This is a genomic window from bacterium (genome assembly GCA_013360195.1).
Lineage (GTDB): Bacteria > Electryoneota > RPQS01 > RPQS01 > RPQS01 > JABWCQ01.
On record JABWCQ010000015.1, the window covers coordinates 1 to 57,671 of the forward strand.

Sequence of the window (57,671 nt, forward strand, 5' to 3'; positions counted from 1 at the left end):
GATATAGCTTAGCTCCGTGGTCAATACAGGCACGTATCCGTCTAAAAGTAGTGCCTCAAGGGCGTCTAAGGCTTGTGTTTGCGAGGGTGTTAATGTCATGGGATGTTTGTCCTTTTGGTTTTATGGATCGGCTTTAAACGAAAAAGCCGATACGAGTTACCGTATCGGCGTGCGAAAATCTGCAAAGGCTGTTTAGTCCACTAGCGGTTCATTTTCATACGAATATCGGTAACTGGGAATAATTGGTTTTAACGTGAAATGCTGTTGGGCAGCGCGGGAATATCCACGCTCCATGTACATAATATACAAAATTCGTCGGCCGAATGCAAGTAAATTTGGGCCTAAAATCAATAAAAATGGTAAAAAACGGCACTTTTTTCGATGTTGTTTCAAAAAATTTTCGTCATGCCGAGACATCACCAAATCACTATTGTAGCGCGGAGTAATTTCTCGTTATTTTTGGCTATCTAAAATCTTGATCCAACTTATTCCCGCAATAATTCGGCGTTTTCTGAAATAGGAACGAATTGGATCCCCGGATTAGAACGCTGCACCACTCATAATTTTCACACGAAACCTTGCGTGGCATACCTGATCTGCGTTTTGGCCCTCACCTTCGTTCGCAGACAAGCGGTTGTCTTGGTTCAAGAGACTGCTGTTCCCTGTAAAGGAATGGTAACTGGTATGCTTGAACCGTTAGAATCTAGACAGCACGACGAACGGGACTCACTCGGCGGGCTTCTGATCGCTGGTCGTAACCAGTTGCTTGCGCGAATCATTGAAGCCAGCACCTCGACTGGCTTCTAGTTGTCTTGCCAATACGTGAAGAAAGTTGCATACCCCCTTTCAGCCCGTCTCTTTGACCGGTTGTATGCCCCATCCTCTCCAGATTCTCAACCGATTTAGAGAGTGTTGGCTTCAAAAGATGTTCAATTTCGGGCGATCTCGATTCGGCGTACTGCGGTTGGTGCCAAACGCCCCACATCGTGTTTTTAATATATTGTCTTTTAAGACGTTAGCGTCTAAGTCGGTTTGGCCAAAGCGGACGCCGTCGTAAGTCGATGCTAAACAGACCCATGCGAAGGGATATCCAGCCGGGATTCCTGCCGATTCCGACCTTCCCGCCCGCAGCCGTCCTGGAATTCCTATGCCCAATGACATCCAGCGCGACGGAATTTGACGCACCGAGGTATTATCTTGCTAACATATAGCCCCAGACTTCACCAACATGCGATGATCTATTGAATTAGCTTGAATGTATTTGTAGATTGAGGAGTTACGTTTTCGCCACTGGAATACGCCCCGCATGCCCAAGCCTGGCCGCACCAAGACGAGCTTAGCTAACACGTCTCACCTGCTTCAACGTCAGAACTCGGCACATAAGCCATAATCACATGCTGACAAACAGTCTTCCGATCGGTCGTCCAATTCATCTGCATGGTCACTTTGACGTTCCCGTAACTCTCGAAGATGCGCGACCGTTAGGTGCAGGGTACGAACTGCTTGTGCGAACGCCAGACGGAATCCTTGATGAAGTTATTGTCACAGCAGACGAGATTGCGCTAATTCTCCAGACTGACCAGACAGATGATTCTTCGGTCATAACCGCGCCTTCAGGGACAATCCAGTTGCTCGTGGAGTCGAATCGCATTCGTCTTGCTTATGCGCATGATAGACAGTTTGCAGTAAGCCTCTCCGGCATTCGAACGTTGCCGCATCAGATCGAGGCTGTTTACCAACACATGTTGCCTCAGCCAAGATTACGCTTCTTATTGGCAGATGACCCAGGTGCAGGCAAAACAATTCAAGCGGGTCTTTTGCTCAAGGAAATGAAGCTTCGTCAGGCAGTTGAACGTGTGCTCATTCTTTGCCCGGCGCCGCTATGCATCCAATGGCAAGACGAAATGCTTAGGTGGTTCAGCGAACCGTTTGACACCATTGATTCATCGGTAGACAAGCAACAGCTAATTAATCCTTGGCAACGACACTCCCAAGTTATAGCGTCAATCGACTATGCAAAGCAGGATGAAGTTCGCGAAAGAATTTGGCAACAAAGATGGGACCTTCTGATTATTGATGAAGCACACAAGTGCTCGGCTCGTTCAGCTCCCGGCGGCATTGGTCGTGAATCAAGAGTTACCACAACGAAACGGTATGAGCTAGCATTGAAGCTCACTGCCCAGGCAGATCACGTACTACTTCTCACCGCAACTCCGCATCATGGCGATGATGACCAGTTCGGACATTTCCTGCGCTTGATCGATCCCGATCTCTTCCCGGAACCGCATCGACTAAAAAAGCAGTCGACAGACATTCGCAAAGAAATATTTCGACTCGGAACAGAATGCCCGTGGTCGCTTCGCCGGTTGAAGGAAGATCTCCGCGACATGCGAGGTCATCGGCTATTCCCAGACCGTCATGCGCGCACTGCAACTTTCTGCTTAAACGCCGAAGAGTTTGCATTGTATAAATCTGTTACGCGCTATATTAACGAATACATGCCGCAGCAACCAGGCACACGTCGCTCATCAGCAGCACTTGCACGCACAGTGCTCCAGCGACGCTTGGCAAGCTCGACGTACGCGATTCATGAATCCCTGAAAAGACGACTACTTAAACAAGAAGCCCTGCTTAAAGAACTTGAAGAGTTAACTCCAGAGCAACGTCAGAAGCGTTTGGGTAAGTTGTCAGGTAGGCAACCAGATATTGAAATGGACGAGGACGACTTGGACGATGAAGCGCGTGACCAAGTCATCGACGACTACATCGGCGTGGCTGAACTTGACCAGATTCGCGAAGAGATCTTCGAACTACAACGATTAGTCGACCAAGCACGAAATGTCAGGGATCGCGCAATCGATTCCAAACTTAATGAGTTAAAGAAGTGTCTAGGTGAAGCCGAGTTTGCAGACTTGAAGGACGGGCGTGGCAAGTTGCTGCTTTTCACCGAGCATCGTGACACGTTGAACTACATTCGCGGCCACCTGGAACAATGGGGATATACAACGTGCGAAATTCATGGTGGTATGAATCCTCACCAGCGGAAGTTTGCGCAAGAGCAATTTAGGACACAATCCCAGGTTTGCGTCGCAACTGAAGCGGCAGGCGAAGGAATCAATCTCCAGTTTTGTCATTTGATGATTAACTACGACATGCCTTGGAACCCGACGCGATTGGAACAACGGCTTGGCCGAATACATCGAATTGGACAAGAACGTGATGTCTACGCATTCAATTTCGTAGCGACAGAGTCGGAATTGGGTGACCCGATCATCGAAGGTCGAATTCTCAGCAGGCTCCTAGAGAAATTGGAACAAATGAACGATGCATTGGGTGGAAGAGTTTTCGATGTCATTGGTGAAGTGCTATCCCTTAACGACGTAAACCTTCCGGAAATTCTTCGTGAAGCTGCTTATGATCCGCGGCGCCTCGATGAGTACATTGATCAAATCGACCGCATAGACCCACATCGATTGAAAGAGTACGAAGAGTCTACCGGCATTGCGTTAGCAAGGAGCTTCGTTGACTTTAAAGATTTTCAGCACAAGAGCCTCGAAGTTGAAGAACGCAGATTGATGCCGCGATATGTTGAATCACACTTCCTGAAAGCTGCAAAGGAAGTAGGACTTCGTGTGGAACAGCGCGCTGACGGACTATTTAGGATCGAACACGTCCTGCAGGATCTTCGGTCAGAACGCCTTCGTTCCGTGGCGAAGGTCGGGAAAGCGGACACACAGTACAAGAAAGTCACCTTTCAGAAAGAGGTACTTGAACAAGACGCCCACTTGGACGCAGTGCTAGTCGGTCCGGGACATCCGCTTTATGCAGCAGTGGATGAAAAGCTGACGGAAAAACTTGCGCCAAGTGTTGGAATGTCCGGTTTCTTTGTGGACCCATTTGCGGCAACCCCGTATCAGCTTCACTTCTTTGAGATCGCGATTAAAGGCAAGGACATCAAGGGGCAGGATACCATATTGCACGGCGAGCTTGTTGCGGTCAAGGAACAAGCAGACAATTTCGAGATTGTACCTTGCGATTCTTTGCTGGACTTGCTGCCACACGAGCACATACCAGAAGCATGGCAAGCATCAAGCACGCAGGGCGCATCTGACTTCTTGAAGAGTGGCTACCAGCTCGAATGTCGTGCTCGGGTTCAATCTGAACGGGAGAAGATTGTCGGCGTGGTTCGAGAATATCTTGCAAACTCGTTCAAAGCGAGAATTCGACGCGCACAAGAACGTTACTACGACCTCTTGCCGCAATCGCGCGAGAATCCTGACTACAAACTTGCAGCAGATGAAGCCTTAAAGCGCGTCGGAGAGTTGGAACGATCTCGTGATGAACGTATGTCAGGACTGGACCGCCTTGCAGTGGCTCGTACAGGCCCCGTGAGACATGTTGCGACAGCGGTTGTTCTAACAGCGGACAGTGATGTGGATGAACAGTTGTCGGCGCTTGCTGACGAACTTGATCCCGACATCCGCAGGAAGAGTGAACTTGCTGCCGAAGATGTAGTTATCGCAGCTCTTATCGCAGAGGGCTTTCCCGAAGACCGAATTCAGCGTGTCGGACATCTGAAGCTGGGGTTCGACATTCGTGCGCACCGAATCAAAGATGCCGAAACAGGCGAGGTGGATGTTCGCCGGATTGAAGTGAAGGGTCGAGTTAAAGGTCAGCCCGTGCGATTGACTACTAATGAGTGGTACAAAGCGCAACAATTAGGTGACACGTACTGGTTATCTGTAGTCTGGAATCCGACGAGTGCAAAACCGGAACATGTCGCTATCAAGAATCCGGGTGTTGTGCTTGATCATGCGAAGCGCGAAATCATGGCTGCACGGTTTTACGAAATATCAGCGGATGCTATCAGAACCGCAATATAAGGACTCAAGTATGTCAGCTGACCAACCAGAGCTTTTTGAAGACTCTAAGGTGGACTATCCTGCCGCTTACTTGCCTGTAGCGAACAGCCCGCTTTACGTGAGCAAATTGACAGTCAAAAACTTCAAGCGATTTGTTAATACCGAGATAACACTGCCTCAGTATGCTGTTCTGACAGGTGTAAACAACTCGGGCAAGAGTACGATTCTCCAGTCGATCTCTGTGGCATTCGAATGTCTTCGCCTCTGTGTCAACCACACATCGTGGCAGGTACAAACAGTGGGGAGGACATTGTCGGGTTTTGATTTTCTACCCGTAAACGAACCACGCGATCTCTGGCACGGCAGGAAATTTCAAAGTCAGAATACATGGATGCCGATTACCGTGCGAGCGGAATTGTCGAATGGGTTCTATTTTGAGACACAATTGAATTTCTATTTCGGTGGTCTAAACCTAAAAGTGACGGACTGGAACAAGGCGATGGGGGCCGATGCAATAAAAGATGCGTTGGCAATGTCACCAATGCTTATTCCAGGCCATGTTGAACTCTCACCTCACGAAGAGTATCGCGTACCCGCACAGATTCACCGCCATGCTATCGCAGGACAATTATCTTCAATACTCCGTAACGCACTGCTTACTCTTAGCCAGGTATCGACCGGCACGCCTAGTGCTCCTGGGTTCGATTTTGTTGCCGATGCTGTCAAACGACATTTTGGCTTAGATGTGCAGCGAGTGGCTTTCGACGAGCTTCGCGACCTTGAAATTCGCGCTCCATATCGAGAAGGAACGCATGACCTCGACATAGTATCTGCCGGCTCGGGACTTCACCAGATTCTGAAGATCTGTACGTTTATTGCATGGCGAAAAACAAGCGTAGTTTTGCTCGACGAACCTGATGCGCATCTTCACACATCATTGCAAACTCAACTGGCAGGTTTCCTTCAAGAACTCGTGCGAACTTTTGGACTGCAAGTTATTGTGTCAACCCACTCGAAAGACCTGATTTCTTGTTCTCCCATTGAATCAGTATTGCCGGTTGATCCTAGTTCTACGACAATCAAGCCTATCGACCAAGTTGAACACTTGTTAACCGAGTACAGGAAACTTGGACAATTGAGCAATCTCGATATCGCTTTGCTCTTTCAAAGTAAGCGATGCTTGTTTGTTGAGGGTCAAACGGATGAATCTCTATTGCCAACCCTAGCGCAGAAACTAAAGAAAAACCTCTTCACAGGTGCAAATCAAATAGTTATTTTCCCGTTTCGAGGTGTTGACAAGTTCACGATGATTAAAGATCTTGCAGAATTGTTTCAGAGGATGATAGGTAGCAACCTCAGTTGGTACGTTTTGCGTGACAGAGACGTTGCGCCTCCTGAAATGCTTGAACATCAAGCAGGGACAGCAAAATCCAAAGGAATTGAGCGTTTTCACATATGGAATCGCTACTCAATTGAAAACTACCTTATCGATCCTTCTACTGTGCGTGCAGCAGTTACGTCAGCAGCAGACAAGGCCGGGAAAACTGTCCCTTCTGGAACAGAGATAGACACATGGCTTTGGGATGCATCAGAAATTGTATACAAGTCAACACGTTCAGATTTTGTTGAAAAGGTGCAATTTTATTATGTTCGGAACGAAGTAGGATCTGACATGAATGACAGTCGGACAAAGGGAACGAATGCTGCGCTAGCTTACTTAGACAATTGCAAAGACTTGCAAACACGAATTGAAGTTCTTCGCGGAACTGAAATCTTTGGCCAGTTTGTAGGGATTCTTCAAAAACACACTGGTCTCACAATTCGTTTAAATGATTTAGTGGACTGTCTTACACCCGAAAACGCACCTATTGAACTATTGAAGTTTTTCGATGAACTGGATTCATTAAGTGCATCAAATTCATAAGTGTCTGTCGTCCATTGAATGGCGATGTCACGCTGAGCAAGAATTGGCCCCAACCTCACGACGAGAAGTTTTAAAGCAATGCCCAATAATCAAGGTAACTCCCCTCGCCTAATAGAAGATTACTTGCCGATCGAGGCAATTAGTAAAGAAGCCTCGCGGGAGAAGAGTGTCCGCAAGGGACATATTTCGACTTTGCATTTGTGGTGGGCTAGACGACCTTTGGTTGCTTGTCGCGCTGCCGTGTATGGCGCGCTAGTGCCTAAATCGCGGTTTGTGCCGGAGAACGGTCCGGACAATAAGAAGCAGAGTCTGGGGCGGGCCAATGCCGCGAAATTTGTTGAGCGGCTGTGCAAGTATCCCGGTGATCCGAAGGTTATCAAGGAAGCCGAGCAGCATATTCTGGAAGCGCACGCCGAGCGACTGACTGAAGAGTTAGGCAAGAAGGTCACAGTCGAGGATATTCGCGAGGGGCGCGCACCGAGGCCGAAGGTGCTGGATATGTTTGCAGGCGGTGGAGCAATTCCGTTGGAAGCGTTGCGGCTGGGATGCGAAGCGTATGCGTTGGATTTGAATCCTGTCGCGCACATTATTGAACTGTGCACGCTGGTCTATCCGCAGAAGTACGGCAAGCCTGATCCGAACGCAAAAGGAATGACGGGACCGAACGGCACGTGGGGTGGGCTGGCCGACGAAGTGCGCTACTGGGGGGAGTGGGTGCTTGAACGCGTGAAGGCAGAAATCGGCGACTTATATCCGCCGATACCTGATCCAGCTGCGCCCACGAGTCGAGTGGAATTCGGAAAGAACCAAACCGAGCTTGCGGCCAAGGGGTTTGAAAGCAAGCAGGCAAGTCTTGGTGAAGAGACAACAGACGAGAAGTTCCTGACACCGGTCGCCTATTTGTGGACACGGACAGTGACCTGCAAAAATGCTGCGTGCGGTGCAACGGTTCCGCTCGTGCGTCAGACATGGCTATGCAAGAAGGCGAAGCGCTACGTTGCGCTGAAGATGATTGCGCCGAGCGGAGCGAAGAAGGTGCGCTTTGAAGTTGTGGAAGCGACGACTGAAAAAGGACTGGGGTTTGATCCGGCTGGCTTCAGCAGGGCTGGGAACGCAACCTGCCCCTTCTGTGGAACTGTTGCAGACGCCAATTACGTTCAGGATTGTGGAAAAGGTAGGGTAGTTGGGCGACAGCTAATGGCAATTGTTGCGGTCAGGCCTTCCTCCCGCGGAAAGGTATACATCTCGTCCAATGATTTGCCCAGCCAGTTCATTCCGGAAGACGCACACATTCAAGCTCGACTAACTGACCTTCTACATAAGACTGGCCTGGAACTGCCGCACGAACCAATTAACCCAGTTCGTCCATCACCCAATGCGCGCGGGATGTCTGCCGTAACGCGTCACGGGCTTTTGACCTTCGCTGATCTTTTTACGACGCGACAAATGCTAGTTCTTGTTTCGCTGACGGAAGCAATCGCGGCCGGGGAATGGATGTGCAATCGGGACGATGAACGAGGTCGCGCAATTTCCGCCTACCTTGCCGCAATGACGAACAAAATTGCTGATTACGGTAGTACTCTGTGCAGATGGATAAGCCAAACCGAGGCAACTTCAGATACATTTGCTCGCCATGCGCTGGCGATGTTAACAGACTTCGTTGAGCTGGCGCCATTCGGTTCCACTGGATCGAACGCTCATTCAATTCTCGCATCACAACTGGACGCTATTAGAAGCGTATGGTCGGACACGAACTTTGCGGAAGTTTTAAGAGGAACTGCAACTGAGCTGCCATCATCTTTGGAGAGAATTGACGCTGTAGTTACAGATCCGCCGTACTACGACAACGTTCCGTACGCAGATATCTCGGACTTCTTTTACGTTTGGATGAAACGATCGCTTGGCCGCGCTTACTCGGACCACTTCTCTTCCGATCTAACGCCAAAGAAACAAGAAGTGACAGCTCTTTCAGGACGATTCGACGGCGACATGGAAAAGGCCAAGTCAGAGTACGAGCGTATGATGTTCGAATCGCTTAGCCAATCATCGAAAGCACTTAAGCCAGCAGGAATAGTAACAATTGTGTATGCACACAAGACCACTCTCGGCTGGGCAACCTTGGTTGATGCTATGAGAAGGGCAGGGTTGACTGTCACTGAAGCGTGGCCCTTGGAAACAGAGCGCTCAGCCAGGCTACTCGCCATAGAGACAGCCTCACTCGGTGCTTCGATATTTCTCGTTGCCCGCAAGCGTGAAGGAACTCGTACAGGCTCCTATGAATCCGAAGTACGTCCACAGATTGAATCCATCGTCAGCGAACGCGTCGAGACATTGTGGGAAATGGGAATCAGCGGTGCAGACTTGGTGATTGCGGCGGTCGGAGCAGGTTTGAAAGCCTACACGCAGTTTGCGCGTGTGGAGAAGGCGAACGGCGAAGAGATGCCTGCCGAAGGCTTCTTGGCCGAAGTGGAAGGCGTGGTGCTGAACTACCTGCTGAAGAAGATTTTCAAAGATGCCCGCACCAACGTGGAATCGCTTGATGGCACTGCACGCTTCTATGTGTTGTGGCGCTATGCGTACGGCAACGCTGATCTCGACGCAGGCGAGGCGATTGTCATGAGCTATGGACAACCCGTAGAACTGGACGGTCCGAAAGGACTATCGAACGGTGTCAATGCACTGCTTGCCAAGAAGAAGGGGACGTACCATCTGCGTGACTTCACCGAACGCGGCGACGATGACAAACTGGGTTTGCCGGAAGGCAGCGAACCTGCTCCATTGATGGATGTGCTGCATCGCGTACTGTGGTTGGTCGAGCATCAACCGCGATCCTTGAAATCCTATCTCGACCAAGCGCAGCCCAACCCTGAACACCTACGCCTTGTTGCCCAAGCCCTCGCAGGCCCCGCACTAAAAGGCAACGTCGAATCCACCGAAACACTTGTTACCACGACTACAGCGGAGCAATCTGCACTCGGCAAGCTGCTGGCGAATTGGCGCGGGCTGGTTGAACAGGGGTTATTTAATCCGGCGCCAGCACAAGGGACGTTGGGAGTCTAATCACGTTCTGAGGTTATAATGAATCGACCCGATTTCTCTAACTACGTCGCGCATTTCACGAAAGCTCCACAAAAAGGTTTTACCGGCAAGGATTCAGCAGCCGAGAGTCAGATTGCGGCAGTAAGTGGCGGTGCGATTGGTCGCCTTATTAGCATACTAACGAGTCGAACAATCTTGGCAACCAACATGCCTTGGACTGGCTTACCAGCGGTTCCTTTCACAGAATGTCCGTGGTGGTCATTAATAGACCATACTGCACGGTACTCACCTTACGGTGTCGGGTTCACAAAGGAGCATCTATTTAATTCGGGTGGCGCTCCTGCGATATACATGCGCCCTGATCATTACAATAAACAGAAGTACAATCCGGGCTGGAATCCACATGTGGATGCCTTCGTCACTCCCTATGCGCCCAAACATGCATTCAAAACGGCATTCAAGAACAGATATGCGCATTTGAATCGAAAAGGACACGGGACAGATTATTCTCACGAACGCGAGTGGCGAGTACCACACAATTTTACGTTTGAGTTGTCAGCGGTTCAGTTTGTTGTAGTGAAATCACATCAAGATGTTGCAACGGTAGTCAATTCGATTGGGACAGGATTGAGTCAGGACAAGTTTCTTATCATGGACATGTACAAGCGGATTGAAGAACTCTGGCCAACACACAAGATTTAGAAACATAAAATGAACAAAGTAACTCTTCGCCCTTGGACAGAACTCGTCCGCCTTCATCCTGATGTCGAATCAGGGGCACTGAACGATTCCGATTTTGCTATTGACCTCGGAGCTATTGCAGAAAATAGTCCGACACTTCCAGCTGTCTATCGGGATCCGCAAGCCTTTTTCGGTGCAACCTACATCACGACCGATCTTTCGCGATTGCTTGATGAAGTGCTCGCATCGTTAGCGGGGAAAGGCAAATACAATCGTGTCCTGAAACTGCGCACACCGTTTGGTGGGGGTAAGTCACATACCCTTGCCACGTTGTTGCACGCCGCAAGATCGCGGATGAAATTGACTGGCGTCCCAGAACTTGAAGGCTATGCCAAACCGGACAACGTGGCTGTGGCTGTGTTCGACGGCGAGAAGTTCAGCGCGAAGATGAAGGAGATGGTGGAAGGTGTTACAATCCAAACGATGTGGGGTTGGATTGCGTGGCAGATAGATCCGAAAAAGGCATGGCCTATTGCGGAGCCTTTTGATCGAGACCGCGTTTCGATGAGCGGTGATGACATTCGCAAGCTCCTGACTGTTGGTGCCAACGGTCGTCCTGTTTTGATCTTGATCGACGAACTATTGAAGTACGCGGAGCGGGCTGGCGCCGTAGTCATTGGTGATTCCACTATGCAGCGGCAAGTGAAAGACTTCATCGGAAACCTGACGGTTGAAGTTGCGAATAGCAGTAACTGGGCGATGGTGTATTCCTTGCCATGGAGCAACAGCAAAGAAGCACTGAACCATCTTTCGCTATTCCAGGAACTCGACCATATTGCTGACCGAGTGGATCAATTGCGCGAGCCTGTGCAAGGCGACGAGGTCTTGCATGTCATTAAGAAAAGGCTTTTGGGCGGGACACCACCTGACGACGCTGCACAGAAAGCGGCCGATGTTTACAGTGGAATAGTAAGCGGCATGCAACGATCGCATTCCGAGACTGATGCCGGGCGACGACAGGCAGAGGAAGAAGGCATTGCACTGCGGGACCGCATTCAGAAAGCCTATCCCTTCCATCCTGCTCTGATAGACGCAATGAAAGACCGTTGGGCATCGCTTGATGCATATCAGCGTACACGTGGCGCGATTCGCTTCATCGGTCGTGTGCTACATGCGATGAAGAAAGAAGGCACCACAGCATCATTGATTGGTCCGGGCGACATTCCGCTGAAGTCGGCTGAAGTTCGTTTGCAGATGCTGAAGGAGCTTGGCGCACAGAACGACTACGATGCCGCGATTTCACAAGACATTACTGGACCGTCGGCTCGGGCAAAACAGATTGATGACCGTTTGGCCAGGGAAACGCCGTCACTTGCAAATGTGCGACCGGCCACTAGACTCGCAACGGCAATTCTGGTTTATTCGTTTGGCGGGCTGAAGCGAACTGGCAAAGACGAATCGGAACATCTTCCTCCAGGAGTCACCGAGAGTGAGTTGCTTGCAGTGTGTGTTGGTCCTGATTTAGACAATATCACGGCAAAGTCGGTGCTGGCCGACTTGAAGAATCTATGCGTCTATCTGCACTATGACGGCGTTCGCTACTGCTTCAAGAAAGACCCAAACGTCGTCAAGCTGATTGAAGACGAGCAAAAGATTGTAACAGAGAAAGAAGTTCTTGACCGCGTTCGGAAACAACTGTTTGATAAACTTGCCGGTCAAAAAAGCGCCATTGTTTGGCCTGAAGACTCAACGAAAATCCCGGATGGTGAACCGCAGTTTCTATTAGGCTACATGCCGCTTGATTTTGCAGTGTTACCATCAGATGAGCAACAAAAGCAGGCAATGACACTGTTGTTTCAGTATGGGAATAAACCAAGACGGTATCGAAATGGTCTCGGTCTTGTCGTACCAGATAAGCGTATGGCAGAGGGCATAAAAAGAGCGATTCGGTCAGTCATCGCAATAGAACGTGTTGACTCGAAACGCAAATCGCTTAGGCTAACCGACCAGCAAGTTGATGAATTGAAGGAGAGAAGACGTACGGATGAACTTGCAGCCGAGTCCGCCTTCAAGGATCTTTACAATTCTGTTTGGTTGCCGATTATGAATGAAACTGAAAGTGGAAGGGCCGAAGGTATCGAGAAGGTTACCAACACTGGCAGACCGCTGCAATCTACAGAGATTCACAATCGTGTGATGGAGTTGTTGACGATTGGCAAACAACAAGTGTTTTCCACAGTCACACCGAGAAAGATGACTGAACGAATAGGCTTTGGTGAAGTTGGCCCCGATGGGCAGCCACGACTCGGACTATTGGTTGCGAATGTTGTGGACAGTTTCTATGGAATCCTCGGTTTCCACGAACCTCCGCGCTTGGAGTCGGCAGCTGCGATACGAAAGGCTGTCGTGAAAGGTGTACAAGAAGGTCTGTTCGGATACACGAGCGGCAACACTCCTACTCTTGGAACGTCAGGGAAGTTCGATGTCAATCCGAATCGCGTTGTGCTTAATCGCATGATGTCCGAGGATGAGGTAGATATCGAATCAGGTTTCATCATCGTTCCGACCGCAATTCCGACTCCAGAAACACCCGTGACGACGTCTTCCGGTGATACTCCCAATGTGTCAGGAGGAGTCGATTCCGGCGGCGACACTACTCGCGGGGCTTCAATCACGGTCGATGGACCTGTGTTAGGAGGTAGCGCAATTCAGCCACCTGGTGGTCAAAAGGTTGAAAGCATACCTGCAGTCACGATAAAGTTCCGGGCAAATAGTGACCAGGTCTTCAAGGTATTTAAGGCCGTTGCAAATCTGGCAGACCAAAGTGATGAAGGAAAAGTCACCGTCACGATTGAAGGACGTTCAAGTCAAGGCATCAAGGTAAGCTGGCTGCGAAATGCCGTCGAGGAACCATTGGATGAAGCCGATGTAGAGAGGTTGAGTTAAGTACTTACACATGCAACAAATGTACACAATCACCCGGGTGTTTTTTCCAATATGACCCTTTAACAGAGTTTGCAGTGCAAGATACTCTTTGTCTTCTGGCAGCCCTTCGGAGTACAGCTACATTGAGTACTTCAACTGCAGGCTGAAGGAAATCTTGAAAGGCGAGATCTTCTATACAGTAAAGCAGGCGCAGGTCCAGATCACGCAGTGGCGAGCGCATTACAACACGGTCAGACTGCACAGCGTGTCGAGATTATTCGCGAACTAACATTCACAGCACCAACAGGCGACATTCAATGTGGAGTGACTATTATCCCCTAACGGCAGAGACAAAGATTTCACGAAGCACTTTTTTCAAAGTAGCTCCTGACGCTGTCGGTGATTTTGTAGTTCTTTTGGGAAGTAGCCGGCAGACTGAAATGAGAGGCGCTGATATCCTGCCGAAGATACCTGCAAGGCACAACACTGGAATGCTGATGTGGATTGCGTATCTTCGACATGACTGCAAGTATGAGGAAGAGATTCAAGACGCACTGGATGATATTTCGGGTGAATACCCGGATGCCAGAGTACTGCGTTAGAATGCTCTCCAGAATGTGGCGTGTGAATTAGAACACGGCTAGATCACACGGCTCGCTTGGCAATACGCCGCCTGCGCCGAAACAAGGCTGTAATCCCGCAACTTGTACCGGAATTGGGGGCAGACCAGATCCACTCGAGGTGAATGATAGTGCGGTTAAGGTGTTCGGTTACCAGACACTTCGATTAGTCGCTCAGGAGCTTGTAAAGGCCGTACGAAATAGTGTGACCATTAATTGGACCGTACGTGAGAACGTAAGAGCGAGCATCCATGCTATTATTAAGCGGATACTACGGAATTATGGCTATCCACCTGGCAAGCAGGCGAGGGCTACCGATATTGCTCTGGCACAAGCTGAAGTCCTATGCATGGGATGGATTGTGGCCGCATAATCCATATTCTCCCTCTACAAGAGCAAACTGAAAACTAGTGGATTCTGGTACGGCAACATTAGGCTGCGCAAAGGGCAGTGTCGGAAATTCTATACCCACTTCACGAACACCCGTGAAGCGCTGGAAATGCTCACGACTATTTGGGCAACGGGAGGCGTCACTTGTTGTCTACAAGCGAGTAGTATGATCTGGCGCGGAAAGCCCGAGCGAATTGGAGGATCCCAAGAATGTCAATACTAAGCGAGGGCGATCACATACGCGGATCCTACCGGATTGAGCGGATGATTGGGGAAGGTGCGTTCGCCGAAGTTTACCGCGTGCAGCACCGGTTCTTAGGCCGTCAAGCCATGAAAGTGTTCAAGGATGAAGTCGAATCCCTTGAAGATGTCGAGCGTATGCTCTCCGAGGCTGTACTGCTCTCCAAAATCGGGCACCCCAACGTGATTCGCGTTTTTGATGCAGACGTTCTTGAACGTAAAGATGGTCATTTTGGCTTTTTTACGATGGAATACGTCCCTGGAGGCAGCCTTGACAGTTACTGGAGGTCCTATCGCAATTCCTTGATGCCTGTGAAAGATGCAGTTGAAATCCTACAGCAAGTATGCGCGGGAATCGGTCTTGCTCATTCAGAGAATCCCCCGATTGTCCACCGTGATATTAAGCCACAAAACATACTAATAGGTTATGATGGCAGCGGCACTCGGGTTCGCGTGGGCGACTTTGGCCTAGCCAAACGAGTTAATCCTCTAACGTTATTGGTGAGTGCGCGAGGAACCCTTGGATTCAAGCCACCAGAATCATTCGAGAATATGGACTCACCGGCTGCTGATGTTTGGTCTCTCGGCACCACGTTGTATCTGTTATTGACAGATTCGTTCCCTTACCCCGAGCTTGTCGACCGAGACATAGCGAAAGGAGTCACGAATTTAGGGAAGGCACGTCCGCCAAGCTTCTATAATGCAATTGTGGATGAATGGTTGGACTCAATCGTTTCTAAATGCCTTTACTTAGATCCAGCCGCACGCTATCCAACAGCAATTGATCTTGGTCGAGACCTGATAAGGTGGCAAAACGAAAGTGATCAAGAAGAAACATCAAAACGCGTTTTCGTGGAGTCCGGTAGCTCAAAGGACATTCTTGGATCGAACAAGGAAATGGGAAAGTCGGGTGATGCGAAGATCAAGGCTAGTCGCGCACTGGAGTTAGCGAAGCAACCGGGGAGGCTTACGGAAGCCGCTGACCTGCTCGAGGAGGCAATTACCAAGCTACCTGACATACGTGCACAGTATGAGCCGCTGATTCGGCTGTGGCGCCGTGGCATATGTATGTAAGGAACCATGAGCGATAGGATACTATGAGCACCGGTCGTCATGTTATTGAAGAGAAACTTGGCGAGATTGCCACGCCGGAAATCTACAGGCGAAACGCGTTTCGTGTACTTGGGCTGCGAACGGATGCAAGTCCCACAGATGTACGGCGCATTGGAAAAAGACTGGAAACAGCCCTCAAGGTCGGGTCAGAGATCAAGGTGAGTAGAGTTCCACCATATTCTGCCGAAATCACAGTCGACGAAGTGACAGCCGCGATTCATGTCCTTCAAGATCCTATCAATCGCATTGTGCATGAGCTGTTTTGGTTCTGGCCGATGGAGGCCGAGGGATCAGATGATCGAGCAATACTTCTTCTCGAGCAAAACGATCCAAATGGAGCAATCGCGATTTGGAACGAGGCGATTACTACGAAACGAAAACGCTCCAAGGCGACTCACAATCTTGCAATGTTATTTCACACGTGGGCGCTCTGGTTTGAGAACCTTCACAAAAAGGGACAACTGGCTCAAGACGATATTGCGAAGATGGCTAATTACTGGGAATTAGCCTATCACTATTGGTATCAGTCTATCGGCTATCCAGGCTTCCGCGTCCAACTGGAGACCCGTATTGCAGAGATCAGCGATCCTCGACTTACGCCAGAGTCGGCCGAGGTCATTGATGATGCGCTCATTAATTCAGTGATTCGCATCAGCGTTGGGGTTGCTATTGCACATGCGACTAGTGGACACACGAAGTCCGCACATACGACCTTCGCACGTCTCCGCGAAGGCCCGTTCGATAAGGACTCGATCTACCAAGTAGTAAAAGAGTGCATTCTGCCCGAAACAGAGCGAGTCAAAGCAGCATGCAAGAATGTAGGGGCAGAACTAAAGGATGAACCCAAATTAGGCCACGCGCTTGCAAACAGGCTTGTTAAGGATACCGCGTTGCCGTTGTCGACGCTTGACGTATTCGTAACTTACGACGAAGAGGAGACAGCCGAAGACAGCGAGGAGGACATTGAAGACGAGGAAATTGAATGTTATGAACCGGCGTCTGCGTTGAAGTTGATAGTGGACCAGACTTACGACCTTGTAGCAGATACCATTGAGACGTGTGCAGGACAGTTTGTTCAGGCTACACATGAATGGCGAGAAGTAGGGTCTATCTTACACTTAGCACGTAGGTTTGCTCGTAGCCAGCTTCTGATCAGCAGATTAGACGAAGCGATAGTCAATGTCGAATCAAGTATGGATGCTGTCGACAATGCACACGCGTCGGTTCTGGTGGGTCAAGCAAACGAAGCGACTGAACATGGTGACTACTCCAAAGCAGCAGATTTGCTCAAACGCGCTTGGGAGATATGTAAAGATAAGACGTACAAACAGCAGATATATGGATGGTGGCAGAGTGCGAAGGTACAGCCATCAGCAGAGAACGCTGACACGAAGGACCATATCTCGACGCATGCGCGAACAAGTAATTGGCGGAAATCACTCCCCTATCTAATAATTATTGCTATTGTAGTATTCATCTTTGTGAATGATCAGATCTCACGACGGGATTTGGTGTCCACTAGAAGCGCGATTGAGCTGGAGAGATCTGAACTACGGGGAATGGAGGGCGAAATCGCTGGCTTGGACTCTGTCTTGGGGATCATGAAAAATGAGCTTCAGTCATATCGCGCGCAAGTCAACAAGTTTGAGTGGCAGATTGCGAATGGTTTGGACGTCAACAAGCTAGCGTATGACGCTGCGCTTAAGAGACATAACGAGTTGGTAAAGCGGCACAATGCATTAGTCGCAGATAGAATCAGTAAGTACTCGTTGTATGACGCGAAGCTCAAGTCGTTTAACGAACGGGTGCGACAATACAACGCAGGAGCAAGGCGATGACCATGGATTATCGCAGGCGTCCCATGGTGTTTTCTGACGACACTAGCGCCGAATCAACCAAGAAGATAACGAAGAACAAGGCCGAAACATTGACACATCTTGAACTGAACAGCCAGCTTGTGCAGTCAATCGTCGTAGTTGCTACCGCTCTGTGGCGCATTCAGACAGCCATCAACCGATCGAATAGTGCCGCTGATGACCTTACGATCAAGATTGCGCGACACGTGGATGTGGCAATCGAGTCGCTAAAGAACGCGAAGGTCGAGTTGCGTGCGTACACTGATGAACCATATACGTCCGGAATGGCTGTCAACATACTAGCGATCCAGCCTACTGCAGACGTAACTCAGGATACTGTGGGAGAAACGGTCAAGCCTACAATCTACTTTAGAGATTACATCGTTCAGAGAGCCGATGTAATCGTATTTCGTCCGGAGAATCAAAGTACAACCGCAATGAATAGTTCCGAAAATAAGGACGGAGACCAGTCCAAGGAGACTAATCTTGAATAGGATGACAATTGACTTTGGCATAGATCTGGGCACCACCAACAGCTCCGTTGCGGTGCTTAGAGATACTGGCGTCGAGGTCATTAATAACCAAGATGGTTCTGTTCTCACTCCGTCAGCAGTATGGTACAACAAGAATGGCAGTCTGCGAGTTGGTGCAGAAGCCAAAGCGAGATTCGTCGATGACCCCGACAACGCTGCGACAGAATTCAAGTTGAGAATGGGCGAGCCAGCTCGCAAGGAGTTCAAGCGTGTTGGTAAAACCATGCTACCTGAAGAGCTGTCAGCCGAAGTACTCAAGTCCCTGAAGTCTGATGTACACGTCGGTCTTGGAGAGGATTTAAGGGCGGCGGTCATTACCGTTCCTGCCGCGTTCGATGAGCCGCAGTGCAGCGCAACAACGCGAGCGGCTAGGCTTGCGGGGCTCGAAGTGTCGCCGCTCTTGCAAGAGCCGGTCGCCGCAGCCATGGCGTATGGTTTTCAAAGCAGCATATCAAGAGCATTTTGGCTTGTATTTGATTTCGGTGGAGGAACTTTCGACGCTGCTGTCATACAAGTGCGAGATGGTCTGATTCAAGTAGTAAATCACGCAGGGGACAATTTTCTTGGTGGTAAGAACATTGATTGGGATATCGTTGACAAACTCTTGGTGCCAAAGCTCGCGGCTGAACGAACGTTGCCAGATTTCGACCGACGGAATGTAAAATGGCGGGCCGCATTCGGTAAGCTAAAGAACGCAGCAGAGAAGGCAAAAATAGCCGTATCTCGGACGCGAAAGCCGACACTTATAGAGATTGATTACCTGTGCAATAACGCTGACGGAGATCCGATAGATTTCACATCTGAAGTCAACCCAAATGAGATACAGCGCCTCATTGACCCTTGGACAACACAGGCCGTTAGCTTATGTAAGCGAGCACTAAGCGAGAAGGGACTTTCAGGTCATGACCTCGAAAAGATAATCCTGGTCGGTGGTTCATCCTTGTTTCCCTGGTTACAGGAGAAGATAAGGGAGGAAATCGGTTCTGCGATAGATCATTCGATTGATCCGCTCACAGTTGTTGCACGCGGGGCGGCCATCTTCGCAGGGACACAGAAACTCGATACTGCCACCAAGGCAACAAAGGCTGCAGGCTTCACGATCATGTTAGAGTATGAGCCCGTAGGAAGCGACACAAATCCTACAATTGGTGGTCGCGTTTTTCATCCGAAAGTAGAATCATTCAATGGCTTCACAATTGAAGTGTCAGAAGAAAGAAGCAAGTGGAGAAGCGGAGTTCACCGGCTCACGGAAATCGGCACATTTCTCACGGAAATTCTCGCAGAAAAGGGACGCCGCAATGAATATGTGATAAGGCTGATGGACCCACAAGGAACAGTACTACAATGCACTCCAGGCGGTTTCACTTATACGGTTGGAATGGTAATCACCAGCCCTCCGTTACCGCACTCCATAGGCATCGCGCAGGCGAACAATAAACTCGATTTACTGCTTAGGAAAGGTCAGGGATTGCCAGCAAAAACACCTGCGGTCAAGCATAAATGCGCTGTTGCACTAAGAAAGGGAGAACCAGCCTCTAAGGGAAATACAATTAGAATTCCGTTTGTTGAAGGCGAACACGAATCTAAAGCTGATCGTAATCGACTTATCGGGTATCTTGAAATCCGACCGGATGATCCAAGAGTGAAGCGAGATATCCCATATGGCAGCGATGTTGAGATCGTTGTTGAAATAGACACATCACGTGTAATAAGAGTGAAAGCGTATGTTCCTGTTCTGGATGAAGAGTTTGATGACTTGTTCAAATCCCACTATGAACCAAAATCCCCGCAAAGTCTTGCAGATGAATTCCGGGAAGAGCACGAGCGTCTCACATCATGCTTAGTGAAGGCAGCCGATTTAGAGGTTACTAAGGCCCTCCAAGAAGTGGAGCGGCTAGAGCAGGCGCAGATTGTAGATGTTGTAGACAGACAGGTAAGAGCTGCCCAAAGTGACGCAGATGCCCGTGGCGAGGCCGAGAAAAAGTTGCTTGACATGCGAGCGGCAGTGGATTACATTGAGGACATACTGGAGCTCCCGCAGTCAATAGAAGCCGCACAACAGCAGTTGATGAATACCAGAGAGATAGTGACGCAATATGGTACCTCGCGCGAGAAAGAGTACTTCCGCATCATGGAACGTGACTTGTCTGTGGCCATTCAGCATGATGCAATTGAGGTAATAAGAGCGAAGCAAGATGAATTATGGTCCTTGGGGTCAGTCATTGTTCAACGTCAGCCTTGGTTTTGGATTGAGTACCTTGAGTACTTGAAGTCGCGCAAGGAAGCATATAGTGATGCGGCACTTGCAAAGCGCCTTCTTGCTCAGTCTGCAGCAGCTGTTCAATCGAATGACATTGAAGCACTAAAAGCGGTCATTCGCCAGTTGATTGGGCTGCTTCCTCAAGATGAGCAAAGCGAGGCGCAAGAGAGGGGAAGATTCGCTGGGACAACAATTAGGCATTAGTTGGAATCCTGCGAGCTTGCTAATCATTATCCAAAAGTAATCCGCGTCTGTTTTCCGCCAGCGCATTTGGCACAAAAGGATTAGGACTATGTATAAATGCCCGACCTAAACCACCTCCAGCGCGCATTGCGCATTCTTCAGCGATTCCTAGACGAGCAGTGGCGGGTGCATTACAACACGGTCGGTCGACCCCGCAATGCAGAGTATTGCTTTGCATCAGGTATTGGTAATCTGTGCAAAACTATACTTGTTTGATCCCAAGTGGAATGGTAATATCATTCCCCCAGATCACTGTGAATGCTGTCCTATTGTTGACGTGAATTGTTGGTACATCGCCGAGTTTGATTCAACCCTTAAATGCAGCATGTGTATCCAGAATGAATGTGCAACTGTTTTTGTCTGAAAGTACTTTCCATGTCTAAGTGCGATCACATTGCACAGGGTGTTAACTATGATCGCTACAGTTATGAACAACGTTGCATTTCTAATTCCAGCACTAAACGAGTCAGACTACATTCTGAAGACAATCAAGTCTATTAGAGCTTCATATCCATTGGCTCAGATAATCGTTGCTGACGCTGGATCAACTGATCGAACTCAACAAATGTGTCAACAAGAAAACGTACTGGTTGTAAAAGGAGGCTCGCCTGCTGTTGGAAGAAATAACGCCGCCCGTTTTGCAAAGGCCGAGTTCTTTGTCTTTCTTGACGCCGACACGATTATACCTAGTGGATTTCTTGAGAGAATTCTGCCTGACTTCGAAGCAAACAGATATGTCGCAGCCTGCTTTCCTATTCAGCCTCTCAAGGATATGGGGCAAAGGCATTTGGCATTTCAGCTTTTTAACGGGTATTCGAAGCTAGTCTTTGGACTTGGATCTCTCTCGGTCATTTCTGGTTGCTGTATGCTGGTGAAGGGCGAAGCGCATGGTAATATTGGAGGATTTGACGAGAAACTTTGCGTCTTGGAAGAAATTGATTACTTCAAACGTATGCGAGCCGCAGGACAAGTGAACAGGTATGATATTCATGTTAGCACATCTACGCGGAGACACAAGAAATACTCAAAGTGCCTCGCGTTGGTCGCCTACTACATTTTACACGTATGCGGCGTAAGACTGGAAGGTGATTTTCTTAATTACTGGAATCGAAACTCTAAGCCATGAACGCATATCTGTTGAGATACTTGAGATTTGCAATTTCTTCCGGTGCCGTTTTTCGGCTTTCTTTCTTCAAAGACAGAGTTCGTAATGTACTGAAACTACTGGGCTCCCTAAGAAAGTCTGATATTCACAATGATCCGATATACTCTGAAATTGAGGTTTCTACCGCATGCAACTTGATGTGCAAATTCTGTGTTCGACCATTGCTTAGGAATAGGGATAGACTAATGCAACCGGACTTGTTCCTGAAAGTTCTTGACGCAATTCCAAACACACTATTTCTCAATTTGCAAGGGGAAGGCGAACCATTCCTAAATGGGCATATATTTGAATATGCAGCTATAGCTCGAAAGCGTGGTATATACTGTTTAACATGTACAAACTTAAACTTGCCAAGTTCTGTAGTCGAGAGGCTTCCGAGTTCTTGGATAAACGAGATAAATGTTTCTTTGGAGAGTACCAGTTCAGAAGCTTATAGAAACTTTCGAGGTGATCGCAGTGACTTCGAGGTGTTGACTAACAATCTAGAGTATCTCAATAGAGTGAGGAGAAACAGACCACGTTACGGACTATGGATAACCTTAACTCGTTCAAACATCCGAGAACTCGATAACTTCTTCGTTCTCGCAAAAGCGTACGAGATCCTGCAGCATCTGCGGTTTCAATTCCTACAGCCGAAGGCGAATTACAGAGCTGCGTATTCAGACGAACTTCAAAAGGACACGATTGATCAGAAAGCATCGACAGCTATCGAAGAGCTTATCAAGAGAAAATCAAAGAAGTATCGTATAAAAGCATCGGTGTATTCCGAAAAATGCCGCTGGCCATGGGGGGGCATGTTTTTTGACGTGGAAGGCGCGCCCCATCCTTGTTGTTTGTTCAAGAACGTAAGCGTTTCCCCTGTTGCGAACTACCACAGCCTGCTTTCCAACGAGTTATGGATAAACATACGTCGGGATTTGCTTGCAGGTTGTGATCCTCCTCCTTGTCAGAATTGTCTGTTCCTATGGAAATAGCATATGGTAGCAATACTCTCATCAATAATCTACTTCGAGTACGTTTCCCGAGTCTTTACAGAAATCGATATTTATTCATAGCGCGCCGATGATGAAAACTGGTTCCTCACTAATATGAACGCAAGACAGTATACCAACAGTCTAATATGTGAAGTGTTTGATAGGCTACCCAATGCTGCAAGAAGGCTACTTGGTGCTGCGATTCGTGGTGCTTTTCCAGCAGTGTTCGAGTTTCCGCTGAGAAGCTTTGGCTTCAACAAAAAACTTATCCAGGCCTATTTCTACTCTGTGCTCATACTTCTAATCGTTCAAGGTGTATGGGCATTGACCGACGGAACTTTTTGGCCTGACAAGAATCCTTTAACGAAACAGTTTCTTGAGGATACTGAGAATCTACTTAACTACGCTATTGTAGTCCCCGTTTACTTGGTCTTTGTATTCGCGTTCCTAGGTAGGATATACACGTTAGACGAAGACTTGAAAAGAAGCGACGAAACAAACATGTTTGATCACAGACCGCAACGTGACAAACCCAATGTACTATCTGCAGTTATCATCTTATTGATTTCACTGTTCGGAACGGTTGGCTATGTGCATGATGTGATGCATTACTCTTCTACATACTGGTTCATGAGCATGCCTTCTCCAAATGTTGGCTTTTCGTTACTCGGATATTACTACATCCTTGTAAACTTTGTTCTCTTGTTTCTGATTTCGTGGGTTGGAATGGCGCACTTTAAACTTTTTAGTACAGCAGCAAGACTAGGCGCGCATTTGAAAACAGAACTTCTAACAAGGTCTGACAATGACCTCTACAAGTGGCGAGATGAAAGCAAGATCAAGCGCGCATTGGCCCCGCTTTCTAAACTTGTGGTGATTTCAAAGGCTTTAATTCTAATGCTCTCTGTTAACATGTTCCTTTGGAAAAAGAATGAAAGCAACATTGGTTATCAGTACGACATATCAATAGTGATCCTCGCTATGTTCGGGATTTGGGTGTTTTCTATTCCTCGGTACTATATTCAACTACATGTATTTAAAATATGGAAGAAGCTTGACTATCTGGAATACAAGGATCTTAGAATGCCGTGGATTTATGGGCTCTCGTCTTTGATAAACGTCATACTAATTGGTATTCTGATCAAAGTTCTGCTTGGTGAAACATGGGCAAAACTTATAGATGACATTTTTAGCTAGCAAATCCACAATATGATCGTCGAGTGGTGCCATTTCTTGAGAATTATGGTCGTGATAATGAAGAACATGACCTGCACCCCATGGACTGGAGAGAGTCTCCAATAAGTGTTAAGTTTGTGGGAACAGAGGAAGGAGCTTTGGATGGCGCGACAGCGACGCAGTTTTACAGACGAGTTTAAGCTTCAGGTGGTGCAGGAAGTGTTGGCAGGAGCGAGTCAGGCTTCAGTGTCTCGCAGACACTCGGTGTCTGCGAACACGATTCTGCTCTGGCAGAAGGCTTACAAATCCGGTCGCTTGGGGGGAGAAGCGACCGGCGCGGCGCCGACCGCAGAGGTACGGGCGCTTGAACAGCAAGTGGCCGATTTGCAGCGGTTAGTCGGGAAGAAGGAAGAACAGATCGAGTTTCTAAAAAAAACCGCCCGGCTTCAGGAACAGCAGAACGCCGTCAAGCCGTCGCCTTCTTCCGGGGCACGCTCACGCGGAAAGAAGGATGTGCGCTGATGGATCTGCCCGCGAGCACATAGTACTATTGTTCACGGACAGCGGAAGATCGCTTGACGCGACGACTTGATTTGCAGGACCGGATTGAAACGCTGGCGTTTCACAAGGCTGGCTATGGTTATCGGCGCATCACCGCCGAGCTGCGTCGGCAGGGGGTGATTGTGAACCGCAAGCTTGTCTTGAAGATCATGAAAGAGTCAGACCTGCTGGTCAGGCCACTGCGCGGGTTTACGATTACAACAGACAGCAAGCACGCGTTCCCTGTCTACCCGAACCTCTATCAGAATCAGTGGCCGGATGCGCCAGATCGCATCTGGGTAGCGGATATCACCTACATCCGCTTGCCGTTGGGCTTTGTCTATCTGGCTGTGATCCTCGATGCCTACTCACGCAAAGTTGTGGGTTGGGCGCTGTCCAAAAGCCTGGAAGCTGATCTGGTCATCGAGGCCATGAACGTGGCCCTTGCCGAACGCCAGCCGCCGCCGGGGTTGATCCATCACAGTGATCGCGGTGTGCAGTATGCCTGCCACGCGTACACCGATCTGCTCAAGCAGCACGGCGTTCAAATCAGTATGTCACGCAAGGGCAATCCATACGACAATGCGGTGGCCGAGAGCTTCTTCAAAACTTTGAAGAAAGAAGAAGTCTATCTGTCCGACTACCGCACGCCTGAAGAGGCGAAGCGTCAGATCAAGCACTTCATCAACTTGGTCTATAATCAAGAACGGCTGCACTCAAGCTTAGGCTACGTGCCCCCCGTTGAATACGAACTTCAATACAAACAAACCCAAACCGCAGCCTAAACTAAGTGGATACCGACTCCAAAAAATGGGGTGCAGTCCAACAGTCTCTATAGGAGTGCGCTGGGAGGTTCAGGACTGTACCCCAGATTGCCACAGTTGGGTATTAATACTACAAGCGAGACTCCGAGCGAGCATGAGTATATGATTGGTTTTATTATCGGATTTAGCACAAGTGCTATTTAGATCGCCTTCTGCTAATATGTTCGTTTGTCGCTTGTACCCCTTGTGAATACACCGAAACTGGAAGTTTAGGTTGAGGATGCGCCTAAATGAAAGAACAGAATAAGTCCTTAGACAAATCACACCACACACAATTGCATTTTAAGACTGGGTGGATCATTGTCTATGTAGTTGTGCTACTACTTTTTCTTGGTGTTGGGGTATGTGCGTCATCCTTTGCTTCAGTAAACCTAATAACACCTGTCGATAAATCGATTCCACTTATACCCGAGTTTGTTTGGATCTACATTTCTTTCTACGGACTGCCGTTGTTTCCAATATTCCTAAGGACAGAAGACGTTAGTATTGTGGCGGGATCCATTTCGCTTGGATTGTGTTCAATAGTTGCCTTTGTTCTTTATATTGCAGTTCCAGTACACCTTGAGAGTACTTCATTGGGAAACTCGATATCCGAACAGGTACTTGCGATAATATACTCTTTAGATTTTCGCCCGAGCGCCAACAAATTGCCAAGCATGCATTCCCTTATAGCATGGACGGTTTTACTTATGTATTGGCAACGAAGAGAGTTAACCTTGTTTAATTCTCTACATTTGCTGTACACCATACTCGTTTCAGCTTCGACGCTCTTTGTAAAACAGCATCTCTTGGTAGATGTCATATCTGCTGTTTTCTTATCAATGGCTCTTTGGGTTCCTTCAAAGCTGATCGCTCAAGCGTATATCTCTAGCTTATCAATTAAAAGGACCGCATGACTAAGTACTTCTTGAGACATAAAAAATATATTGAAAGTAAGTGTGCTATCTACTTTTCTTTCGTTAGCGCATTTGGTACAGCAGTGTCAGGATAATTGCGGTGAAGATTAGGACTGCAAGTTCAGTCGGGCGGCCCGACTGAACTTGCGGGTTCGAGCCAAGTCGTTCCCCCCAATCTTGAAATTCCGATTCGAATCGTGGATATTGACCTGATTATCACCCGTTTTCCGCACGCTCTCGCTCCGACAAAAGACGTAAAATCGTCTCGTTGTTGAGCAGAATCGATCGCAGTTAAAGCAATTAGTATGTTTCATACTGTCTAAAGCATGACAATTGATCAAGACAAGAATAGGGCCAGGATTCGACGAGCTTACGATGCGACCCTGGCAAGAGTCGAATCTTTTATCGCCAAGCCTAACTCCGTGGAGCTTCATGTGCCCAGCGTATGGATTGACGAGAAGCTTGAAAAGTATGTAAATCTAGGGTTGATATCGTCCGAAAATAGAAAGTACCTTCGTCTCCGAATCGCCGTTGCGATGCAGCTTCAGGAGTTTGTAGGTTTGAATCCCAATGGAAGCTGGCCCGTGTCTTTCAACGAAGAAGTCAATGGACTTTTCAATGCTAAGTCTTTAAAGGAGTCTTTACAGCTGCTGCAAATCGTGAGCGCCTCCGACCTGATACTTCAAACAAGAGATTGCTTGAACGACCTACTTCGTAAATCGTCTTCCGGTGAAACAAATGAAGAATGGAGGCAAATGGCATCGCGGATTTCGGATCCCATTTATGCAAACAACTCAATCAATACAAAAACACTGCTGCATTTCTTCTTCGTGTACTTAATTTCTCGAATTCAGAGCGGCGACCTTTGGAAAGCAAGAGATCTCTTAATTGGACGTGTGGCCGACCTTGATAGACACCTTCGTGCGTATGTTCAGTGTAGTCCTATATTCGCATCAAATGTATGGCGAGGACTATCGCAAGCGCCTAATTCCGAAGCTACTAAGTTTGGACAAGTCTATTTCTACTATGGACAGAGCGCATCGGATCTGGCGGAAAGTGAACGGCTCTACGGTTTCTTTGGTGACGTGGCCGACGAACTCAAAGGAGAGCTGGCAAATGACTTCGCTGAAAGGCATTTCCTGGAATTTGGGCTTATTCCATCTGATGATTGTCAATTGCCAGAGCTGGAATTCGCTCAATCTCAACCTAGACCGCGCTTGGTATCCGTACCAATTGAGGTTCCTAGATTGCCAAGTCAGGATCGACTTCGTGAGTTTCTTCCAACGTTTAAGTATACTGGAACATTCTCGGCAGACTATTCTGAGTACTGGCAACTAATGAGCGATGAGAATCAAGGCGAGGCTGAGAAATTCATTGCCGACATAGCTGAACGATTTTTCTATCCTGATAATGACTCGCGGCGAACGCGACCTGTGGATTTCAATAGTCTAAACTTAAGTAAGGGAAAAGTTGACAAAGGAGAGGAAAGAAACTTGGCGAAGCTACTCGAGTTTACGTCGGATCGTATGATAAACTACCTAATTGGTCGAAGAATAATGCTGCGTCTCTCGCATTCTAGGACCGAACGAGAGCACTTGGCAAAAAGTCTTGGCTTTCTTGCGCGGGAGGATGGAAGCTCGATTAAAGGAGGAAAGACATTCTCTTCACATCAAGAGCGATGCGGTTTGAAGATGGACGATTGCAGAGACCCGTTCAGGGTTAAGTCGTCAGTCCATAACGTTGTTGGAGAATTGGAGTGGCTCAAGAAGTTCAGATCGTGAGCTGTCAAACACTTTGAATCATTAACTCCGAGGGAAGAGTTCAGATTTTTTGTCTGAGCTCTTTTTTTTGTCCTCGCGAGAGGCTTGAAAGAGGACCCAAGCAATAATCAAACGCTGGTTCCTCTGGCTACACAGACCACAGTAGCCAATGTATCCACATAAAAAACAGCACGGTACGGTTGACTCTTTCGCCACCATTGAGTTCATTTGTCCTGTTCACGGTCACTCACATTCCAAATCACATGCATCCGTATTTGGATTCGCACCGATTTGCAACGAGACGAGTGCGACCTCCAGTCAAGGCTGTTGGAGTAAAAAAGATGCCGACTGAAACTGGCCGTAGTTAGAGAAGAAAGAGCGATCATCGCACACCGCGGCAGACCTCGTAATCAAGCCATCACGCGATTCAACGTCGCAACCGACCTTACCGGAAACAGGAAGTTCATTCGGTTCAGACGGCTCTTGGCACTATCCGAAATGGACGCCTTTGCGATTCTGATCCGATTCTGGAACTACGTGGCCGGCAATCACGCGTTGCTTCCCGTGATTCGAATTGAGGACGCCGACATCATCGCGGATTTCTGCTGGTTTGCAGGGAAGCCGGACGAGCTCTTGATAGCACTGCAAGACGCGGGATTCGTCGCGCCGGATTACTCCGTCCATGATTGGTTCACGCACCAGCCGCTCGCTGAGAAAATTGCCAGAGACCGTGAATATTCGCGCGAAAAATCTTCTGCTTTTGGAATTTCTGCTCCGAAAAATGCAGCAAAGCAAAGAGAAGGTAAATCAACTACCAATCCCCCAACCTTCGCGCGGCCAAATGGCAGCATCGCAACTGGAAGCGAAATTATAGCGGAATTGATGTCTGGGTTTGGTGGGCCATTTGAAGAGTCGTCAGATGCCGCAGAGATTTGCTCTGAATTCTGTAATCGATACGGCTATCAAGATATGAAGCAGCGAGACGCTCTTACCAATCGGATCGCGACATGTGGGGGGCTCTATGGTCTGGACTGTGTTCGACGCATGATCGGCGAAATCCGAGAGGACAGCAGTGTCAGAGAACCGATCGCTGTTCTTCATCACAAATTGAATCAGGCGATTGGCAAGCGATAGACGCTGGGTTTGAATAGGCACTGAATTTAGGGTGTCAGACCGCTGCTGACGATATATAACGAACAGTACAGGTTATTGATATCTCGCCTCGTCGCCGCCGGAGTCGCAATCGAATTGCGGGAGTGGGTTTAACTCGACAGCATGAAAGTCAACTTTCAAGAAAAATGAAATCAAAAAAAGACAACCCTTTGATAAGGTTTGTAAATCAGGGGAAAGTGGATTTGGTAATCGCGCCTTCAATGGCGCTCATCGGACGATTCGGGATGCGGGGCCAAAGAGACCTTCTGGTGAACCAACATTTGGATGGCGTTCAACGGGTTGGTATTGTGCCTTCGATAGGCGTGACTGATACCAACTACCTTGTTGCCCAGGTTTTTCCAATCATAGGGGACCGCCCACAATCGTCATTGAAACGCGCGTTGCGCCTTGTCAATGCATTTCGTCAAGAACACGTGGTATTCAGCGCGTTGTCCAACGATTCAGACGAATGCACCCTCGCTACCACAACTTATGATATCCCAACTCATCTGGAGCGGAGCGCGCTTTTGAACGAAGATATGTTCCAAGTGTGGTTGCTTTTCGAGCGCGAGATTGACCTCGGGCGTAGTTGGCTGACGCTTCAAGCTCTTTTGTTAAGCATGGGACTTGATACCGGGGTACGAGTCCTTCCATATCCCCATTTTCGCACACAACAGCACATCGAAGATGTTGTATGGCTACCATATTTCAACGGAAAGTCTGAAATCATAGGTAGTCAAATACTTGGCGGAACGAAAAACGGATGCAGCGCTATGCTCGACACTTCAAACAAATCTCCAACTAGATTGGCTCAACTTCCTTCCGTTCTAGACGAGATTAGTGTTAAAGAATTTGGGCGACTTTTCGACATTGCGGAGCCATTTCTTGAAGTTGCTCGCGACTTCATCCCACGGTGGCCGAGCACGCCAGGTTCTCAATCGACACCACAATACAGCGTTGGCTCCAACATCTCGTTGGACTATTTCGACCCTGACCAAGGTCAAGTTGACAATCCTTCAGCACACAGTGTTGTTCCCCCAAGTTGGAGCAACAACGCTTCCACAGATTCCGAAGATTCTCGGCGAAAACCAAATTTGAGAGTCTGGCACGCAATCTACAATTCTGTCAGGAAAAGTCTTGCGCGCGCCGGTATTCTCTTCCTTGGAGACCCGTTGGCCGAGAGTATAGAGGCAGCCCGTCCGATACTACGTTCGCAAGTTCTGACGTTTTCTGAACAGCATCTGGGATACTGGCGGGACGCCGTCGAGGACATCCTTGGAGTTGAATCCCAATGGACGGAGAATCTAATTTGGGAAGAATTATGTAACTTAAATCTCAAATCAATTGCCCTAAAACCTATCCTAATGCGCGTCCGTGCTGCGAGGTTATCGGATCTTCGTGTTGCTTTGATTCTGATTCAATGGCTAGAAGCGAATGGTGGGGAGTTTTGGGCCGTTGAGGGTGGCTGCAAACTGCGATTCGAAGGAAACGATTATACGATTGCTTGCACCCCGTCGTTTTCTGCCTTGATATGGAGGCTAACGCAGGATACTGGTGAGCCGCTTCAACTGTCAAATGAGATTTCAAATGCTATGCAGAGCGAAGCGCTGGTTCGTGCAGGATTCCACAAAGTCGTAGTTGCGGGGAGATCGCAAGCAGAAGCCCACAGCAAGGACAACATCAGTGAGATCGCCATTATACGCGCTGTACGCGAACTGTTCAAATTCGCAATCTTCTCGGTTGAAGCTCCAGAAGCGGCCGGAATGAACTTCATCAAAGTTGAAACCAGCCCGGAGCAAGTTACGATATCAGGAACTGTCGACAATTTGTGTATCGTTCTTAACCGCATGTTGCCAAATACAATTGTATCCGCGCCGGCTTCGTTGGTCGCCTTGCTTCGGGAGGGGACTAAAGAACTAATGGGGATTGGTGTCACATGGGAAGAAATATCGATTGGTCGTGGAAAGCGCCGAGAGATTCGACTTAAACAGGCTAAGCCATGATAATCGTTCTACTTGGGGATCAATTAGCAGACTGGTTTCTTCCCGTGACCGTCATAGCCAAAATGGACCAACAATTCGGGTATAAGGCAGAGTAGGTGAAATCCGTAGGCGAAAAGCTGGACGATATCCTCGAAATTCTTCGAGAGTCTCGCGCTGATTCCAGTGGCGCCCCATGGCTCACGCCGGAGGAAGCGGCTGATCGTCTGCGGATTTCGCGCACCCGAATCTACCAATACATTCACGAAGGGAGCATTCCATTCCACCGATTGCCCGAGTCGAATCTGATTCGACTGAATGTGCGTGAACTCGATGAGTGGGTGCGCAATGGATCGCTACCGCCGAAACCAATCGAAAAGGAAACTATCAGGAGGATCTTGAAATAATGCCTGTCACGGTAAGATGGAAGGAAAGGAAGAAGGGGCGGACGTACTTTCTCGACATCGTTCATGACGGCCGAAGAAAGAGGGTGTCGCTCGGTGCGGTCAGCAGTCGCCAGGCTCGCGAAATTGCGGCAAAAACAGAACGGGAACTCCTGCTCCATGGCTGGCCTGATGCAAAAACTGGCAGCATGACCTTTTCGGATTTCATGTCACAGTACTTCGACTACTGCGTCGCCACAAAATCTAGCAGCACGGTGAAGACAGATCGATACGCTCTGCAGACTTTCGCGAAGTTCGTGGGCAATGTTCCCCTAGCCGAAATCACCACGGACAGAATCGAGGAGTTCAGGCTGCACCTGCTACGGAAGGTGACGCCGACGTCGACAAACGTTGTACTTCGACATTTGAAGTCAGCCATGTCTTGGGCTGCACAGCGAGGATTGACCTCCACGAGCCCAGCGGCAAAGGTCAAGTTGAACCGCGTGCCGCGAAACACGCACATGCGATTCCTCGACGATGGAGAAATTCAGCGTCTGCGGGATGCAATCGGAGATGACACGCAACTTCGGCGCGTTGTCGACCTTGCGTTGTGGACAGGTCTGCGGCGCAACGAGATCATAAACCTGCAATGGTCGGATGTCGATCTGAATCGCAAAGTGCTTATCGTCCGAAATAGGGAGGGATTTCGCACCAAGTCCGGCAAGTCACGTAGCATTCCCTTAAACGTTAGCCTGCTCCAAATGCTGACAGAGATGAAGGCCCTAGGCTGCCGGCCAGATGAGCGCGTCCTAACGGTAAACTACTGGACTCTAGGCCAGCATTTTCGTAGCGCGGCCCGACACGCCGGACTAAGCGGAATCACGTTGCACACGCTAAGGCACAGTTTCGCTTCGCACCTTATAATGGCGGGTGCCGATATTCGGTCGGTGCAGGAACTTCTGGGCCACCACGACATATCGGTCACGATGATCTACAGCCATCTAAGTAGGGACCACTTAACGGCAACCGTTGAGAAACTGACTTACTAGACAGGAGGCCAAAGTGGTCTCCTGTTCTTTTAGGTTAATGCAAGTCTGCCTAGCAGAGCGCGGTCCCCCGCCAAAAAAACGCGCCAGAAACGCGCCAGATTAGTTGATACTCGTTGTTAAAACCTGGACTTACGATTGAACATATGAACAAAGTCGCCAAATGAAAAAGCCCTGCAAAACAATGTTTTAGCAGGGCTTTAGCTTGTGCACCCACAGGGACTCGAACCCCGAACCAATTGATTAAGAGTCAACTGCTCTACCAATTGAGCTATGGGTGCTAACAAGGCCCAGAAGGTACAAAATCCGTTGTCGAATGTCAAGCTAAGATTTGCAAATCAAGGCCTGATTTGCACTCACGAGTATCTCGCCAGGCGCGGTACCCAAACTCCTGCCGTAAGAGCCAGAAGTATCGCCCCCAGCACACAACCCAGTACCCAGTTTGAGGGCAGTGTCACCTGAGTGAGCAACAGCCATTCCGTTAGTCGTCGCCCAAAGTAGAGTACCGCAACGGACATCAACCCTCCACACAACCCAATGAACGCTGCCAGAACGATTCGCATGATGAACAGAGAACGGAGTTCGAGCCCGTACAGAAGCAATAGTTGCCAAACTGGCGATCTGAACCTGAAAATAGCGCGTAAAGAGAGCCCAGCCAGTACCCAGCAAGCCAAAGCGAACGTGCCTGCCGTAACAGCGAATTTTCCCCGCAACGCCGCAAGCAGGCTATCAAACTTCTCCCACAGCGACCGCGGGTATATGACCTGCAGCACCCCTGGCCAGCCTGATACTTCTTCAGTGAAGCTCTGAAGTGCGTCAGGAGACGGATTGCGCAATCTAACTCGAAAGATGGGAGGGAATGGGTTTTCCGTCAAGACATCTCGCAGTGACTCACCAAGTTCTCGCTCAACTTCGTCCAACACCTCACGTGCCGAAAGTGTTTGCACAGTCAGTACATCGGGCCTCAGTTTCAATTCATGTTCATAAACTTGCCGTGTCGAGTCGCTATAGTCAGAAAGTTCGATTTCAACGGCCAGCTCTTGAATAAAGGCGTTGCGCAAAGAGTCGACTACTTCCACTGAAGCGTAGAGTCCGTAAAGGAAAGTCGTCGCACAGGCGAGAAGGGATATGGTCAGAAATGAAAGCGTTGGTCGCGCAAAAAGTGTTGTCCAGACGACCCTGATCACCAGCCTCATTGAACCAACCTGCCATCTTTGATGTGCAACCGTTTTGCTTTGCAGGCAAGCAACGTCGGACGGTGTGTCGTAAGAAGCACAGCCGTGCCGCGAGCATGCGCAAATGAGAGCAGAGATTCTACAAGCTCGACAGAGTCCGTGTCGAGGTGGGCAAAAGGTTCATCGGCAAGAAGAAGCAATGGCTGGTGGATTAACGCTCGAGCGATTTGCAGCCTTGCCTGTTCACCTCCGGAAAGTTCGCTTGGCCGGCGCATGGCGGCACCCGCTAAACCTGCCTCAAGGAGGGCCTTTGTTCCTCGCGCTCGGCATTCCGTTGACGCCACACCAGCTATCCTGAGCGGTAGCGCCACATTGTCGAGCACACTCTCCTCATCCATGAAGAGCGGGTGCTGAGTGACGATACCCAATTGCCTCCGCAACGGCGGTATTCTGCGGGCGGGAAGCGGCCGCAGGGAAATCGAAGCCACTTCGGCATAACCGGAAGCCAGCGGCAATGCGCCGCTCAAAGTGCGAATGAGCGAGGTCTTTCCGCTTCCAGTTGGCCCTTCAACAATCAAAAGGTCTCCCTGATAGACCAAGAGATCGAGGGCAGACAGAACCGTTTTAACCCCGGCAACAATAGCGCAGTTTTGTAGCAGCACGATTGGCTTCTTCTCTGTCCTCACGGCCTGGCCTTGTCCTTGGATTCACAATGTTCCACAAGTATAAGACAATAAGAATCAAACATCAAGACCTGCAATTGTCTTTTGTCATCAAAAACTGCTTGCGCTGCGACACCGAAATTGAGTATATTCATATCCATAAATGGATTTTTGAGCAATAAAAATAGGAGCAAATCTTGAATCCAGGAATCGTTTCGTTGGTCGCCGGAATCGCCGGACTCTTGCTCGCTTTCTTAATCTACGGCATGGTGAACCGCCAGAACCCCGGCACGGAGCACATGCAGAGGTTGGCCGAGAAGATTCACAAAGGCGCGATGGTGTTTTTGAAGGCAGAGTATAAGATTCTGATTCTCTTTGTGGTGATCATTGCGATACTTCTGTTTGTGTTCCATCCTGATCATGAGACCGCATACGCGTTTGTCGTAGGTGCGGCTTGTTCCATGTTGGCCGGCTACATCGGCATGAACGCGGCCACCATTGCCAATGTTCGTACCACATGGGCTGCCAAGGAAAAGGGACAGGGTCCGGCTCTGATTACTGCCTTCTCCGGTGGTGCGGTTATGGGTCTGGCAGTTGCCTCACTAGGACTCATTGGGTTGGGAGGCTTGTATTATGCGCTTGACACCAGTCCTAACGTAAACGTCCAGGACGCTTTGGTTGGTATGTCCATGGGAGCTTCCTCAATTGCGCTCTTTGCCCGTGTTGGCGGAGGCATTTTCACTAAGGCAGCAGACGTGGGAGCAGACCTGGTCGGGAAAATGGAATACAATCTGAATGAAGATGATCCTCGTAACCCAGCGGTTATCGCGGACAATGTTGGCGATAATGTCGGCGACACGGCCGGAATGGGAGCGGACTTGTTCGAAAGCTACGTCGGTTCCATCGTTGCGGCAATTGCCATCGCGGGAACAGGTGCCGCGTATGCAGCTCAGAAGTTGGCGTACATGAGCTATCCGATGTATCTTGCTGTGGCCGGGCTCATCGCTTCCTCAATTGGCATATTTGCCGTTCGGCTTTTTCAAAAAGGTGACCCGGCCAAGGCGCTATCGTCTGGAACACTAATTTCCGGAATTCTGTTCTGGGTAATGGGCTACTTCGTGACAACTTCTCTAAAGCTTGAATTGGGCGTCTTTTGGGCAATGGTCTCAGGTTCGATCGTTGGTGGGTTGATAGGCAGAATAACGGAATACTATACATCGAGCAAACCTGTTCACAACATTGCCAAGGCCTCAACGACGGGTTCAGCGACCACAATCATCACGGGCGTGGCTGTAGGTCTCGAATCAGTCGCCATCCCGATTATATTGATAGGCGGATCCATCTGGATCAGTTATTACTTCGCAGATCTCTACGGAATCGCAATTGCCGGTATGGGCATGCTTGCCACCGTAGGGATTGTCATGGCTGTAGATGCTTACGGCCCAATTGCGGACAATGCCGGAGGAATTTCGGAACAAGCCCACCTTGGGCCGGAAGTGCGCAAGATTACGGATAAGCTGGATAGCCTGGGCAACACCACGGCTGCAATCGGCAAGGGCTTTGCAATTGGTTCAGCCGCATTGGCCGCATTGGCATTGTTCTCCGCTTACACGACGGCCGTCGGCATTGATTCCATAAATCTTGTCAGCGCGAATGTAGTGATTGGTCTGTTGCTGGGTGGAATGATGGCATTTTGGATTGGAGCATTGACGATGACAGCTGTTGGCCGCGCAGCAAGTGCAATGGTTAACGAAGTCCGGCGTCAATTCACGGAAATCAAAGGACTATTGGAAGGCAAGCCGGGTGTGGAGCCGGACATTGAACGATGCGTGGAAATCTCGACCAAGGGAGCTCTCCGCGAAATGATTTTGCCGGGTGTATCGGCCGTTATCGCGCCGATATTGATTGGATTTACTTTAGGTCCGGAAGCCCTGGGCGGATTTCTTGCCGGTGCAACGTTGTCTGGCGTCTTATTGGCGCTGTTTATGGCGAATGCAGGCGGCGCGTGGGACAATGCCAAAAAGTACATCGAGTCCGGAGCTCACGGAGGCAAGGGTTCAGATGCTCACAAAGCCGCCGTAGTGGGAGACACCGTTGGCGATCCGTTTAAGGATACGACCGGTCCGTCCATGAACATCTTGATCAAGCTTATGGCCATAGTGGCGCTGGTACTCGCACCACTGCTGAAATAGGCAACCTCTTACAAAGCTTGTAAAGTGATGCGGGCGGCCATTGGCCGCCCGCTCTGTTATTGTCGTTTGCCGGCGAAGAGTCGTGCGACAAGAAAGATTCCAAACAGGAGCAGAACGATTATAGGCCCCGGCAGCAGGCCGTAAGTAACCGCGACGAGTGATCCGGCAAGAGCGGCGAGCGCACCCATCACGATTGAAATCACCACAACACGTGAAGCGGATTGAGTAATCAGTCCAGCAGTCACGGACGGTATAATTATCAAAGCTCCAACCAGCAACACACCAGCAATTTTCATTGCCAGCGCAATAGTCACTGCAAGTATGCTCAGACTCATCAGATGGATGGCCGTTACAGGTAAACCGGCTGTGCGTGCGCCTTCAGGATCAAATAGAAACAGTAGCAGTTGACGCCAGTACACGGACAATAGGGTAATAACAGCGACGCAAAGTGCGGCAAGAAAGTATGCATCACCGACATGAACCTGTGTGAGTGAGCCGACCAGAAATTCCTCGAGATGACCTCCGCCGCAGTCGTCTGCGTGAACATGATCGTGTACGCTTGACAAAAGCAAACCGGTTGCCACAGCGGCAGAAAGCATGATTCCGATCGCGCTGTCCGATGAGATATCATCGCGTTTCGGCAGCAGGCCGACACCGAGGCTGAAGGCCAATGCGGATAGAAGAGCGACAGGAAATACCGGCCAATGCAGGAAAAGCGCCAGTCCAACACCGGCAATCATGCCGTGCGATGCTCCGTGACCCATGAATGCCATCCGTCGGTGCACAACAAGGAACGACTGGGCTCCGCAGGCTATGCCAAGCAGACTGGCTGTTAATAATGTGAGTATGATCTCAGTGCTCATGGTGTCCTACCACGCGATGCGGAAGCGTTCGGTCATGGAAAACCAGTTCTGCCGGGCAGCCGTAAGTCTTCTCGAGAGCAGCACCGGAAAGCTTCTCCGGCTGATCATGGAAGTGCAAATTGACATTTAAGCACGCGAGCAGGTCACAAACCGGGGAAATAGCTCCTATGTCGTGTGAAACAAGGACTACGGTGAGGTTCCGCTCGTCCCGCCATTGAGTGAGCCATTGATTGAGTTGGTCCTGACCACGTGCATCCACGCCGACGGTAGGTTCATCAAGCAGCAACAATTCCGGTTCGTGGACAAGTGCGCGGGCAATGAGTATTCGCTGTTTCTGGCCGCCGGATAAGGTCCACCATGTCTTGTCTGCGTGTTCTGACATACCGACGCGCAGCAGTGCGGCCTCTGTTAATTCATGTTGCTTTGTCACGGAGTGGCTTGGCAGTCCTCGAGCTAGCAATCCCATAGCTACCACCTGCCGGGCACTTACCGGGAATCGCGCGGTAAATTCCCGCTGTTGAGGAACGTGGCCGACTTTGCTTCGCCACCTTGCTCCAGTGCCAGGGTCTTCTCCGAATATCCGCACCTCTCCCTGCTGGGGAACTTCCAGCCCGAGGAGCAATTTGAGGAGCGTGGATTTTCCTCCTCCATTCGGACCGATGAGACCAACGAATGCTCCGCGTTCAACGTCCATGGAGATATTCTCCAAGGCAAGTGTCGAACCGTAGCGAAATGTGACGTTCTTTAGTGAGATAACTTCGTTCATAATTAATCGCGGGATGGCTCGACGATAGCGGCAGTACGGGGTTCGAGTACAATAATTAAGATACACATGACAATGAGTCCCGCGCCGAGCAAAGTCCAGCCTGCCGGGACTTCTCCAAATGCCGCCCAACCAAGGAGAGTTGCGCCAACCGGTTCGCCCAGAATTGAGGCGGAGACGACAAACGCGGGCAAGTAGCCGACTGCGAAGTTCAGCAAAGTATGTCCGATGAGAGTCGGGACCAGCGCAAGCATCAGTAAGGCAAACCAGCTGTTGGTAGAGAATCCTGCCAACGAGACGTCCGCAAAGGACGCCAGAATTGCTTGAAAGATCGACCCAGACATATGTAACACCAGCATGAACGGAACTAGAGGGGTGGTCTGGCGAAATCGCCGGGCAAAAAGGACAAATATCGCGGCTAAAACAGATGCCGCAAGGGCGAGGATGTTACCCCAAAGTGCCGTTTCACTGCTCCCTCCACCGAAAGTAATGGCGGCCATGCCGAGAATCGCGCCAACAATTGCCAGGATGCTCCTTAGACTTACAACTTCCTTGAGGAATATGTATCCAAGGATTGCTGTAAAAATGGGTTGAGTGCATGTCAGAAACGTTGACGCCGCGATAGACGTATAACTAAGGCTGGTAATGAAGCAGACCTGATGAAGTGCAATAATCATTGATGCACTGGCTATCATCCAGAGCTTTCCCGGCCACATTTCGCGCAGGGCGGCTCGAACTGTCGGCCAAAACAGCGCAAAGAGAAACAAAATCGCGCAAAAGCCCCCTCGCCAGAACGCCGCCGCCAAGGGAGGAACATCTGCAAAGCGAATGAAAATGGCAGCGGTTGATACCGCCAGAATGGCAGGTAGTAGTGCCGCCTTGGCGCGGCTTGTCAGATTTGGCAAGAAATCTCGGGAATTGGCAAATTGGGCCTGTCACGGTGCTTGCATTTGATCACCTTTCGACCATCAGCCCGTAAGTTGTTAAAATATACAAAATCGGGCTGAGATTCACAATCGGCGCATCCTTGGGTGGTGGGCCAGTTGGGCTTGCAAGAGGTTGTATTATTTGATATTTTGAGGATTATGACCATGAAAACCGCGATTATTATATCCGCAGTCTTGCTCTTATCGAGTGGCGCGGTGCATTCGCAATACTTGACTGTCCGCGGAAGTGTTCCCATGACGCCGCGGCAAGACGTTGCAGTAGCAGGGACCAATGCCTTTGCGGTGGGCGCAAATTCGGTGGCGGTGGTATCCTTCGAAAATTCTCAGCTTCCTGAGATTGTAGGACAGGTAGCTCCAGGCGTCGGGACGATATCCGCGATAGCCGTACGGGGCGATTACGCATATTGCGCAGGCCAGAGCAGTGGCATTGTGGTCATTGACATTTCCGATTTCGAGGCCCCGGACTGGGTGAGAAATGTCCAGGCGGCGGCTCCCATAGTTGACGTAGCCGTCGGTGACACGTTCTTGGCCGCGGCAACGACCCTGAACATCACGCTTTTTGGTCTGAGTGACCCGGACCAACCGCACTTGCTGGCAACCTATGGTCGTGCCGCCAATCAACTTGCCATTGACGCTTCGGCGAGACGGATTCACTGTGCCGGTACCACCGGAGCTTTTGTTGTCAGCTGGACAGTGAACCAGGGTACGGTGACAATCAGTGCCTTCGACGAATTCGGCTCGAATGAGTACGAGAGTGTTTCATTGGGAGGGACCTACGCCAATTTCGGGCAGGGACTTCAATTCAGCGCACTGAATCGCACTACATACTCGTTGGCAGGTCAATACGGCGCATCGGGACAGATTAACACGATCTCCTCCGGCTCCAATTATTCGATTATTGGCACGGCTTCAGGTTCAATAGAATATCTCCGCCAGAATAGCGCAACACCGCAGTTTGCATCAGGTGCACAGGTATCGGGAAGTGTGAACGGGCTTGCAATTAGCTCCAATGAGCAATTCGTACTTGCGGCAACCTCATCCGGCTTAACGTTGCTTGTCAACTCACCTCTCGGTGTAGAGGACCGCCCGGTTGTTCCATCGAATTACAAGCTCACTGCATACCCAAATCCGTTTAATGCAGCAACGACAATTAGCTGGTCAAGCGAATTGCATCACGATGCGAATCTAGTAGTATATGATTTGCTTGGTCGCGAAGTGAGGTCCGTGCCCGTTTTACCGGGAGCAACCGGGATGGCGCTGGATTTCTCGGCCTTTTCGGCAGGAACCTACTGGGTGAAATTGCAGTCACACGTGCAGACGACAGAGCCTTTGAAGGTGCTTTACCTGCCTTGAACCGACCTTCCGCGGTCGAATTGCTCGCCGCTTGCCTGATTGTTCCCACACAAACTTTCCGCGCAAATGAACTTTTTACAACTTGTAGTTGAGGCTTTGCTCTATTATCTGGCCTGCTCGCTTTTGGCCAAGAAAGAGGAAGCTCCCGGATTTCTTCGTGTCTTATTTGTCGTCCTCTTGCTGGCCTTTGTATCCGGTGGAGTAAATGCGGTCCTGCCTGGTTTCTGGATTTCGAGTGCTGTCATCGCAATCGTAAATTTCTTCATTCTGTGGCTGGGTTTGGGAATTGGTCTGTTCCGGACGATTCTTGCTCTTATTGCCGTGATGCTCCTGCGCTCACTCTTACAGTACTACTTCGGACCGACCGGCCAGGGACCGGCCTTATTCACCTGATACATGCACATCATTGTCCTCATTATTTTAACCGGATTGACATCTGTAGCTGCGGAACTGTCACGTCAGGATTTTCTGATGTCGTTTCCGGAAATCGCGTACGATGACAGGAAAGTCGTGTTTTCCAACGAGCAGTGGTCAGCGGTGTTTGCCTCGGGTGTTAGCACGATGTTCACGATGCCGCGTGATTCGCTGGATATGGCTGCCTCACAAGAAGGGCGTGGCTGCCGGGTGGTAGTTGGCAACGCAACATACGTCTGCAATCCAATTCGCGGCAATTCAATCATAAAGCAAGACGCTTATGGCAACACGGATTTGACCATCACGCCGCCGAATGCACAGGCAATGACGGCATTGGCAGATGCATGGTCAGTAGTCACGGTGTCACGTGCCGAGGTCACGGAAGAAATCGGTCCGCTCTGCGCGGGACAGGACAAAGTTTGGTTTGGTCTGGTTGCGTTTTATCAGTCGGGGAAAATGCCTATTTCGGGACTTGGGTGGTTTGACACGAACACCGGGCAATTCGGGCGTGTGTATGCGTCTGCACTGCGCGACTTAACTCCGCGCTGGGTCGGAGTTCGTGATGACACAGTTTGGGTGTATTGTGGCGCGACTGGAGCCCAGGTGGGAGGACAACTCATCAGTTATTCGACCAAAGACGGTGGGCTGGGGCAGTTAAATCTTGCAGCGGCGCGTATCCCCGGAGACACGCTGCTCAATGCCGGGATGTGGCGGGATTTCCTGCTGCTGGCCACTGAGGACGCAGTAAGCATTTGGCCGCAAGGAGACATGCCTTGGGTATGGCAAACGGATGCCTACGCTTCCCGAGAGAATACTTGGCTAAAGTTCGTGACGTTTGACATCAAGAATGGTATTAAGAACATCGGGGATGACTTCTTTCCTCTTCCCATGAATTCGCCTGCCATGGCCTTTGCAAAGGTGGGAGACTGGCTGGAACTGTATGCTCCTCAAGGGGTGGAGGCAACCATGCCTACAGAAAAATGGAAGAAGATAAAAGAGATTGCTACAACTGATGATTGGGGATGCGGCGATTCGCTCTGCTTTGCACGGGTCAAAGTCAGTGTAACGGGCGCGAACAAAGAAATGGATTTGTTAGACACGCCAATTGTATTATTGCAGGAAGGCGAGACCATTACCAAAATAGGAATTCGTGCGGGCTGGGTACCCGCCTATCAAGTTGTTCCGGTCTTAATGAAGAAGTAATTCAGTTCACATGAAAAAGCTGCTGCTGCATTTGCTCGTATTCGCTCTTCTATTGCCAACCAGTGCCCATGCCCAACCGGCCGTGTCCCTTGAAGACTTGCTGTCGGAAGCTGAAGCGGTGCTTTTGGACGCGAAGACCGCAGAACTTCATATAATCTTTCCGCGAAAAATGTCACGAGCGGAAGATAATATTCGGGAAGCCAAGGGACAGATGGGCAAGGCGGGAAGCGATGCAATTGTTCGTTTGAATTTAGAGAGTGCTTTGGAATCGATTGAAACGGCGCAAGGTCAAGCGGAACAAGTGCGGACGAAGTTGAAGACAGTTCTTGACGCGAGAAGGGCTGCGCAAGCTGCTGGCGCCGGAGACAGCAATCTTCCGACGTGGCAAAAAGCTGAGCGCGCGCTCAATGACATGGCAGCGAAACTGGAGAGCGGGGACGAATCGCAGCTTGGGGGACTGCAGGAGCCACTCGCTCAGCAATTCTGGGCGGCACGCCGGGAGGCGATGCGTGACGGGTTACTTGCTGAGTCAAAGAACGATATAAGCAATGCGGAGAAGTCCGGCGCAGATCAGCTTTTCCCGACGCTCATGGCGAGGGCTCGCCAAGCGATGTCGCGAGCAGAGGCACAATTAGCGCAGGAGAATATCGAGGAGTGCAGGTTGTCAGCCGCTGAGGCGTCGCGTATAGCCCGTCATGCTAAAGGGCAATCGGATTTTACAGCGCGAGCAAAGACAGCGCGAGCGCCGGAGGAAGCGTTATTACTTCCCTACGATGATTTCCTGCTTGCCATGGCAAAAGTCTGGGGCGACTCGATTTCCTTCGACGCGGGCGGTGATTCGGCTGTAATGAGTGCAAGAGTTATGCTCGACGCACGACTGAAGCGCGACGAGATTGTCAGAGATTCGCTGGCCGACGTCTTAAGAGTCTCCCATGAAAGCATGGAGCGGGCATTGACGGAGATGCAGACAAGTCTTGCGGACCAGCAGAATCGGATGGCGGAATGCGAGCAGAGGATTTTGGATATTCAGGCCGAGCGTGACCTTGCCGTGACACGGCTTCGGAGGCAGGAGCTTACTGCGCAACGTGCACAGTTGGCACAAACCGCGTTTGACCCGGGCGACGCGGTTGTTTACCAAACGATGGATGGGAACATCGTGATTCACCTCTATGGTTTGAAGTTCGCAAGCGGCCAGGCGACCGTTGACAAAAACGGGAAGGCCGTTATAAGAAAAGCTGCCGAAGCAATTGCGGTGTTTCCTGATGTGAATGTGGTCGTGGAGGGACACACAGACGACGAAGGATCAGAGGACTCGAATCAAGAGCTTTCGGAACGGCGTGCGGCGGCGGTAGGTGCCGCCCTTGAAATGGAACTGAAGTCAAAAGCAAAGATTGAAACGGTCGGGAAAGGCGAGATCTCTCCAATTGCCACAAACGAAACTGCGCGCGGGCGTGCTCTTAACCGCCGTATTGATCTTGTTCTTACCTTGAAGTAGATTCATGACAAAACATATTGTATTTTTTTTAATCTTATCAAGTGCGGCATTAGGAGCGGGGAATTCGCCGCAGCTGCTTGATTATGGCAACGGAATCCTGCAGACAGTTGGTACAGCAGGGAGCTATATGGGCGCTCTCGGATCCTACTGGAATCCGGCGGGATGGGCCACAATGTCAAGACACGAAGCGGTGTTCACGTGGAATGATCGTAATGAAGCCAGGAAGCGGATAGACAACTGGAGCATCCTTGCGGGCGGGCACGGAGTGGGCGCGTCGTTCCGTCGTGCTCTGATTCCCAGCGGCGCTGAATTCAAGAGATTGGATGACTATCAGGTCGCTCTAGCAGGCGGGAGTCGATCGGAATACTGGGGTGCATCGTATGGCTGGTCCAAAGGACTTGGCGCCGGAGACATACATCAACATCGTTTGACGGTCGGCAGCATTATGCGGCCGAACAAGTATTCGTCATTTGGCTTGACCGGAACACTGGGGCTTAGAAATGGGCGCGCCCAATGGCAAGGCGATGTAGGACTGCGTCCCATTAATGGTTCTCACAGGTTGACATTGTTTGGTGATATAGCGGCACACGACAGGGACAACGCGCGCACGCTGCAATGGGGTGCCGGTGTGGAGGTTCTTCCGCTTGAAGGGATTCGAGTCGCGGGCAAGATATCGAAAGTTTCCGCAAATGAGCCGGCCCCAATGTTCACATTGGGAATTGGATTTTCCCTAGACGCGACCTCCCTGCATATCGCTCCGCACTTCGACAAGGACTCGGAACGACAGTTTACGAGTTATGCCTTACGGCTTGGCAGAGTTGAACCAAGTCTTGGAATGAGTGAACTGATTGAGAAGGATCAGCGCGTTCTCGCTCTGGGAATGCGCGGCCTGCTGACATATCAGAAGGCGCAATGGTTCGAGCACGACCGGCATACCTTGACCGAGTTGAACCGGCTAATTGATGACGCCAAGGCGGACGGTTCAATTGGCGGGATCGCGATGAACCTGTCAGGCTTCAGAGCATCGATGGCCATGACATGGGAGCTTTGTGAGAAATTGCGGGACTTTCGCAGCTCGGGCAAGAAAGTGTACATGTACGCTGACCGTCCGGGGATGGCATTGACGTACCTAATGGCTCAGGCGGATTATGTGTGGATGGATCCAATAGGTGAGATGCAATTGTTCGGCTGGGTGATGGGGAGAACATATCACAAGGGATTCTTGGAAAAGCTTGGGCTTGGCGTTGAGGAATGGCGTTACTTTGAATACAAATCGGCATTTGAGACTCTCGCACGTGTTGATATGTCGCAAAAAGACAAGGAGCAGAGACTTGAGCTGCTGCATGCATTTCACGACGAGTGGAAAAGAGCTATTTCTGCCGGCCGGGGCATGTCGTCCGACTCCATAGACCTTGCGCTCGACTCCTTGGGCTTCATTTCTGCACATGAAGCAGAGCGGTTTGGATTTGTGGATACGCTTGGCCGCTGGGACGACGCGGAAAAGTTGATTGAATTTGCACGGGGGTCCAGCGCGAAATTCGTTGAACGCCATGACCTCGCAGATGAGAAGTCAAGCGATCCGTATTGGGGGGAATACCCTGCAATTGCAGTGGTTTATGCCCTTGGCGAATGTGCAATGGATACGGGAATTCGCGGTCGCTACACGAGTCGATTGCTAAAGAAGCTGGCCGAGGATGATGAGGTGGAGGCAGTGGTATTACGTGTGGATTCACCGGGCGGTGACGGCTTGGCTTCAGATTGGGTCGCAGATGGCATGCGCGAAGTCTCAAAACAGAAACCGATGGTCGTGTCGCAAGGGCGATTAGCGGCCTCAGGCGGATACTGGCTGAGTTCACCGGCTGACAGAGTGTTTACGTCTCCGTTTACAATCACAGGTTCAATCGGAGTGATTGCAGGGTGGGTGTGGAATGAAGGTTTAACAGACAAGACCGGATTGACTTTTGACAAGGTGCAAGTCGGCAGACATGCAGACGTGGGGTCGGGAGTTGTGATACCTCTTATTGATGTCGAAGTGCCGGATAGAAACGTCACCGACGAAGAGCGGGCGCGCGTAGAGAAATTCATTCGCAATCATTATGATGACTTTGTCGGCCGTGTCGCTGAGGATCGGGAAATGCCGAGGGAAGAAACCGAGAAGATTGCACAAGGCCGAGTCTGGGCGGGAGAAGCGGCAGTAGAAAAGAAATTAGCGGATGAAATTGGTGGACTTGAGAGATCGGTTCAATATGCGGCCGAAAAGTCTGGTATTCGTAAGGGTGGAAAATATCGAATCGTTGAATATCCCAAGCCGGGTTTGATCAACTTTGGCAGACTCATTGGCCAGCCCTCGCCAGTTTCTGTGCTCGCATATTGGTTTGGGATTGGTCGTACGGTTGAGGCGGACGACGTCAGAGGCGATGAATCGCGCGACTATTCATTAGACGTATTGCGGTACTATGCAAAGTTCAGGGGAACGCCTTTGTATATGCTGCCACCCGAAGACATGCTCGTCGAGTAGTCAGAGATAGAATACACGCATTTACAGAAATTGAGCGGGCTCAGGAAAACCTGAGCCCGCTTTTCACGAAATAAGTTGTATTGCGGTTAAGGGCAGCCCCTTAACCACGTGCCCTGCCTGAAATGGTATCTATTCGATGTTCCTCCAGGTTTTGGGGTTCGGCACATTAAAATGCCGTTTCTACTGATTTCGAACCTCGCATGGCCAACTAACTGACTTTGACATCCGGCAACAGCGTTTCAGCCGTACTACATGCTTGTAACAAGTGTCAAGCAAGACGTTTCACATTTAATGCCTGGTTTACATCAGTAATTCGTCCAGCCAGCGATGCGAGCACCCTTAAGGCAAGTAAGAATTTGAGAGCTTACTCCTCTTTAATTTCGAGATGTAAGTCGCTGCCTGAGATCACTGTCCAGGAACCATCTGCGACTCAGTTAATTATCGTCACGAAAAGGCCAAAAGTCAAGTGACAAACTCACACAGCAGGATGTTGCATGACGGAGCTAGACAAGTATTGAGTGACGCATATAAACAAAGCGGACAATAATTGTGTGTGAAGAGCGTGTAGTGGTAGGAATAGGAAACGTCCTTTAAATGGTGACAATTCCCGAACATGGAGAACGTACTCTTGGTGCACAGTTGTAATGCCCAAGTTGCCGTTATCATTATAATAGTAAGCCTGCTGCATGACTTACGCAGAGATGCAGTGAAGAGAAATCCCGCAACGCTTAGAATGTGGTTGCGGGATTCTTATTATAAACAGGCCTTAGGCCCGATACTTATCGGCTTTGTGAATAATAGCTGCATGTCGCTTGGAAGGACTGCTTTGCTCACGTGCGACGATGAAAACAGCTGCTCTTTCACGTTTGCGCCGCACCAACCGTCGAGTTTCTGAGTAAAACGAAATGTGAAAAACTTCACATGAAATATGGCTTTGCAGTTCTGGAAAGTCAAGTGACTAACACACAGAACAGCGTTGAAAGAGTGATTCTGGAGCCCAAACAGATAATATGACTTGATTTATCAAGTTCGAAGTGCAAAATTGGAATCGTGATTTTCACGTGCGATTAAGAGGAATAGAAAGCATGATTTTTTCCAGAATGCCTCGCAAGTTTCAGAATATGCCTAGGACCGTCAGATTATAAAGCTAAACATTCCCGATACTTTTCGATGAATGCAGAACGCTCGCGACGGACTGTAACATTGCTACACAAGGTTGCAACTCCCAAGCATGCTTGGTACATTGATAACAGCTTGAAAATGCGCAGTTGGGTTGCCTTGTGTGAAAATATTCACATAACTTGACTGTACTGGTCTGATAAATGAACAGGAGAAGCTATGAGTCTCGTGGAGTCAGTCTCTGCGAACGGACAATTCAAACTGGTCGTGCACGAAACCTGGTGCAAAGGCTGTCGCATTTGTGTGGATTTGTGCCCGACGAAGACGCTGTCAATGGTTGAGTCTCCTGACCGCTGGGAGGGCGCACTCGTCAAGGTGACCGACATGGAAGCCTGTAATGGTTGCGGAATTTGCGAGGCTGAATGCCCTGATTTTGCAATTACTGTATTCGCAGAAGGCAAGATGAAGCCGGCGGCTGGAGGTGCAGCATGACGCCACGTGACCGAGTATTCTGGGCGGGGAATGAGACAATTGCTGAAGCGGCCTTGCGCGCAGGATGCAATTTCTATGCAGGTTACCCGATTACGCCGTCGTCAGAGATTGCAGCTGTGCTGTCATTGCGATTGCCGCAAACCGGAGGTGTCTTTCTGCAGATGGAAGATGAAATTGCGGCGATGGGAGCGGTCGTCGGCGGATCATTGGGGGGAGCGAAAGCCATGACAGCAACCTCAGGTCCCGGATTTTCTCTGAAGCAAGAAAATATCGGTTACGCGATAATGTCCGAGACTCCATGTGTGATCGTTGATGTTCAGCGCGGCGGCCCTTCCACCGGATTACCCACTGCGCCGGCGCAGTCCGACATCATGCAAGCCAAGTGGGGCACTCATGGCGACCACTCGATTATTGCGCTGACTCCCGGCTATCCATCGGAAGTCTATCGGGAGACTGTTCGCGCGTTTCATCTATCAGAGATGTTCAGAACACCGGTGATGCTCCTCATAGACGAAATCATCGCACACACGACCGAGAGTTTTGACATACCAAGTGATGAAGAGCTTGGCCCAATTCACCCTCGAACATGGTACCAGGAGCGATATGAGGCGAACAGTTTCAGACCGTTCCATGATTTTTACCAGGGCAAGCATATTCATATAACTGGACTGTCACACACAGAGCGTGGATTCGCAACTACAAGTCCCGAGATAGTGCAGCGCGGGATCGAGCATCTTGTAAACAAGATTGAGTTGCAGCAGAAAGAAATCGAACGCAACGAAGAGTACTTACTCGACGACTCCGAAATCGCGATTATCACGTTTGGTTCGCCTGGCCGGGCTTCAAAGGCGGCAGTTGACCTTGCTCGTTCAGAGGGAATTAAAGCGGGAATGCTTCGGGTCATTACATTCTGGCCGTTTCCCAAGGAGACCATTCGCAGCCTTGTCGATCGAGTGAGCGCCGTCATCGTGCCGGAAATGAACATGGGCATGCTTCGCAGTGAAGTAGAGCGTGCAGCTATGCGCAGAGACGTTCAGTTATTAGGTGTGAACTGTGTAGGCGGGGTTCCGATCGAACCGCAGCTCATATTGGACAAGATTCGCGAGGTGAAACGTGGCCTTTAATTATGCAAACTGGCTTCGCCAGGACCTAATGCCGCATATATGGTGTCCGGGATGCGGCATCGGCATAGTATTGAAGTCCGCGATTAGAGCAATGGAGTCACTCGGCTGGAATCAGGACACAATCGGATTTGTCTCGGGAATAGGCTGTACTTCGCGCGCGCCGGGCTATGTGGACATGAACACATTGCACACAACGCATGGGCGCGCCCTGACGTTTGCCACCGGCTTGAAAATGGCTGCTCCGGACAAGAATGTTGTGGTTATGGCAGGTGATGGCGATTCCGCTGCAATCGGAGGCAATCATCTAATTCACAGCTGCAGACGAAACATCAATATCACGATGATCATCGTGAACAACGAGATTTACGGAATGACCGGCGGACAGTATTCACCTACCACGCCGGGTGGAGCGCGGGCGGCAACGGCGCCATACGGCAATATTGATCCGGGGTTCGATCTCTGTCAACTGACGATCGCTGCTGGTGCAACGTACGTTGCGCGCGGTCACGTCGCAAACGGAATATTTCTCGAACGCTTGATCAAAGGCGGCATGGCACACAAAGGATTTGCCGTGATCGAAGTCATGTCCAATTGCCATACACAGTACGGACGGAGAAACCAGCATCCAGATCCGGCAGAACTGGTTGAACACATCGCCTCGAAAGCAGTTACTCTTACCGCATGGAACAAGATGACCCCTGAAGAGAAGATTGGCAGATATCCAATTGGGGTTTTGCATAAGGTTACCGACAAACCGGAGTACTGCGAGTCTTATTACAAGCTTCAGCAGCATGCTCAGGAACGGGTACGTGATGCCGCGAGAAGAATTTCTGAAGCGGAGTCGCTCAGAGTTAAGCCTGAATTGCCGGGGGGAGGGATACCCAGTGAGAACTGAAATTCGATTCGCAGGCGTTGGCGGACAAGGTAACATTCTGGCGGGAGAATGGGTCGCATTAGCCGCTCACAATATGGGATTGAACGCACTTCAAAGTCCGACTTACACGGCGCAGGTTCGCGGCGGTCCGACAAGTGTAGACGTATTGATTGATAAAAACCCCATTGGGTATCCACGACTCATCAGTATAGACTTCTTTCTTTGCCTTGCTCAAGGAGCTTGGAACCTGTTCTCCGTTCAGATGAAAGAGGACTCGATAGTTGTGATCGATCCGAACCTGGTCACCAAAGTTGGATCCGGCCCACAGCAAATCTATCCCATTCCGATTATACAGGTGACAAAACAGACCGTAGAAAAGCCGGTCTACACAAGCGCAGTTTCACTTGGCATTTTCTGCAGGCTGATGCCAACGATTCCTCAAGATGAGATGATCCGCACCATTGAGAAGAACGCCCCAGCCGGCACAGTAGAGAAAAACCTTCTTGCCTTTAGAACGGGGTGGGATATTGTGGACAAGACAAAACCAGTTCCACGCAACGAACTCGCGCAAGCAACAGCCTAGGAATATGTCCGGATATTTGATTTACTCTTACCGCAAGCTGGCGGACAAGATCCACGAATACTGGGTGGAATCTCCGCGGATAGCGGCAAAGCACGCCGCAGGCCAATTCATCATTCTCAGACTAAACGAGCACGGCGAACGAATCCCGTTGACAGTTGTTGAAACGAATAGAGAGAATGGTCAGATTAGGTTAATTGTGCAGGAAGCAGGGAAGACGACCGAAGAATTCGCCCATCTGAAAGCCGGCGATTTCATTCTCGATTTGGTTGGCCCACTCGGCCAGGCAACTCACATTCACAACTGGGGCAATCTTGTGGTGATAGGCGGCGGAGTCGGTGCAGCACCGCTACTTCCGATTGCCAAGGCTGCCAAGGCAGGCGGGAACAAAGTCCATGCCATTATCGGCGCGCGGTCGAAGGATCTCTTAATATTGACCGACGAATTCAGTTCAGTCTGTGATGAAGTGCGAGTCTGCACTGATGACGGTTCGTTCGGTACGAAGGGATTTGTAACCGACGTGCTGAACTCATGGTGTGAAGAGGGTACTCGGTTCTCCTATGGAATCGCTGTCGGTCCGGTACCCATGATGCGCGCTGCTGCCAGGACTATGGGGCAATGGAATATTCCCGGCCTGGCGTCCCTGAATCCAATCATGGTGGACGGCACGGGAATGTGCGGAGCCTGCCGCGTTACGGTCAATAAAGTAACCCGATTCGCGTGCGTGGAAGGGCCGGAATTTGATATTCATGGTGTGGATTTCGATGAACTGATGATGCGCAACCGCTCTTACGTCCGGGAGGAACATGAAGCCATTGAGCATGCGCATACGTGTCAACTTAACGAAGCAATGAAGCATGTCCGAGCAGAAGCGTAACCTGAAATTGCATCCGCCTCGGACACCGATGCCGGAACGCGATCCCGTCGAGAGAGTCAAGGGATTTGATGAAGTGCCCTTGGGCTACACAGAAGAGATGGCAAGAGCTGAAGCCGAGCGTTGCCTGGATTGCAAGAATCCGAAATGTGTCGCGGGTTGTCCGGTTAACATCAATATACCGAAGTTTCTCCGCGAAGTTCGCGAGGGACGCTATCAAGACGCGGCGGATACCCTTCGCGCGACGAATTCACTGCCTGCGGTGTGCGGACGGGTCTGTCCGCAGGAAGAGCAGTGTGAAGCCGTGTGCATTGAGGGAATCAAACACGATCCAGTGGCGATCGGAAATCTCGAGAAGTTTGTCGCCGACTGGGAACGCGCACACCGTGCGGTTACGACTCGCGAATCTGTTGAACCTACGGGATTCCGGGTGGCAATAGCAGGTTCTGGACCCGCCGGATTGACTGTTGCCGGAGACTTGGCAAAGCTTGGTCACAGCGTCACAATTTTCGAAGCGCTGCATCGCCCTGCCGGTGTCTTGGCATACGGGATTCCCGAGTTCAGGCTACCACGAGCCATCGTCAAGTCGGAAATCGAGTACATTGAGCGCCTCGGTGTCAAATTTGTTTACAACGTGGTCATAGGTGTTACCGTTACGCTTGACGAGTTGTTTGAAGAAGGGTATGATGCGATTTTCATTGGAACCGGAGCCGGACTGCCGAAAATGCTTGGCGTTCCGGGAGAGAATCTGGTCGGAGTGTTTAGCTCCAATGAGTTCTTGACGCGTATCAATCTGCTTGGAGCTGACAGATTCCCGGAGTTTGACACACCGGTGTTACATGCCAAACATACGGTTGTAGTTGGAGGTGGGAATACTGCGATGGACTCGGCACGTGTGGCACGCAGACTGAATCAAGCACGAGTCTCGCTCGTTTACCGACGTTCCGAGGATGAACTTCCCGCCCGTAAAGAGGAAGTTCACCATGCGAAGGCGGAAGGCATTGAATTCAATCTGCTCTGCAATCCTGTTGAAATCCTGGGCGACGGCAACGGCAGGGTGAAGGCGATGAGATGCATTCGCATGGAGCTGGGCGAACCGGACGCTTCGGGTCGTCGCCGTCCAGTCGAGATAAAGGGAAGTGAGTTTGAACTTGAGTGCGACGCAGTAATCGTAGCTGTAGGGAATGCGCCAAATCCGATATTGACAAAGGCGACTCCGGACCTCGAGCTGACCAAATGGGGTACGATCAAAGTGGATCCTGAAACGAATGCCACAAGCAAAGCCGGTGTTTATGCAGGAGGCGACATAGTTAGCGGAGCGGCCACGGTGATTCTCGCCATGGGAGCGGGACGCAAGGCAGCCTCGGCGATGCACGAATTTCTGATGAATCTACCTGCAAGAAAAACTGTGCAGGCAAGCTAATGGAACAATTATACGACATCATTCCATTTTCGATGGGCATAGGAACGCTGGCCTTCGGGGCTTTTCTCGTGCTGCTGCCCTACCTGATTTCGCCAAGAAGCAAAGGCCGCTTTCGCAGCGAAACTTACGAAAGCGGCGAGCCAATCATTGGAGAAGCATGGGTACAAGTTCGCGCCCACTACTATATTTATGCACTTGTATTTATGGCCTTCGACGTGGAAACTGCTTTCATCGTGCCCTGTGTTGCGGTGTTGAGGTCATGGGACAGCTGGCTTCCTGTGATTGAAGTGGCGGCCTTCCTGATTATTTTGAGCTTAAGCCTTGTATATGCACTTAAGAAGAAAGTGCTTGAATGGGAGTGACAATGAGCGAGTCCCTTGAAAAGAGCAACCATATTGAAGGCGGCGAGGACGTAGAGCACATTCCGCCGATTGTGCAGTTTCTGCCGTTGCAGAAAGCACTCGATCTTGCCCGCGCAAATTCTTTGTGGCCGTTAACGTTCGGAATTGCCTGTTGCGCGATCGAGATGATGGCCGCATCGGCAAGCAGATATGACACGGATCGTTTCGGAGCAGGAGTCTTCAGGAATTCACCGCGGCAGGCCGATTTGATGATAGTTGCCGGCACAGTGAACTTGAAAATGGCTCCAATTATTAAACGTCTCTATGATCAAATGCCGTCGCCGAAATGGGTGATTGCGCTTGGTTCGTGCGCGATCTGCGGAGGACCTTTTGATCAAGACAATAACTATGCGGTTCTTCAAGGGGTGGAGAAGATTGTGCCGGTGGATGTCTTTGTGCCGGGGTGTCCTCCGCGGCCTGAAGCGTTGATTCACGCGATCTTGGAACTGCAAGAGAGAATTAAGTCAGGGAATTCAAATGCCACTAGAGCCTGAAACAGTTGAACCTGTGGCGGAACAGCCGGTCGCGTATCCTGAGTGGATAGACAAGTTACGCAGTGCCGGGGCGACTGAAGTTTGTAGTCTGGACTATTCAAAAACGGGGATGGACGTGGACGCTGTGCTGATACCACAGAGTCTGCTTGTCGTTGCACGACTGCTATTGAATGAGCACTTCACTCTGGAAGCGTTGGTTGGAGTTGACCGGCAGCCGGAGTTCGAAGTGCTTTACTTATTCCGGCCTACAAATCAAGGACCTCGCATACGACTTCGGCTTAAAGCCGAAAGGGATAATCCGGTACTTCCAACTCTATCAAGTGTATACTGTGGAGCGGATTGGTACGAGCGCGAGATTCACGACATGTTTGGAATCGAGTTCTCGGATCACCCGCATCTCCGCCCACTCCTTCTCCCGCATTTCACTGAGTTCCATCCCTTGCGCAAGGACTTTTCGGGAGCTCCTATTGTTATTCCTGAGGATACGGTAGAAATCCCGGAACTTGATGTGCAAGCGGCATCAAGACTCGGCCAGACTACGGGTTTGCGAAGCGACTTTTTCCTCAATATGGGACCGCAGCACCCTTCCACACATGGAGTGCTGCGTATACTGCTTCATGTTGAAGGAGAAACGGTGTTGGGAGGCCGCTGTCACCTGGGCTACAGCCATCGCGGGACCGAAAAACTAGCTGAGAAGAAGCAGTACGTACAGATTCTCCCTTACACCGATAGAATGGACTATCTTTCCCCGTTGAATTTCAACTGGGGATACGCGAAGTTGCTGGAACGCGCAACCGGGATCGATTCGACGCCGCGCGCAGAAGTTATCCGTGTCATCATGGGGGAGCTTAATCGGATCGCAAGTCACCTAGTTTGGCTCGGCACATATCTGCTGGACCTCGGAGCGATAACACCTTTCTTGTATTGCTTTGAAGACCGGGAAAGAATATTGACCATAGTAGAACGCGCTACCGGACAACGGATGACGGCGTCATACATTGTTGCAGGCGGAGTCCGGAACGATGTGTACTCCACATTCTCTTCTGAAGTATCTGAATTCCTGAAAGACATGCGGAAGAGGCTCGTGGAATACGACCAATTAGTCATCGCGAATGAGATTTTCCTGATGCGTACTCATAATGTCGGTAAGCTAAGCGCGGAGAAGGCAATCGAGTTCGGCGTCAGTGGACCGGTTTTGCGCGGCGCTGGTGTGGATTACGACGCACGCCGCGACGAACCGTACTGTGAACTGTACAGGGAGCTTGAGTGGCAGGTTCCGGTTGATCAAAGCGGCGATTGTTTAGGACGGTCACGTGTTCGCATGGCAGAGCTTGAACAAAGTGTGAATCTGGTTGAGCAGGCGCTGTTAAGACTTGAAGATGGCCCAGTTCGTTCGAAGGTGCCGAAAATCTTTAAAGTACCTGCGGGCGAATATTATTCTGTAACCGAAGGCCCCCGCGGCGCAATCGGTTGGTACTTGATTGGAGACGGCAGCACGAATCCGTACCGGTTGAAAGTGCGTGTTCCGTCATTCGCAAATTTGCAGGCGGTCGAGCATCTGATACCCGGCACACGTGTCGCGGACGTCGTGTCAATTCTCGGCAGCCTTGACGTTGTAATTCCGGAGATAGACCGGTGACATTGTTTGAAATTCTCTTGCGACTGGTTCTGGCCTTTGGTGCAGTCATAACCTTTGTCACATTAAATGCACTCTTTCTCGTTTGGCTCGAGCGCAAGGTGTCGGCGGTGATCCAAAATCGTATGGGACCTTCCGAAGTCGGCCCATTTGGACTCTTGCAGACACTCGCTGACGCCTTGAAGCTGCTCGGCAAGGAAATGATCACACCGAAATCGGTGGATAAGTATGCATTTTTGCTTGCGCCAATTATTGCGTTTTTGCCGGCTCCACTGCTGGTGGCGGCAATACCAATTGCCGAAGGTGTCGCAGTCTCCGATTTGAATGTCGGCGCGCTCTATCTTCTCGCCATTTCAAACGTAGCATTGCTTGGCATTCTGATGGCAGGATGGTCGTCAAACAACAAGTACTCAATGCTGGGTGCGATTCGAGCGGTCGCCCAGAACATAAGCTATGAAATTCCGATGCTTCTGGCAGTTCTGACGATCGTGCTGATGGCCGGATCACTGAAACTAAGTGAAATCGTCTCCGCACAGGAGTCAGTTCCTTACATTCTGCTGCAGCCTGTGGCCTTTCTAATTTACTTCATCTGCAGCATAGCGGAGTCGAACCGCACACCTTTTGACTTGCCAGAAGCCGAGTCCGAGCTTGTCGCAGGTTATCACACTGAATTCACGGGCATGCGATTCGCATTGTTCTTCCTTGCCGAGTACACCCAAGTGTTCGTGTTGTCAGCCATCGTTACTCTCTTCTTCCTTGGAGGATGGAACGGTCCATGGCTGCACCCGGTGGTTTGGTTCATGCTGAAGACGTACCTTGTGATTTTTGTGGTTATGTGGCTTCGCTGGACATACCCGCGGCTTCGCTCAGACCAGTTAATGAACTTCAACTGGCGCATTCTGCTTCCGCTTGCCATTGTCAATCTCCTGGTGTCTACGGTAATTTACAGGGGGACAATAGGATGAGCAAACGAGGATTCTGGGGAGGTTTCGCCAGTCTTTTGATTGGACTGGGTGTGACATTCAAGCGGATATTCCGCCGAAAGGTCACCATTAAGTATCCGCATGAGCCCGTACCCGTGTCACCGATCTATCGCGGTCCGGTCAGGCTTATAGCGGATGAAGTAGGAGCTGATCACAAATGTATTGGATGCCTTGCCTGCCAACGCATCTGCCCGACACATGCAATACCGGTCTTGACGGTTGCGAAAAATGAGCAGAACAAGAATTATCCTGTGGATTTTGTCATAGACGATGCACTCTGTTGTTTCTGTGGCTTGTGTGTTGACGTGTGTCCGACGGAAGCGTTGGAGCATGCAAGAATCGGTGACTTGGCTGCAACATCTCAATCTCTGCTTCGCCGCGAAATCCTGCACGAAGGGTCGATTACCTCGGATAATTTTCCGACCCGAAAAGGGAAGAAGGGGGGCAAGTAGTGTCTGACTTCCTCTATATCTGCGGCGCTGCGCTAGCCTTGTCTGGTGGCATAATTGCGGTTATCGCGCGGAACCTTTTTCACGCCGCTCTCGGACTCGCCCTGACGTTAACCGGAACTGCGGGATTGTTCATTCCACTCGCAGGTGAATTGATTGCGGTTGTGCAAATTCTCGTCTATCTCGGCGCGACGGCCATAGCGATAATTTTCATTCTGATGCTCTCTCCGCCGTTCTACCTGCGGAGACCGCATCGAAACGCCTTGAAAGTTGTCGGCGCGGTCGGCGTGGTGCTGATTTTCGCAGTGCCTATCATAGGTGCTGTTTTGTCACTGCCGCAAACCTATGGAGCAACCTATCCTGTGCCGACAGTCCCGGAGATCGGGCGTGCGCTTCTAAACGATTTTGTCTTTCCGTTTGAAGTAATATCAATACTCCTTACCGTCGCCATCATCGGAGCAATCGTCCTGGCGCGCGACTTGCCCGAAGACAAAACGGCAAATAAAGCAACTGTAACTGGGGAGGACAGCAAGTAATGTCACTCTCTGCCTACCTGATACTTGCCGCAGTTCTATTTCTTCTGGGCGCATTTGGATTAATGGAACGGCGGAACATGGTCGGTCTTTTGATTTCAATCGAGCTCATGTTGAACTCTGCAAGTATCAATTTCATGGCATTCAATCATTTTCTGTATCCGGGAACGGTTACCGGACAGATCATGACACTTTTTGTGATAGGTTTGGCTGCCGCGGAAGCTACGCTCTTTTTGGCCATTGTGTTCGCGGTGTATCGTCACTACCGTTCGATAAATGTTGAAAACGTTGACCATTTACGGGGGTAATGACAATGAATGAATCCATGCAAATTCAACTTGGGCTCGCGACCGTACTTTCACCAATCATCGCGTTCGCTTTGATTTCGGCTTTTGGCCTGCGAAAACCGGTGATCGCCAAGCTGATTTCATTGCTCGGCGCGTCCGTCAGCCTGGTAAGTGCAAGTTTGCTGCTGCTGGGAGTCGACGACCCGAATTTCAAAGTTCAGGCGACCTGGTCGTGG

Annotated in this window: 48 protein-coding genes and 1 tRNA gene (1 of these 49 running past the window's edge); 43 read left to right on the forward strand and 6 right to left on the reverse strand. The window is 50.2% G+C overall.

Going from position 1 to position 57,671, the window contains the following annotated elements:
- Positions 1-1,394 precede the first annotated feature (1,394 nt).
- The 23 genes from HUU59_10580 to HUU59_10690 all read left to right on the forward strand — a co-directional run bounded on the left by HUU59_10580 (position 1,395) and on the right by HUU59_10690 (position 32,584).
- Positions 1,395-4,883: a DUF3883 domain-containing protein gene (locus tag HUU59_10580; GenBank protein ID NUO19884.1), complete on the forward strand. Its 3,489-nt coding sequence runs from the start codon at positions 1,395-1,397 to the stop codon at positions 4,881-4,883.
- A 10-nt stretch (positions 4,884-4,893) separates the two neighbouring features.
- Complete coding sequence (locus HUU59_10585; protein NUO19885.1) at positions 4,894-6,786, forward strand: AAA family ATPase; 1,893 nt, start codon at positions 4,894-4,896, stop codon at positions 6,784-6,786.
- Positions 6,787-6,864: 78 nt separating this feature from the next.
- On the forward strand, positions 6,865-9,846 hold the full coding sequence (locus HUU59_10590) for a DUF1156 domain-containing protein (protein NUO19886.1): 2,982 nt from the start codon (positions 6,865-6,867) through the stop codon (positions 9,844-9,846).
- Positions 9,847-9,864: 18 nt separating this feature from the next.
- On the forward strand, positions 9,865-10,527 hold the full coding sequence (locus HUU59_10595; GenBank protein ID NUO19887.1) for a terminase: 663 nt from the start codon (positions 9,865-9,867) through the stop codon (positions 10,525-10,527).
- A 9-nt stretch (positions 10,528-10,536) separates the two neighbouring features.
- Positions 10,537-13,452, forward strand: a complete 2,916-nt coding sequence (locus tag HUU59_10600; protein ID NUO19888.1) for an ATP-binding protein — start codon at positions 10,537-10,539, stop codon at positions 13,450-13,452.
- 88 nt (positions 13,453-13,540) lie between these two features.
- On the forward strand, positions 13,541-13,720 hold the full coding sequence (locus tag HUU59_10605; GenBank protein NUO19889.1) for a transposase: 180 nt from the start codon (positions 13,541-13,543) through the stop codon (positions 13,718-13,720).
- Positions 13,721-13,871: 151 nt separating this feature from the next.
- Positions 13,872-14,033, forward strand: a complete 162-nt coding sequence (locus HUU59_10610; GenBank protein NUO19890.1) for a hypothetical protein — start codon at positions 13,872-13,874, stop codon at positions 14,031-14,033.
- Positions 14,034-14,145: 112 nt separating this feature from the next.
- A complete protein-coding gene (locus HUU59_10615) occupies positions 14,146-14,424 on the forward strand; it encodes a DUF3387 domain-containing protein (protein NUO19891.1) in 279 nt (92 codons plus the stop codon).
- A gap of 227 nt (positions 14,425-14,651) precedes the next feature.
- Positions 14,652-15,755 (forward strand): serine/threonine protein kinase, encoded by a 1,104-nt coding sequence (locus tag HUU59_10620; protein NUO19892.1) that lies wholly within the window; start codon positions 14,652-14,654, stop codon positions 15,753-15,755.
- 23 nt (positions 15,756-15,778) lie between these two features.
- Positions 15,779-17,632 carry a hypothetical protein gene (locus tag HUU59_10625; protein NUO19893.1) on the forward strand — a complete coding sequence of 618 codons (1,854 nt, stop codon included), beginning with the start codon at positions 15,779-15,781 and terminating at the stop codon, positions 17,630-17,632.
- Complete coding sequence (locus HUU59_10630; GenBank protein NUO19894.1) at positions 17,629-18,144, forward strand: hypothetical protein; 516 nt, start codon at positions 17,629-17,631, stop codon at positions 18,142-18,144. The genes HUU59_10625 and HUU59_10630 overlap by 4 nt, the downstream gene beginning before the upstream one ends.
- Positions 18,137-20,647 carry an Hsp70 family protein gene (locus tag HUU59_10635; GenBank protein ID NUO19895.1) on the forward strand — a complete coding sequence of 837 codons (2,511 nt, stop codon included), beginning with the start codon at positions 18,137-18,139 and terminating at the stop codon, positions 20,645-20,647. Before HUU59_10630 ends, HUU59_10635 begins: the two co-directional genes overlap by 8 nt.
- A gap of 466 nt (positions 20,648-21,113) precedes the next feature.
- Positions 21,114-21,812, forward strand: a complete 699-nt coding sequence (locus HUU59_10640; protein NUO19896.1) for a glycosyltransferase — start codon at positions 21,114-21,116, stop codon at positions 21,810-21,812.
- Positions 21,809-22,825 carry a radical SAM protein gene (locus HUU59_10645; protein NUO19897.1) on the forward strand — a complete coding sequence of 339 codons (1,017 nt, stop codon included), beginning with the start codon at positions 21,809-21,811 and terminating at the stop codon, positions 22,823-22,825. The genes HUU59_10640 and HUU59_10645 overlap by 4 nt, the downstream gene beginning before the upstream one ends.
- 153 nt (positions 22,826-22,978) lie before the next feature.
- Positions 22,979-24,022, forward strand: a complete 1,044-nt coding sequence (locus HUU59_10650; GenBank protein ID NUO19898.1) for a hypothetical protein — start codon at positions 22,979-22,981, stop codon at positions 24,020-24,022.
- Between the two features lie 141 nt (positions 24,023-24,163).
- A complete protein-coding gene (locus HUU59_10655; protein ID NUO19899.1) occupies positions 24,164-24,523 on the forward strand; it encodes a transposase in 360 nt (119 codons plus the stop codon).
- Positions 24,524-24,576: 53 nt separating this feature from the next.
- Positions 24,577-25,326 carry an IS3 family transposase gene (locus HUU59_10660; GenBank protein NUO19900.1) on the forward strand — a complete coding sequence of 250 codons (750 nt, stop codon included), beginning with the start codon at positions 24,577-24,579 and terminating at the stop codon, positions 25,324-25,326.
- Positions 25,327-25,595: 269 nt separating this feature from the next.
- Positions 25,596-26,261 (forward strand): phosphatase PAP2 family protein, encoded by a 666-nt coding sequence (locus tag HUU59_10665; GenBank protein NUO19901.1) that lies wholly within the window; start codon positions 25,596-25,598, stop codon positions 26,259-26,261.
- Positions 26,262-26,587: 326 nt separating this feature from the next.
- Complete coding sequence (locus tag HUU59_10670; GenBank protein ID NUO19902.1) at positions 26,588-28,042, forward strand: hypothetical protein; 1,455 nt, start codon at positions 26,588-26,590, stop codon at positions 28,040-28,042.
- A gap of 462 nt (positions 28,043-28,504) precedes the next feature.
- Complete coding sequence (locus HUU59_10675) at positions 28,505-29,155, forward strand: hypothetical protein (protein NUO19903.1); 651 nt, start codon at positions 28,505-28,507, stop codon at positions 29,153-29,155.
- A 164-nt stretch (positions 29,156-29,319) separates the two neighbouring features.
- Positions 29,320-31,176 (forward strand): hypothetical protein, encoded by a 1,857-nt coding sequence (locus HUU59_10680; GenBank protein ID NUO19904.1) that lies wholly within the window; start codon positions 29,320-29,322, stop codon positions 31,174-31,176.
- Positions 31,177-31,271: 95 nt separating this feature from the next.
- Positions 31,272-31,559, forward strand: coding sequence for a helix-turn-helix domain-containing protein (locus tag HUU59_10685; GenBank protein ID NUO19905.1), 288 nt, complete (start codon positions 31,272-31,274; stop codon positions 31,557-31,559).
- A complete protein-coding gene (locus HUU59_10690) occupies positions 31,559-32,584 on the forward strand; it encodes a tyrosine-type recombinase/integrase (protein ID NUO19906.1) in 1,026 nt (341 codons plus the stop codon). The genes HUU59_10685 and HUU59_10690 overlap by 1 nt, the downstream gene beginning before the upstream one ends.
- A gap of 205 nt (positions 32,585-32,789) precedes the next feature.
- Here HUU59_10690 and HUU59_10695 read toward each other — a convergent pair.
- From HUU59_10695 to HUU59_10705, 3 genes are all read right to left on the reverse strand, one after another.
- Positions 32,790-32,862, reverse strand: a tRNA-Lys gene (locus HUU59_10695).
- Positions 32,863-32,937: 75 nt separating this feature from the next.
- A complete protein-coding gene (locus tag HUU59_10700; GenBank protein NUO19907.1) occupies positions 32,938-33,777 on the reverse strand; it encodes a hypothetical protein in 840 nt (279 codons plus the stop codon).
- Entirely contained in the window at positions 33,774-34,418 is a 645-nt protein-coding gene (locus tag HUU59_10705) for an ATP-binding cassette domain-containing protein (protein NUO19908.1), read from the reverse strand. The genes HUU59_10700 and HUU59_10705 overlap by 4 nt, the downstream gene beginning before the upstream one ends.
- Before the next feature lie 197 nt (positions 34,419-34,615).
- On the opposite strand from HUU59_10705, the gene HUU59_10710 reads away from it, so the two are divergent.
- The gene (locus HUU59_10710) at positions 34,616-36,610 is read left to right on the forward strand and encodes a sodium-translocating pyrophosphatase (GenBank protein ID NUO19909.1); all 1,995 of its coding nucleotides are present in this window, start codon (positions 34,616-34,618) and stop codon (positions 36,608-36,610) included.
- Between the two features lie 56 nt (positions 36,611-36,666).
- On the opposite strand, the gene HUU59_10715 is transcribed toward HUU59_10710, so the two are convergent.
- The 3 genes from HUU59_10715 to HUU59_10725 are packed head-to-tail and all read right to left on the reverse strand — an operon-like array spanning position 36,667 to position 39,141.
- Positions 36,667-37,473, reverse strand: coding sequence for a metal ABC transporter permease (locus HUU59_10715; GenBank protein ID NUO19910.1), 807 nt, complete (start codon positions 37,471-37,473; stop codon positions 36,667-36,669).
- Complete coding sequence (locus HUU59_10720) at positions 37,463-38,239, reverse strand: metal ABC transporter ATP-binding protein (protein NUO19911.1); 777 nt, start codon at positions 38,237-38,239, stop codon at positions 37,463-37,465. Before HUU59_10720 ends, HUU59_10715 begins: the two co-directional genes overlap by 11 nt.
- A 2-nt stretch (positions 38,240-38,241) precedes the next feature.
- Positions 38,242-39,141: a DMT family transporter gene (locus HUU59_10725; protein ID NUO19912.1), complete on the reverse strand. Its 900-nt coding sequence runs from the start codon at positions 39,139-39,141 to the stop codon at positions 38,242-38,244.
- 186 nt (positions 39,142-39,327) lie between these two features.
- Here HUU59_10725 and HUU59_10730 point away from each other — a divergent pair, with 186 nt between their 5' ends.
- The 19 genes from HUU59_10730 to HUU59_10820 all read left to right on the forward strand — a co-directional run.
- The gene (locus tag HUU59_10730; protein ID NUO19913.1) at positions 39,328-40,536 is read left to right on the forward strand and encodes a T9SS type A sorting domain-containing protein; all 1,209 of its coding nucleotides are present in this window, start codon (positions 39,328-39,330) and stop codon (positions 40,534-40,536) included.
- 66 nt (positions 40,537-40,602) lie between these two features.
- Positions 40,603-40,929, forward strand: coding sequence for a hypothetical protein (locus HUU59_10735; GenBank protein ID NUO19914.1), 327 nt, complete (start codon positions 40,603-40,605; stop codon positions 40,927-40,929).
- 3 nt (positions 40,930-40,932) lie between these two features.
- Positions 40,933-42,153 (forward strand): hypothetical protein, encoded by a 1,221-nt coding sequence (locus HUU59_10740; protein NUO19915.1) that lies wholly within the window; start codon positions 40,933-40,935, stop codon positions 42,151-42,153.
- Positions 42,154-42,163: 10 nt separating this feature from the next.
- Positions 42,164-43,648 (forward strand): OmpA family protein, encoded by a 1,485-nt coding sequence (locus HUU59_10745; protein NUO19916.1) that lies wholly within the window; start codon positions 42,164-42,166, stop codon positions 43,646-43,648.
- Between the two features lie 4 nt (positions 43,649-43,652).
- A complete protein-coding gene (locus HUU59_10750) occupies positions 43,653-46,166 on the forward strand; it encodes a S49 family peptidase (GenBank protein NUO19917.1) in 2,514 nt (837 codons plus the stop codon).
- Between the two features lie 1,338 nt (positions 46,167-47,504).
- Complete coding sequence (locus tag HUU59_10755; GenBank protein NUO19918.1) at positions 47,505-47,777, forward strand: 4Fe-4S binding protein; 273 nt, start codon at positions 47,505-47,507, stop codon at positions 47,775-47,777.
- Positions 47,774-48,901: a 2-oxoacid:acceptor oxidoreductase subunit alpha gene (locus HUU59_10760; GenBank protein NUO19919.1), complete on the forward strand. Its 1,128-nt coding sequence runs from the start codon at positions 47,774-47,776 to the stop codon at positions 48,899-48,901. Before HUU59_10755 ends, HUU59_10760 begins: the two co-directional genes overlap by 4 nt.
- A complete protein-coding gene (locus tag HUU59_10765; GenBank protein NUO19920.1) occupies positions 48,891-49,796 on the forward strand; it encodes a 2-oxoglutarate ferredoxin oxidoreductase subunit beta in 906 nt (301 codons plus the stop codon). Before HUU59_10760 ends, HUU59_10765 begins: the two co-directional genes overlap by 11 nt.
- The gene (locus tag HUU59_10770) at positions 49,786-50,358 is read left to right on the forward strand and encodes a 2-oxoacid:acceptor oxidoreductase family protein (protein NUO19921.1); all 573 of its coding nucleotides are present in this window, start codon (positions 49,786-49,788) and stop codon (positions 50,356-50,358) included. Before HUU59_10765 ends, HUU59_10770 begins: the two co-directional genes overlap by 11 nt.
- A gap of 4 nt (positions 50,359-50,362) precedes the next feature.
- Complete coding sequence (locus tag HUU59_10775) at positions 50,363-51,232, forward strand: sulfide/dihydroorotate dehydrogenase-like FAD/NAD-binding protein (GenBank protein NUO19922.1); 870 nt, start codon at positions 50,363-50,365, stop codon at positions 51,230-51,232.
- Positions 51,213-52,652: an NADPH-dependent glutamate synthase gene (gltA, locus tag HUU59_10780; GenBank protein NUO19923.1), complete on the forward strand. Its 1,440-nt coding sequence runs from the start codon at positions 51,213-51,215 to the stop codon at positions 52,650-52,652. Before HUU59_10775 ends, gltA begins: the two co-directional genes overlap by 20 nt.
- On the forward strand, positions 52,652-53,014 hold the full coding sequence (locus HUU59_10785) for an NADH-quinone oxidoreductase subunit A (protein NUO19924.1): 363 nt from the start codon (positions 52,652-52,654) through the stop codon (positions 53,012-53,014). Before gltA ends, HUU59_10785 begins: the two co-directional genes overlap by 1 nt.
- Positions 53,015-53,016: 2 nt before the next feature.
- Positions 53,017-53,547 (forward strand): NADH-quinone oxidoreductase subunit NuoB, encoded by a 531-nt coding sequence (gene nuoB, locus HUU59_10790; GenBank protein ID NUO19925.1) that lies wholly within the window; start codon positions 53,017-53,019, stop codon positions 53,545-53,547.
- Between the two features lie 364 nt (positions 53,548-53,911).
- Complete coding sequence (locus HUU59_10795; protein NUO19926.1) at positions 53,912-55,186, forward strand: NADH-quinone oxidoreductase subunit D; 1,275 nt, start codon at positions 53,912-53,914, stop codon at positions 55,184-55,186.
- Complete coding sequence (gene nuoH, locus HUU59_10800) at positions 55,183-56,148, forward strand: NADH-quinone oxidoreductase subunit NuoH (GenBank protein ID NUO19927.1); 966 nt, start codon at positions 55,183-55,185, stop codon at positions 56,146-56,148. The genes HUU59_10795 and nuoH overlap by 4 nt, the downstream gene beginning before the upstream one ends.
- On the forward strand, positions 56,145-56,618 hold the full coding sequence (locus HUU59_10805) for an NADH-quinone oxidoreductase subunit I (protein NUO19928.1): 474 nt from the start codon (positions 56,145-56,147) through the stop codon (positions 56,616-56,618). Before nuoH ends, HUU59_10805 begins: the two co-directional genes overlap by 4 nt.
- Positions 56,618-57,151 (forward strand): NADH-quinone oxidoreductase subunit J, encoded by a 534-nt coding sequence (locus HUU59_10810; GenBank protein NUO19929.1) that lies wholly within the window; start codon positions 56,618-56,620, stop codon positions 57,149-57,151. The genes HUU59_10805 and HUU59_10810 overlap by 1 nt, the downstream gene beginning before the upstream one ends.
- Entirely contained in the window at positions 57,151-57,456 is a 306-nt protein-coding gene (nuoK, locus tag HUU59_10815) for an NADH-quinone oxidoreductase subunit NuoK (GenBank protein ID NUO19930.1), read from the forward strand. Before HUU59_10810 ends, nuoK begins: the two co-directional genes overlap by 1 nt.
- Before the next feature lie 5 nt (positions 57,457-57,461).
- Positions 57,462-57,671, forward strand: the 5' end (the start) of a protein-coding gene (locus HUU59_10820; protein ID NUO19931.1) for an NADH-quinone oxidoreductase subunit L. The gene runs 1,686 nt beyond the window's last position; the window shows 210 of its 1,896 coding nt (coding positions 1-210); its start codon is at positions 57,462-57,464; its stop codon lies beyond the right edge, outside the window.

Coding starts and splice junctions, on each gene's coding strand:
- HUU59_10760 (NUO19919.1), top strand. CDS start 47,774: ATGACGCCACGTGACCGAGTATTCTGGGCGGGGAATGAGACAATTGCT.
- HUU59_10585 (NUO19885.1), top strand. CDS start 4,894: ATGTCAGCTGACCAACCAGAGCTTTTTGAAGACTCTAAGGTGGACTAT.
- HUU59_10670 (NUO19902.1), top strand. CDS start 26,588: ATGACAATTGATCAAGACAAGAATAGGGCCAGGATTCGACGAGCTTAC.
- HUU59_10735 (NUO19914.1), top strand. CDS start 40,603: ATGAACTTTTTACAACTTGTAGTTGAGGCTTTGCTCTATTATCTGGCC.
- HUU59_10610 (NUO19890.1), top strand. CDS start 13,872: ATGAGAGGCGCTGATATCCTGCCGAAGATACCTGCAAGGCACAACACT.
- HUU59_10690 (NUO19906.1), top strand. CDS start 31,559: ATGCCTGTCACGGTAAGATGGAAGGAAAGGAAGAAGGGGCGGACGTAC.
- HUU59_10730 (NUO19913.1), top strand. CDS start 39,328: ATGAAAACCGCGATTATTATATCCGCAGTCTTGCTCTTATCGAGTGGC.
- HUU59_10750 (NUO19917.1), top strand. CDS start 43,653: ATGACAAAACATATTGTATTTTTTTTAATCTTATCAAGTGCGGCATTA.
- HUU59_10715 (NUO19910.1), bottom strand. CDS start 37,473: ATGAGCACTGAGATCATACTCACATTATTAACAGCCAGTCTGCTTGGC.
- HUU59_10580 (NUO19884.1), top strand. CDS start 1,395: ATGCTGACAAACAGTCTTCCGATCGGTCGTCCAATTCATCTGCATGGT.
- HUU59_10700 (NUO19907.1), bottom strand. CDS start 33,777: ATGAGGCTGGTGATCAGGGTCGTCTGGACAACACTTTTTGCGCGACCA.
- HUU59_10795 (NUO19926.1), top strand. CDS start 53,912: ATGTTTGGAATCGAGTTCTCGGATCACCCGCATCTCCGCCCACTCCTT.
- HUU59_10625 (NUO19893.1), top strand. CDS start 15,779: ATGAGCACCGGTCGTCATGTTATTGAAGAGAAACTTGGCGAGATTGCC.
- HUU59_10755 (NUO19918.1), top strand. CDS start 47,505: ATGAGTCTCGTGGAGTCAGTCTCTGCGAACGGACAATTCAAACTGGTC.
- HUU59_10630 (NUO19894.1), top strand. CDS start 17,629: ATGACCATGGATTATCGCAGGCGTCCCATGGTGTTTTCTGACGACACT.
- HUU59_10680 (NUO19904.1), top strand. CDS start 29,320: ATGAAATCAAAAAAAGACAACCCTTTGATAAGGTTTGTAAATCAGGGG.
- HUU59_10745 (NUO19916.1), top strand. CDS start 42,164: ATGAAAAAGCTGCTGCTGCATTTGCTCGTATTCGCTCTTCTATTGCCA.
- HUU59_10655 (NUO19899.1), top strand. CDS start 24,164: ATGGCGCGACAGCGACGCAGTTTTACAGACGAGTTTAAGCTTCAGGTG.
- HUU59_10645 (NUO19897.1), top strand. CDS start 21,809: ATGAACGCATATCTGTTGAGATACTTGAGATTTGCAATTTCTTCCGGT.
- gltA (NUO19923.1), top strand. CDS start 51,213: ATGTCCGAGCAGAAGCGTAACCTGAAATTGCATCCGCCTCGGACACCG.
- HUU59_10785 (NUO19924.1), top strand. CDS start 52,652: ATGGAACAATTATACGACATCATTCCATTTTCGATGGGCATAGGAACG.
- nuoB (NUO19925.1), top strand. CDS start 53,017: ATGAGCGAGTCCCTTGAAAAGAGCAACCATATTGAAGGCGGCGAGGAC.
- HUU59_10600 (NUO19888.1), top strand. CDS start 10,537: ATGAACAAAGTAACTCTTCGCCCTTGGACAGAACTCGTCCGCCTTCAT.
- HUU59_10740 (NUO19915.1), top strand. CDS start 40,933: ATGCACATCATTGTCCTCATTATTTTAACCGGATTGACATCTGTAGCT.
- HUU59_10805 (NUO19928.1), top strand. CDS start 56,145: ATGAGCAAACGAGGATTCTGGGGAGGTTTCGCCAGTCTTTTGATTGGA.
- HUU59_10775 (NUO19922.1), top strand. CDS start 50,363: ATGTCCGGATATTTGATTTACTCTTACCGCAAGCTGGCGGACAAGATC.
- HUU59_10595 (NUO19887.1), top strand. CDS start 9,865: ATGAATCGACCCGATTTCTCTAACTACGTCGCGCATTTCACGAAAGCT.
- nuoK (NUO19930.1), top strand. CDS start 57,151: ATGTCACTCTCTGCCTACCTGATACTTGCCGCAGTTCTATTTCTTCTG.
- HUU59_10640 (NUO19896.1), top strand. CDS start 21,114: ATGAACAACGTTGCATTTCTAATTCCAGCACTAAACGAGTCAGACTAC.
- HUU59_10665 (NUO19901.1), top strand. CDS start 25,596: ATGAAAGAACAGAATAAGTCCTTAGACAAATCACACCACACACAATTG.
- HUU59_10720 (NUO19911.1), bottom strand. CDS start 38,239: ATGAACGAAGTTATCTCACTAAAGAACGTCACATTTCGCTACGGTTCG.
- HUU59_10620 (NUO19892.1), top strand. CDS start 14,652: ATGTCAATACTAAGCGAGGGCGATCACATACGCGGATCCTACCGGATT.
- HUU59_10590 (NUO19886.1), top strand. CDS start 6,865: ATGCCCAATAATCAAGGTAACTCCCCTCGCCTAATAGAAGATTACTTG.